Source organism: Microbacterium soli (assembly GCF_039539005.1).
In the GTDB taxonomy this organism is placed as follows: domain Bacteria; phylum Actinomycetota; class Actinomycetes; order Actinomycetales; family Microbacteriaceae; genus Microbacterium; species Microbacterium soli.
Map to the genome: position 1 here is coordinate 800123 of NZ_BAABCP010000001.1, position 56350 is coordinate 856472.

The 56350-nt window shown below is 70.5% G+C and carries 55 protein-coding genes (2 of these 55 cut by a window edge); 17 read left to right on the top strand and 38 right to left on the bottom strand.

Annotated features, from left to right (window positions below):
- The 6 genes from ABD770_RS03690 to ABD770_RS03715 all read right to left on the bottom strand — a co-directional run.
- A protein-coding gene (locus tag ABD770_RS03690; protein ID WP_344818151.1) for an ABC transporter ATP-binding protein crosses the window boundary here: on the bottom strand, positions 1 to 366 show its 5' end (the start). 396 nt of this gene lie to the left of the window's left edge; 366 of the gene's 762 nt are visible here — the first part of the coding sequence; its start codon is at positions 364 to 366; its stop codon lies off the left edge, out of view.
- A 91-nt stretch (positions 367 to 457) separates the two neighbouring features.
- Positions 458 to 1093 carry a response regulator gene (locus ABD770_RS03695; RefSeq protein WP_344818152.1) on the bottom strand — a complete coding sequence of 212 codons (636 nt, stop codon included), beginning with the start codon at positions 1091 to 1093 and terminating at the stop codon, positions 458 to 460.
- A 65-nt stretch (positions 1094 to 1158) separates the two neighbouring features.
- Positions 1159 to 2370 (bottom strand): sensor histidine kinase, encoded by a 1212-nt coding sequence (locus ABD770_RS03700; protein ID WP_344818153.1) that lies wholly within the window; start codon positions 2368 to 2370, stop codon positions 1159 to 1161.
- A 109-nt stretch (positions 2371 to 2479) separates the two neighbouring features.
- Positions 2480 to 3271, bottom strand: coding sequence for a class I SAM-dependent methyltransferase (locus ABD770_RS03705; RefSeq protein ID WP_344818154.1), 792 nt, complete (start codon positions 3269 to 3271; stop codon positions 2480 to 2482).
- 25 nt (positions 3272 to 3296) lie between these two features.
- Positions 3297 to 4418, bottom strand: coding sequence for an AMP-binding protein (locus ABD770_RS03710; RefSeq protein ID WP_344818155.1), 1122 nt, complete (start codon positions 4416 to 4418; stop codon positions 3297 to 3299).
- A gap of 10 nt (positions 4419 to 4428) precedes the next feature.
- Entirely contained in the window at positions 4429 to 5340 is a 912-nt protein-coding gene (locus tag ABD770_RS03715) for a 1,4-dihydroxy-2-naphthoyl-CoA synthase (RefSeq protein WP_344818156.1), read from the bottom strand.
- Between the two features lie 200 nt (positions 5341 to 5540).
- On the opposite strand from ABD770_RS03715, the gene ABD770_RS03720 reads away from it, so the two are divergent.
- From ABD770_RS03720 to ABD770_RS03730, 3 genes are all read left to right on the top strand, one after another.
- On the top strand, positions 5541 to 6677 hold the full coding sequence (locus ABD770_RS03720) for a Fic family protein (RefSeq protein ID WP_344818157.1): 1137 nt from the start codon (positions 5541 to 5543) through the stop codon (positions 6675 to 6677).
- 44 nt (positions 6678 to 6721) lie between these two features.
- On the top strand, positions 6722 to 7429 hold the full coding sequence (locus ABD770_RS03725) for a peptidylprolyl isomerase (protein ID WP_344818158.1): 708 nt from the start codon (positions 6722 to 6724) through the stop codon (positions 7427 to 7429).
- 61 nt (positions 7430 to 7490) lie between these two features.
- A complete protein-coding gene (locus ABD770_RS03730) occupies positions 7491 to 8468 on the top strand; it encodes an o-succinylbenzoate synthase (protein WP_344818160.1) in 978 nt (325 codons plus the stop codon).
- Between the two features lie 21 nt (positions 8469 to 8489).
- On the opposite strand, the gene ABD770_RS03735 is transcribed toward ABD770_RS03730, so the two are convergent.
- On the bottom strand, positions 8490 to 9107 hold the full coding sequence (locus ABD770_RS03735; protein WP_344818161.1) for a TetR family transcriptional regulator: 618 nt from the start codon (positions 9105 to 9107) through the stop codon (positions 8490 to 8492).
- A 191-nt stretch (positions 9108 to 9298) separates the two neighbouring features.
- Between ABD770_RS03735 and ABD770_RS03740 the strand changes: the two genes are divergently transcribed.
- Both ABD770_RS03740 and ABD770_RS03745 read left to right on the top strand, forming a co-directional pair.
- On the top strand, positions 9299 to 12145 hold the full coding sequence (locus ABD770_RS03740) for an MMPL family transporter (protein ID WP_344818163.1): 2847 nt from the start codon (positions 9299 to 9301) through the stop codon (positions 12143 to 12145).
- Positions 12142 to 14187, top strand: a complete 2046-nt coding sequence (locus tag ABD770_RS03745; protein WP_344818164.1) for a YhgE/Pip family protein — start codon at positions 12142 to 12144, stop codon at positions 14185 to 14187. Before ABD770_RS03740 ends, ABD770_RS03745 begins: the two co-directional genes overlap by 4 nt.
- A gap of 222 nt (positions 14188 to 14409) precedes the next feature.
- On the opposite strand, the gene ccsB is transcribed toward ABD770_RS03745, so the two are convergent.
- The 5 genes from ccsB to ABD770_RS03770 all read right to left on the bottom strand — a co-directional run bounded on the left by ccsB (position 14410) and on the right by ABD770_RS03770 (position 19225).
- Complete coding sequence (gene ccsB, locus ABD770_RS03750; protein WP_344818165.1) at positions 14410 to 15420, bottom strand: c-type cytochrome biogenesis protein CcsB; 1011 nt, start codon at positions 15418 to 15420, stop codon at positions 14410 to 14412.
- Position 15421: 1 nt separating this feature from the next.
- Complete coding sequence (gene resB / locus ABD770_RS03755) at positions 15422 to 17146, bottom strand: cytochrome c biogenesis protein ResB (protein ID WP_344818166.1); 1725 nt, start codon at positions 17144 to 17146, stop codon at positions 15422 to 15424.
- Complete coding sequence (locus tag ABD770_RS03760) at positions 17127 to 17900, bottom strand: cytochrome c biogenesis CcdA family protein (RefSeq protein ID WP_344818167.1); 774 nt, start codon at positions 17898 to 17900, stop codon at positions 17127 to 17129. The genes resB and ABD770_RS03760 overlap by 20 nt, the downstream gene beginning before the upstream one ends.
- Entirely contained in the window at positions 17897 to 18517 is a 621-nt protein-coding gene (locus ABD770_RS03765) for a TlpA family protein disulfide reductase (RefSeq protein WP_344818168.1), read from the bottom strand. The genes ABD770_RS03760 and ABD770_RS03765 overlap by 4 nt, the downstream gene beginning before the upstream one ends.
- A 75-nt stretch (positions 18518 to 18592) precedes the next feature.
- Positions 18593 to 19225 carry a histidine phosphatase family protein gene (locus tag ABD770_RS03770; protein WP_344818169.1) on the bottom strand — a complete coding sequence of 211 codons (633 nt, stop codon included), beginning with the start codon at positions 19223 to 19225 and terminating at the stop codon, positions 18593 to 18595.
- A gap of 168 nt (positions 19226 to 19393) precedes the next feature.
- Here ABD770_RS03770 and aspS point away from each other — a divergent pair, with 168 nt between their 5' ends.
- Positions 19394 to 21175, top strand: a complete 1782-nt coding sequence (gene aspS, locus ABD770_RS03775; RefSeq protein ID WP_344818170.1) for an aspartate--tRNA ligase — start codon at positions 19394 to 19396, stop codon at positions 21173 to 21175.
- A gap of 17 nt (positions 21176 to 21192) precedes the next feature.
- Here aspS and ABD770_RS03780 read toward each other — a convergent pair whose 3' ends face one another.
- Positions 21193 to 22008: a sulfite exporter TauE/SafE family protein gene (locus tag ABD770_RS03780; RefSeq protein ID WP_344818171.1), complete on the bottom strand. Its 816-nt coding sequence runs from the start codon at positions 22006 to 22008 to the stop codon at positions 21193 to 21195.
- A gap of 177 nt (positions 22009 to 22185) precedes the next feature.
- On the opposite strand from ABD770_RS03780, the gene ABD770_RS03785 reads away from it, so the two are divergent.
- Positions 22186 to 22365, top strand: a complete 180-nt coding sequence (locus tag ABD770_RS03785; protein WP_344818172.1) for a YegP family protein — start codon at positions 22186 to 22188, stop codon at positions 22363 to 22365.
- Between the two features lie 58 nt (positions 22366 to 22423).
- On the opposite strand, the gene ABD770_RS03790 is transcribed toward ABD770_RS03785, so the two are convergent.
- Positions 22424 to 23128, bottom strand: a complete 705-nt coding sequence (locus tag ABD770_RS03790; RefSeq protein ID WP_344818173.1) for a hypothetical protein — start codon at positions 23126 to 23128, stop codon at positions 22424 to 22426.
- Between the two features lie 351 nt (positions 23129 to 23479).
- Here ABD770_RS03790 and ABD770_RS03795 point away from each other — a divergent pair, with 351 nt between their 5' ends.
- Positions 23480 to 25432, top strand: a complete 1953-nt coding sequence (locus ABD770_RS03795; protein WP_344818174.1) for an RNA polymerase sigma factor — start codon at positions 23480 to 23482, stop codon at positions 25430 to 25432.
- 10 nt (positions 25433 to 25442) lie between these two features.
- On the opposite strand, the gene ABD770_RS03800 is transcribed toward ABD770_RS03795, so the two are convergent.
- The 9 genes from ABD770_RS03800 to ABD770_RS03840 form a co-directional block, all read right to left on the bottom strand.
- Complete coding sequence (locus tag ABD770_RS03800) at positions 25443 to 26198, bottom strand: amino acid ABC transporter ATP-binding protein (protein WP_344818175.1); 756 nt, start codon at positions 26196 to 26198, stop codon at positions 25443 to 25445.
- Positions 26195 to 26986, bottom strand: a complete 792-nt coding sequence (locus ABD770_RS03805; RefSeq protein WP_344818176.1) for an amino acid ABC transporter permease — start codon at positions 26984 to 26986, stop codon at positions 26195 to 26197. Before ABD770_RS03805 ends, ABD770_RS03800 begins: the two co-directional genes overlap by 4 nt.
- Before the next feature lie 22 nt (positions 26987 to 27008).
- Positions 27009 to 27827 (bottom strand): transporter substrate-binding domain-containing protein, encoded by an 819-nt coding sequence (locus ABD770_RS03810; protein ID WP_344818177.1) that lies wholly within the window; start codon positions 27825 to 27827, stop codon positions 27009 to 27011.
- A gap of 218 nt (positions 27828 to 28045) precedes the next feature.
- Positions 28046 to 28345: a Dabb family protein gene (locus ABD770_RS03815; protein WP_344818178.1), complete on the bottom strand. Its 300-nt coding sequence runs from the start codon at positions 28343 to 28345 to the stop codon at positions 28046 to 28048.
- Positions 28342 to 28605 (bottom strand): glutaredoxin family protein, encoded by a 264-nt coding sequence (locus ABD770_RS03820; RefSeq protein WP_344818179.1) that lies wholly within the window; start codon positions 28603 to 28605, stop codon positions 28342 to 28344. Before ABD770_RS03820 ends, ABD770_RS03815 begins: the two co-directional genes overlap by 4 nt.
- Complete coding sequence (locus tag ABD770_RS03825; RefSeq protein WP_344818180.1) at positions 28602 to 28895, bottom strand: rhodanese-like domain-containing protein; 294 nt, start codon at positions 28893 to 28895, stop codon at positions 28602 to 28604. Before ABD770_RS03825 ends, ABD770_RS03820 begins: the two co-directional genes overlap by 4 nt.
- Positions 28896 to 28969: 74 nt before the next feature.
- Positions 28970 to 29068 carry a 30S ribosomal protein bS22 gene (locus tag ABD770_RS03830; protein WP_003792170.1) on the bottom strand — a complete coding sequence of 33 codons (99 nt, stop codon included), beginning with the start codon at positions 29066 to 29068 and terminating at the stop codon, positions 28970 to 28972.
- A gap of 119 nt (positions 29069 to 29187) precedes the next feature.
- A complete protein-coding gene (locus ABD770_RS03835) occupies positions 29188 to 29379 on the bottom strand; it encodes a helix-turn-helix domain-containing protein (protein WP_344818181.1) in 192 nt (63 codons plus the stop codon).
- A 90-nt stretch (positions 29380 to 29469) separates the two neighbouring features.
- On the bottom strand, positions 29470 to 29886 hold the full coding sequence (locus ABD770_RS03840) for an ArsR/SmtB family transcription factor (protein ID WP_344818182.1): 417 nt from the start codon (positions 29884 to 29886) through the stop codon (positions 29470 to 29472).
- 121 nt (positions 29887 to 30007) lie between these two features.
- Between ABD770_RS03840 and ABD770_RS03845 the strand changes: the two genes are divergently transcribed.
- Entirely contained in the window at positions 30008 to 31438 is a 1431-nt protein-coding gene (locus ABD770_RS03845) for a TrkH family potassium uptake protein (RefSeq protein WP_344818183.1), read from the top strand.
- 1 nt (position 31439) lies between these two features.
- Positions 31440 to 32102, top strand: coding sequence for a potassium channel family protein (locus tag ABD770_RS03850; protein WP_425562757.1), 663 nt, complete (start codon positions 31440 to 31442; stop codon positions 32100 to 32102).
- Positions 32103 to 32152: 50 nt separating this feature from the next.
- Here the strand turns inward: ABD770_RS03850 and proC are convergent, their stop codons facing one another.
- A complete protein-coding gene (proC, locus tag ABD770_RS03855; RefSeq protein WP_344818186.1) occupies positions 32153 to 32989 on the bottom strand; it encodes a pyrroline-5-carboxylate reductase in 837 nt (278 codons plus the stop codon).
- Positions 32990 to 33095: 106 nt separating this feature from the next.
- On the opposite strand from proC, the gene ABD770_RS03860 reads away from it, so the two are divergent.
- Both ABD770_RS03860 and ABD770_RS03865 read left to right on the top strand, forming a co-directional pair.
- Entirely contained in the window at positions 33096 to 34067 is a 972-nt protein-coding gene (locus ABD770_RS03860) for a cation diffusion facilitator family transporter (protein WP_344818188.1), read from the top strand.
- 8 nt (positions 34068 to 34075) lie between these two features.
- A complete protein-coding gene (locus ABD770_RS03865) occupies positions 34076 to 34990 on the top strand; it encodes an alpha/beta hydrolase (RefSeq protein ID WP_344818190.1) in 915 nt (304 codons plus the stop codon).
- 21 nt (positions 34991 to 35011) lie between these two features.
- On the opposite strand, the gene ABD770_RS03870 is transcribed toward ABD770_RS03865, so the two are convergent.
- Complete coding sequence (locus ABD770_RS03870) at positions 35012 to 35467, bottom strand: nucleoside deaminase (RefSeq protein ID WP_344818192.1); 456 nt, start codon at positions 35465 to 35467, stop codon at positions 35012 to 35014.
- A gap of 114 nt (positions 35468 to 35581) precedes the next feature.
- Between ABD770_RS03870 and upp the strand changes: the two genes are divergently transcribed.
- A complete protein-coding gene (gene upp, locus ABD770_RS03875; RefSeq protein WP_344818193.1) occupies positions 35582 to 36214 on the top strand; it encodes a uracil phosphoribosyltransferase in 633 nt (210 codons plus the stop codon).
- A 34-nt stretch (positions 36215 to 36248) separates the two neighbouring features.
- Here upp and ABD770_RS03880 read toward each other — a convergent pair whose 3' ends face one another.
- The 3 genes from ABD770_RS03880 to nadE form a co-directional block, all read right to left on the bottom strand.
- A complete protein-coding gene (locus ABD770_RS03880; RefSeq protein ID WP_344818194.1) occupies positions 36249 to 36470 on the bottom strand; it encodes a hypothetical protein in 222 nt (73 codons plus the stop codon).
- 125 nt (positions 36471 to 36595) lie between these two features.
- Positions 36596 to 40132, bottom strand: coding sequence for a TM0106 family RecB-like putative nuclease (locus tag ABD770_RS03885; protein ID WP_344818195.1), 3537 nt, complete (start codon positions 40130 to 40132; stop codon positions 36596 to 36598).
- Between the two features lie 137 nt (positions 40133 to 40269).
- On the bottom strand, positions 40270 to 41082 hold the full coding sequence (nadE, locus tag ABD770_RS03890; RefSeq protein ID WP_344819860.1) for an ammonia-dependent NAD(+) synthetase: 813 nt from the start codon (positions 41080 to 41082) through the stop codon (positions 40270 to 40272).
- A 75-nt stretch (positions 41083 to 41157) separates the two neighbouring features.
- Between nadE and ABD770_RS03895 the strand changes: the two genes are divergently transcribed.
- Complete coding sequence (locus tag ABD770_RS03895) at positions 41158 to 41727, top strand: nucleosidase (protein ID WP_344818196.1); 570 nt, start codon at positions 41158 to 41160, stop codon at positions 41725 to 41727.
- A 53-nt stretch (positions 41728 to 41780) separates the two neighbouring features.
- On the opposite strand, the gene ABD770_RS03900 is transcribed toward ABD770_RS03895, so the two are convergent.
- The 3 genes from ABD770_RS03900 to ABD770_RS03910 all read right to left on the bottom strand — a co-directional run bounded on the left by ABD770_RS03900 (position 41781) and on the right by ABD770_RS03910 (position 46443).
- Positions 41781 to 44771: an AAA family ATPase gene (locus ABD770_RS03900; protein WP_344818197.1), complete on the bottom strand. Its 2991-nt coding sequence runs from the start codon at positions 44769 to 44771 to the stop codon at positions 41781 to 41783.
- The gene (locus ABD770_RS03905) at positions 44771 to 45940 is read right to left on the bottom strand and encodes an exonuclease SbcCD subunit D (RefSeq protein ID WP_344818198.1); all 1170 of its coding nucleotides are present in this window, start codon (positions 45938 to 45940) and stop codon (positions 44771 to 44773) included. The genes ABD770_RS03900 and ABD770_RS03905 overlap by 1 nt, the downstream gene beginning before the upstream one ends.
- Positions 45941 to 46113: 173 nt before the next feature.
- Positions 46114 to 46443 carry a GNAT family N-acetyltransferase gene (locus ABD770_RS03910; protein WP_344818199.1) on the bottom strand — a complete coding sequence of 110 codons (330 nt, stop codon included), beginning with the start codon at positions 46441 to 46443 and terminating at the stop codon, positions 46114 to 46116.
- 336 nt (positions 46444 to 46779) lie between these two features.
- On the opposite strand from ABD770_RS03910, the gene ABD770_RS03915 reads away from it, so the two are divergent.
- Entirely contained in the window at positions 46780 to 47469 is a 690-nt protein-coding gene (locus tag ABD770_RS03915; RefSeq protein ID WP_344818200.1) for a winged helix-turn-helix domain-containing protein, read from the top strand.
- Between the two features lie 73 nt (positions 47470 to 47542).
- Complete coding sequence (locus ABD770_RS03920; protein WP_344818201.1) at positions 47543 to 48490, top strand: DNA-3-methyladenine glycosylase family protein; 948 nt, start codon at positions 47543 to 47545, stop codon at positions 48488 to 48490.
- Here the strand turns inward: ABD770_RS03920 and ABD770_RS03925 are convergent.
- The 4 genes from ABD770_RS03925 to ABD770_RS03940 form a co-directional block, all read right to left on the bottom strand.
- Complete coding sequence (locus tag ABD770_RS03925; protein ID WP_344819861.1) at positions 48487 to 49242, bottom strand: iron ABC transporter ATP-binding protein; 756 nt, start codon at positions 49240 to 49242, stop codon at positions 48487 to 48489. The two genes, ABD770_RS03920 and ABD770_RS03925, sit on opposite strands and share 4 nt — an antisense overlap.
- A gap of 14 nt (positions 49243 to 49256) precedes the next feature.
- Positions 49257 to 50294 carry an iron chelate uptake ABC transporter family permease subunit gene (locus tag ABD770_RS03930; RefSeq protein WP_344818202.1) on the bottom strand — a complete coding sequence of 346 codons (1038 nt, stop codon included), beginning with the start codon at positions 50292 to 50294 and terminating at the stop codon, positions 49257 to 49259.
- A gap of 16 nt (positions 50295 to 50310) precedes the next feature.
- On the bottom strand, positions 50311 to 51333 hold the full coding sequence (locus tag ABD770_RS03935; RefSeq protein ID WP_344818203.1) for an ABC transporter permease: 1023 nt from the start codon (positions 51331 to 51333) through the stop codon (positions 50311 to 50313).
- 78 nt (positions 51334 to 51411) lie between these two features.
- Entirely contained in the window at positions 51412 to 52404 is a 993-nt protein-coding gene (locus ABD770_RS03940; RefSeq protein ID WP_344818204.1) for a siderophore ABC transporter substrate-binding protein, read from the bottom strand.
- 330 nt (positions 52405 to 52734) lie between these two features.
- Between ABD770_RS03940 and ABD770_RS03945 the strand changes: the two genes are divergently transcribed.
- Positions 52735 to 53148 (top strand): VOC family protein, encoded by a 414-nt coding sequence (locus ABD770_RS03945; RefSeq protein WP_344818205.1) that lies wholly within the window; start codon positions 52735 to 52737, stop codon positions 53146 to 53148.
- Between the two features lie 126 nt (positions 53149 to 53274).
- Here ABD770_RS03945 and ABD770_RS03950 read toward each other — a convergent pair whose 3' ends face one another.
- The 3 genes in view from ABD770_RS03950 to sigJ are tightly spaced (at most 59 nt apart) and all read right to left on the bottom strand, a layout consistent with a single transcriptional unit that may run on beyond the window.
- Positions 53275 to 54744 carry an MFS transporter gene (locus tag ABD770_RS03950; RefSeq protein ID WP_344818206.1) on the bottom strand — a complete coding sequence of 490 codons (1470 nt, stop codon included), beginning with the start codon at positions 54742 to 54744 and terminating at the stop codon, positions 53275 to 53277.
- 33 nt (positions 54745 to 54777) lie between these two features.
- A complete protein-coding gene (locus tag ABD770_RS03955; protein ID WP_344818207.1) occupies positions 54778 to 56109 on the bottom strand; it encodes a M20/M25/M40 family metallo-hydrolase in 1332 nt (443 codons plus the stop codon).
- A 59-nt stretch (positions 56110 to 56168) separates the two neighbouring features.
- Positions 56169 to 56350 carry the end of an RNA polymerase sigma factor SigJ gene (gene sigJ, locus ABD770_RS03960; protein ID WP_344818208.1) on the bottom strand. Its footprint extends 691 nt past the window's final position, so only the last 182 of its 873 coding nucleotides appear in the window; its start codon lies beyond the right edge, outside the window; its stop codon occupies positions 56169 to 56171.

The window sequence follows — 56350 nt, forward strand, 5'->3', positions numbered from 1 at the left end:
CCCGTCCAGCTCGAACGGCAATCGGATGTTGCCGATGGCGTCCAGGGTCGGAACGAGATTGAACGCCTGGAAGATGAAGCCCACGCGCCGTCGGCGCAGGATGGTCATCTCCAGGTCGTCGAGGCCTGTGATCTCCGTGTCGCCGATCCAGGCCCGTCCCTGCGTGGGCGCGTCCAGCCCTGCCATGATGTGCATGAGCGTCGACTTCCCCGACCCGGACGGCCCCATGATCGCGGTGAACTGGCCGCGACGGATGCCGACGCTCACGTCGTCGAGCGCGCGCACGGTCGACGCTCCCGACCCGTAGGACTTGGTGAGGTGCTGGACACGGGCGGCGAGCCCGAGGTCCGAGGTGGTGATCTCCATGCCTTCGACGCTATGGCCGGCTCCCGGCGCCGCACATCGCCCGTCGGATGCATCCGCAGTACATCTGCAGGATGATCCGCGCGGATGCGTCTCAGACGAGCCCGTGCTCGAAGGCGAACACCACCAGCTGCACGCGGTCGCGCAGGGCCAGCTTGGCGAGGATACGACTGATGTGCGTCTTCACGGTCGCTTCGCTGAGGTACTCGCGCGCCGCGATCTCGGAGTTCGACAGTCCGCGCGCGGCGAGCTCGAAGATCTCCCGCTCCCGGTCGGTGAGGTCGGAGAACTCCGCGGGCACCGGCGTGGTCTCGGTGGTGAAATGCGCGAACAGCTCGCGGGTGGCGGATGCCGCGATCACGCTCGCCCCGGAAACGACCGTGCGGATCGCCGCGAGCAGGAACTCGGGCTCGGCGTCCTTGAGAAGGAATCCGCTGGCGCCCTGCTGGATCGCCCGGGCGGCGGCCTCGTCGAGGTCGAAGGTCGTCAGCATCACGATGTGCGGGGCCTGCGGGAGCTTCAGCAGCTCGGCCGTGGCGGTCAACCCGTCCATGACCGGCATCCGGATGTCCATCAGCACGACATCCGGACAGGTGCGTCCGATGACCTCGAGCGCCTCGCGCCCATCACCCGCCTCTCCGACGACATCCATGTCGGGCTGGGAGGACACGAGCATGCGGACGCCTGCGCGGAACAGCGCCTGATCGTCGACGAGCACGATCCTGATCATCCCGACCTCCAGGTCATCGACTACGCATCCATCTTCGCGTGTCGAGGGCCGTGCGACGTACGCGATTACCGCATCGCATCCGCGGGCCCCGGTGACGGCGCCCCGACCGGCAGCGTCGCCTGCACGAGGAACCATCCCGCGTCCCGGCTCGTCGTCAGCGAGCCGCCGACCAGCTGCGCCCGCTCGCGCATCCCCACCAGCCCGTGACCGCCCGCGGAGCCCGTCCTGCCCTCCGCGATCCTGTTGCGCACCTCCACGTCGACGCGGTCGGCCCACCAGGACAGGCGCACGTCGACATCACCCTCGCCGTGGCGCAGGGCGTTGGTCAGCGCCTCCTGCAGAATGCGGTAGACGGCGAGCTGGATCGCGCTCGGCGGTTCGCCCGGCGGCATCGGGTCGACGGTGATCCGCGGCTCGACTCCGGACTGCCGCACGTGTTCGAACAGCGTCTCCAGGTCGGCGAGGGTCGGCTGCGGCCCGTCGCCCTGACGATGACGCAGCTGGGTCAGCAGCATCCGGACGTCGGAGAGCGCGGAGCGCGCGGTCTGCGCGATCGTGGACATGGCCTCCTGCGCGAGCTCGGGCTTCGTGGCGGCCGCGTACCGCGCGCCGTCGGCCTGCGCGATGACGACGGCCAGCGAATGCGCGACGATGTCGTGCATGTCGCGCGCGATGCGCACGCGCTCGGCCTCCTCCGCGGCGGTGGCCTCCGCCCGCAGCTGGGCCTCGTGCGTGCGCCGGCCGTGCAGCACCAGCCGCCACAGCAGGCCCGCGCTCCACGACATCGCCAGCGAGAGCACGACGACGGTGGCGACCAGCGCGCCGACGGCCAGCAGCCGCAGCGGGTACTCCCCGTCGACGACGAATACGTCGCGCTGCATCACCGCCACGTAGATCCCGGCGATGAGCCCGCCGCCGAACGCCGAGGCGCCGCCGATCCAGAGCAGGCGCCGGGTGCCCCAGGCCGCCGTCGCGAACAGCACGACGAACACCGCGACATCGATGGGCGAGGGCCACAGCCCACCCGCCATCTGCAGGATCGCACCCAGCCAGGCCACCGCCAGCGCGATCGGCGGGGAGAGCCTCGCGATCGCCGCCGCGCCCCACAGCACGACCGCCACGAGGAGGTGGAACACGACCGCGACGCTCCCGCCGACGACCCACGAACCGGCGCTGCCGGCGACGATGAGCAGGCTCAGCGGCAGGGTCAGCAGCAGCCCCAGCACACTGCCGATGATGTCGAGCACGAGCTGGTAGGGCTTGAGCGGGCGGATCACGCCACCACGCTACGGGAACGCCCGGCACCCCGGCATCCGCCTGCGGATGTATCCCGGTGCCCCGCAGGCCGCCCCGGCGCCGATCAGCAGCCGAACCGCCCTGCGCCTCTCAGGCGCGGCAGAGGATCTCTCCGTGCGGGATGAGGAACCAGCCGTCGCCGTCGGCCGCCCAGGCACGCCAGGCGTCGCTGAGGCGCTGCAGGTCGGCATCCGTCGCCATCCCGGATGCCGTGAGCTGCCGTGCCAGAGCGGACTCGACGACGCGATCGGCCCACAGGCCGCCCCACCAGTCGCGCTCCTCGGGCGTCGTGTAGCACCAGACGGATGCCGTGGCCGTGACGTCCGTGAAACCCGCCGCCCTCGCCCAGCCGAGCAGGCGACGCCCGGCATCCGGCTCACCGCCGTTGGCCCGTGCGGCCTCCCGGTACAGCCGAAGCCACTCGTCCAACTCGGGGAGCAGGGGGTACCAGATGAAGCCCGCATAGTCGGCGTCGCGCACCGCGACCAGGCCGCCGGGCCGGGTGACCCGCCGCACCTCGCGCAGCGCCTGCACGGGGTCGCCGACGTGCTGCAGCACCTGGTGCGCGTGCACGATGTCGAAGCCGTCGTCGGCGAAGCTCAGCGCGTGCACGTCCTCCACGGAGAAGTCGATGTTGGCCGCACCCTGTTCGGCGGCGAGCGCCTGCGACAGCCGCAGCGCCTCGTCGGAGATCTCCGTGGCGGTCACGTGGGCGACGCGGCTCGCGAAGTCCACCGTGATGGTGCCGGGGCCCGCCCCGACGTCGAGCAGTCGCGCATCGGCGGTGAGGTGCTCGGCGAGGTACGCCGCGGAGTTGTCGATCGTGCGGTTGCGGTGCGAGCGCAGCACCGAATCGTGATGCCCATGCGTGTAGATCGCCATGCGGGTCAGCCTAGGCGCTGCCGCGTCAGGGCTCCCGCAGCATCCGGCGCAGCGCCTCGCGGTCGGGCTTGCCGGATGCCAGCATCGGCACCTCCGGAACGACGACGAGGCGGGACGGACGGGCGGGTCGGCCGATCTCGTCCGCCACGCGCTCGCGCACGGCCTCCCACAGCGACTCGTGAACGGGGGGCGCCGTGACGACGACGGATGCCTCCCCCCAACGCTCATCCGGCACACCGACGACCACCGCGTGCTCCAGCCCCGGGATGCCGTGCACCGCGCGTTCGACCCGGTCGAGCGACACGTTGACGCCGCCGGAGACGATGACGTTGTCGATGCGCCCGGTGACGCGGAGGGACCCGTCATCGGAGACGACGCCGGTGTCGCCGGTGCGATACCAGCGCACACCCGCCTCATCGGCCGGGAACGCGCTCGCGGTCAGCGCCGCATCCCCCAGGTAGCCGGTGGCCAGGTGCGCGCCCGCGATGCGGATCTCCCCGCCGACCTCCTGCAGGCGCACCCCATCGAGCGGGACGCCGTCGTACACGCATCCGCCGCCGGTCTCGCTCGAGCCGTAGGTGCGCACGATCCTCGCGCCCGCCTCGTGAGCCCGCCGTGCCAGCACCGCCGGCAGGGCCTGCCCGCCGACGAGGACCGTCCGGTAGGACACCAGCGCGTCACGGATGCCGGGGTCGTGCTCGGCGGCATCCAGCAGCGTCGACAGCTGCGCGGGGACGAGGGAGACGTACCGGTCGGCGTCGGACCGCAGCCGCCCGGTGGCGCGCCGGAACGCCTCCGCCGTGAACCGCCCCTCCAGCAGCACGGGGGCGCGTCCGGCCAGCAGCGAGCGGCCGATCACCTGAACCCCGGCGATGTACCCGGCGGGCAGGGCGAGCATCCACTGCCCGGCCCCGATGCGCTGCGCCGTCGCGGCCGCGCTCGCCCGCAGCGCTTCGGCGCTGAGGATGACCCGCTTGGGGATGCCGGACGACCCGGACGTCGCGATGACCACGGCGGTCCCGTCGGGAACCTCGTTGCCGGGTTCCGGGGCGAACCCGAGCGCCAGCGGTCGGGCGCCGTCGAGGGCCGCCGGCAGTGCTTCGAGCACCGCACGCGGGTCGCCGCCGTCGATCGGATGCAGCCTCATCGCCGCACCCTCAGAAGTGGTAGGGGAACGACGACCAGTCGGGGTCGCGCTTCTGCAGGAACGCGTCGCGGCCCTCCACGGCCTCATCGGTGCCGTAGGCCAGGCGCGTGGCCTCGCCCGCGAACACCTGCTGGCCCACCATCCCGTCGTCCACCGCGTTGAAGGCGAACTTCAGCATCCGGATCGCCGTGGGCGACTTCGTCAGCACCGTGCGCGCCATCCTCAGCGCCTCGCGCTCGAGCTCGGCGTGCGGCACCACGCGGTTCACGGCGCCCATCTCGTACGCGCGCTGCGCGGAGTACTCCTCGGCGAGGAAGAACACCTCGCGCGCGAACTTCTGGCCGGTCTGGCGGGCCATGTACGCGGAGCCGTACCCGGCGTCGAAGCTGCCGACGTCCGCGTCGGTCTGCTTGAACCGGGCATGCTCGGCGCTCGCGATGGTCAGGTCGCACACGACGTGCAGCGAGTGCCCGCCACCGGCCGCCCACCCGGGGACGACGGCGATGACGACCTTGGGCATGAAGCGGATCAGCCGCTGCACTTCGAGGATGTGCAGCCTTCCGGCACGCGCCGGATCCTGCACCGATGTCGCGGAGTCGGAGTACTTGTACCCGTCACGGCCGCGGATGCGCTGGTCGCCTCCCGAGCAGAACGCCCAGCCGCCGTCCTTCGGGCTGGGGCCGTTGCCGGTGAGCAGCACGGCGCCGATGCGGGGATCCTGCCGGGCGACATCGAGCGCCCGATAGAGCTCGTCGACCGTGTGCGGGCGGAAGGCGTTGCGCACCTCGGGCCGGTCGAACGCGATGCGCGCGACGCCGCCGTCGCGCGAGACGTGCGCGGTGATGTCGGTGTACTCCTCGGCGCCGGGCGCGGGCGCCCACTCGGCGGGGTCGAAGATGTCGGAGACGAAGTCGGCGGTCACGGGATCCAGCCTATTCCGGCCCGCTCGAAGGTGCGGTGAGCCGCAAGTGCACGTCACGGTGAGCGCAAGTATCCTTATGCTTGTATGCAATTAATCGCACTCTGTCACTGGCAGAAAGTGCGATGAAATCAGCATTGATAGCCCAGTTGTCGCAAATAGTTCTCCAATCCGACGCAAATCACAGAATGCCGAGGAGCAAGATGCCCGACCTGTACCGCATACCGCCGCTCTCCTTCGACTCCGATCTCGTCGCCACACTGTTCGAGATCGAGCGGCTTCGCGCGGACATCGGAACCGGCGATACACCACGGGATACGTTCGCTGAGCTCCAGCTGCTGTTCGATACCGTCATGAGCGTCGTCTCGGCCCGCATCGAGGGGAATCACACGACCGTCTTCGAAGCACTTGATCATGCCGGTGGCGAACCGGCGGATGCAACCGACGAGAAGCTCCGGGAGATCACCAACATCGTCTCCGCAGCCCGCTACCTGGACAGCCTCGACCCTGCGGAGCCCCTGACCCACCTCCTCATCCGCGATCTCCACGCGCGCACGGTCGCGGGGCTGACCACGGAGGGAGATCCCACACCGGGTGCGTACCGGAAGGTCGACGTGGCGATACGAGGCTCCGCGCACCGCCCGCCTTCATCACCGCTCGTGCACGCAGAGATGTCGTCGCTGCTCGACTTCGCGAACGCCGAGAGGCCGCTGCATGAGCAGATGATGCAGATCGCCCTCGCGCACCACCGCTTCGTCTGGATCCATCCGTTCCGCAATGGAAACGGACGCGTCTCGCGACTTCTCACCTATGCGATGCTGCGCCGTACGATCTTCGCGACCCGCGGCTTCAGCGCAGTCAATCCGACTGCTGTCTTCGGCAATGACCGCGGTGCCTACATCTCGGCGCTGGAGTCCGCGGACACGCTCAGCGATGACGGGACGATCGCGTGGGCTTCATTCTTCGTGAGAGGCATCCGCGATGACATCGCAAGGCTGGTGCGCCTCCAGGACAGGCTCCACGTCATCGAGGCTCTCGTGGGTCCCTCGCTGGACAGGCTCCTCCGAGACGGGCAGGTCACAGCCGATGAGCATCGGGTTCTTCATCGAGTCCTCGACCTGGGGACGGTCAAGGCCGGGGATCTCAGCGATGTCGCCCCGGGCAGCGCGTCCACGCGTTCACGTCTCATCCGCGATCTGCTGGATCGACGACTGCTCCGGCACTCCAGTGAGGGTCCGCGCTTCTACCGCCTGTCGATCTCCCAGGGACCGCTCGCGCCTCGCATCATCCGGCAGCTCGATGTTCTCGGCTACTTGCCGAAGATGTTGTCCGAGGACTGACCATCGTGCGACGGGTGCCGGGTGGCATCCCGTACGATCTTCGAATGCGAAACTCCCTCTCCCGCCCGCGCCTCGGCGTGCTGGCGCTGACCGCCGCGGCCGCCCTCGCCCTCGCCGGCTGCGCATCGAGCCCCGCCAGCAACTACGGCGAGCAGCCCACGTCCGCGGCATCCGAGGCACCCGAGACCCCCGCCGCATCCGGCGAGTGCAGCTATCCCGCCGACTCCCGCCCGGCGGCGAAGCAGGTCGAGGCTCCGGACGCCGAGCCCTCGGCCACCGGTGAGGTGCCCGTCACGGTGTCCACGAGCATCGGGGATCTCGCCGTGACGCTGGATGCGGATGCCGCGCCGTGCACGGTGGGCAGCTTCCTGTCGCTGGCTGCGCAGGGCTACTTCGACGGCACCACCTGCCACCGCCTGACCACTCAGGGCATCTTCGTGCTGCAGTGCGGCGACCCGACCGGCACCGGCACCGGCGGTCCCGGCTACTCGTTCCCCGATGAGCTGACGGGCACCGAGACGTACCCGGCGGGCACCCTCGCGATGGCCAATGCCGGCCCGAACACCAACGGCTCGCAGTTCTTCATCGTGTACGCCGACACCCCCCTGCCTCCGAAGTACACCGTGTTCGGGCACGTCGACGACGCGAGCACGAAGGTCGTCGCCGACGCCGCCGCGGCGGGAACCGAGACCGGCGCACCCGACGGCGCCCCGAAGACGCCGGTCGACATCACGACGATCACCGAGGGCTGAGGCCCGCCGCGCGGGCGGTGCAGCACGTGTGGCCCGGGCGACGGCGCGGCATGATGGACGCATGACGCCGCCGCTCACAGAACTGCTCGACACCGCCCGTGTGGTCGCCCTGCCGATGAACACCCGGTTCCGCGGGGTGGACGTGCGCGAAGCGCTGCTTCTGGAGGGGCCGGCGGGCTGGGCCGAGTTCTCGCCGTTCGTCGAATACGAGGATGCCGAGGCCGCGACCTGGCTGCGGGCCGCCGTCGACTTCGCGTGGAGCACCCAGCCGACGCCCCTGCGCGAGCGCATCCCCGTCAACGCGACGGTGCCCGCGGTGACCGCCGAGCGGGTGCCCGAGGTGCTGGCGCGCTTCGACGGATGCCGCACGGCCAAGGTCAAGGTCGCCGAGCCCGGTCAGGTGCCGGCCGACGACATCGCCCGCGTGCGCGCGGTGCGGGAGGCGATGGGGCCGGAGGGCCGCATCCGTGTCGATGCCAACGGCGGCTGGAGCGTCGACGAGGCGGAGCGCGCGATCCATGCGCTGGCCGAGTTCGATCTGGAGTACGCCGAGCAGCCCTGCGCGACCGTGGGCGAGCTGGCCGAGCTGCGGCGGAGGGTGAAGCACACCGGCATCCCCATCGCCGCCGACGAGAGCGTGCGCAAGGCCGCCGATCCGCTGGCCGTGGCGCGGGCGCAGGCCGCGGACCTCATCGTCATCAAGGCGCAGCCGTTGGGCGGCATCCGCCGCGCCCTGGGCATCGTCGCCGAGGCGGGCCTGCCCGCGGTCGTCTCCAGCGCGCTGGACACGGCGGTCGGGCTGTCGCAGGGTGCGGCGCTGGCCGCAGCCCTCCCCGCCCTGGACTACGACTGCGGGCTGGGCACGGCATCGCTGTTCGCGGACGACGTCGCGGATGCGCGCCCGTCCGGCGGGTCGGTGTCGGCGGCGCGGGTGACTCCGGATGCCGCGGCGCTGGCGCGCCTGGAGGCCCCCGCCGACCGACGGGACTGGTGGCTGGAGCGCCTGCGGCGCTGCCACGCCCTGATCGAACTGCGCTGAATCCAGCGACGGCGGTCGCCACTACTCGCGCAGCAGCTCGACCATCCGGCCCAGGGCCTCGCTACCCGCGCTGCGCAGCCGGTCCGCATCGCCGCCGTCGATCGCGTCGCGCACGGTCATGCCCTCCCAGACGATCATGAGCAGCCGTGCCGCCTGCTCGGCATCCACGCGCAGGCGGATCTGGCCCGCGTCGACGATGTCCTGGATGATCGTGGCGATGCTGCCGACCATCTCGCTCTCCTGGGCGAGGTAGGCGACGCTGAACCCCGGATCGCGGAGGGCTCTGATGCGGATCTCGCTCAACATCATGACGCCCATGCGGTCATCCGCACCGGAGTCCATGATCCGTCTCACGAGATCGACGGGATCGGCGACCGACAGCTCCCCCGAGCCGACCATCGTGCTCACCCGTTCGCGCACCGAGTTCAGGCGGGCCTCCCCCAGGCTCGATGCGAGAGTGAGGAACAGTTCGTCCTTGGACTCGAAGTTCGAGTAGAAGGCGCCGCGGGTGAATCCGGCGCGCTCGCAGACCGCCTCGACGGTCGCGCCCTCCAGGCCCACCTCGGCGAACACCTGCGCGGCGGCGTCCAGAAGGCGCGCCCGGGTGTTCTCCCGGCTCCGCGTCGCGGGTGTCGACATCGCTCCTCCTGGGTCAACTCTGCCACGAGTTCCGCATCGAGCGGCGTGCGGACACCCGCCCGGCACTGATCACGCCTCACCGGGAGATCACCCGATGTTCACACCCCGTGCACAGCATCCGGCGTGGGCTGCGACTTACGATACGTGTACGTATTGAATACATTCGTGTATCGAACCGTGACGGAGGCCGCGTGTCCACTCTCCTGTCCTCGCTGGGGCGCTGGTCGTTCCGCCACCCCTGGCGCGTACTCATCAGCTGGCTCATCGTGCTCGGTGTCGCCGGAGGCGGTGCGCTCGTGCTGGGCACGGGCACCGACAACACGTTCTCGATCCCCGGCACCGAGTCGCAGGCGGGGCTCGAGCAGCTCTCGCGCACCTTCCCGCAGGTCAGCGGCACGAACGCGCAGTTCATCGTCGTGGCGGCCCCCGGCGACGACATCACGGATGCCCCGTACCGCGCCGGCATCGAGGATGCCGTGGATCGCATCGACGGCATCGACCTGGTCCTGGCGGCGACCTCGCCGTACGACGAGCTCGTCGACGGCATGGTCAACGACGACGACACCGCCGCCATCGTGCAGGTGCAGTTCGACGGCCAGTCCAGCGACATCCCCGATGAGCAGGTCGACGAGTTGCGGGGCATCGTCGACGACCTGACCGCCGCCCTCCCGGACGGCTCGCAGGTGGCGCTGGGCGGCGACCTGTTCGCCCTCTCGATCCCCTCCGTCACGCTCACCGAGGCCGTGGGCCTCGTCATCGCCCTGCTCGTGCTCATCGTGACCTTCCGCTCCTTCGTCGTGGCCGGGCTCCCCCTGCTGACGGCCGTGCTCGGCGTCGGCATCTCGATCGCGGGGATCTTCGCCGCCACCGCGTTCGCGACGGTGTCGTCGACGACACCGCTGCTGGCGCTCATGCTGGGGCTCGCCGTCGGCATCGACTACGCGCTGTTCATCGTCGCCCGCCACCAGGACCAGGTGCGCGCGGGCGTCGGCCCCGAGGAGTCCGCATCGCGCTCGGTGGGCACGGCCGGATCCGCCGTCGTCTTCGCCGGCGTCACGGTGCTCATCGCCCTCATCGGGCTCGGCTTCGCCGGCATCCCCTTCCTGACCACCATGGGCATCGCCGCGGCCGTCGCCGTCGCGATCGCCGTCGCCATCGCGGTGACGCTGACCCCGGCACTGCTCGGGTTCCTGAAGGGGCGGGTGGCGGGCAGGACCCGCCGCGCGACCGCAGGAGCGAGGAAGAAGCCGGATACCGGGAAGCCGCACCGCACGTTCTCCCAGCGCTGGATCGCCGGCGTCACCCGCCGCCCGATCCTCGTGACGATCGCCGTCGTGCTGGGCCTGGGCGTCGTCGCGGTGCCCGCGCTCAGCCTGAACCTCGCGCTGCCCAACGCGGGCGTCCTGCCGAAGGGGTCCGAGGCGCGCCAGAGCTACGACCTGACCGCCGAGCAGTTCGGCCCCGGCTTCAACGGTCCGCTCATCCTCACCGGCACGATCGTCACCTCCACCGACCCGCTGAATCTCATGCAGGATCTCGGCGACGAGGTCGCGACGCTGCCCGGCGTCCGCGAGGTGGCCCTGGCCACCCCCAACGAGACCGCCGACACCGGCATCGTGCAGATCATCCCCACCACCGCCCCCGACGACCCCGCCACCAGCGACCTCGTGCGCGAGCTGCGCGCGCATCACGACCGGTGGCAGGACGAGTACGGCATCGACCTGAAGGTCACGGGCTTCACGGCCGTGGCCATCGACATCTCCGACCAGCTGGGCTCCGCCCTCCTGCCGTTCGGCGTCTTCGTCATCGGCCTGTCGCTGATCCTGCTGGCCATCGTGTTCCGCTCGATCTGGGTGCCGGTCACCGCCGCCACCGGCTACCTGCTCTCCATCGTCGCCGCGTTCGGCGTCGTGGGCGCGGTGTTCGAATGGGGCTGGTTCGCCGACGCCCTGCATGTGGCGCGCACCGGGCCCATCATCAGCTTCATGCCGATCGTGCTGATGGGGGTGCTGTTCGGCCTGGCCATGGACTACCAGGTGTTCCTCGTCTCGCGCATGCGCGAGGACTACGTGCACGGGCTGCGCCGCACGCAGGACGCCGAGTCCCGTGCGGCCCGGCGGGACACCGCGATCGATGCCGTGCGCACGGGCTTCTCCGGCACGGCCCGCGTGGTCACCGCGGCGGCGCTCATCATGTTCGCCGTGTTCGTGGCCTTCGTCCCGGAGGGCGACTCCTCCCTCAAGCCGATCGCCCTGGGACTCGCGGCGGGCATCGCGATCGACGCGTTCCTCGTGCGCATGACGCTCATCCCCGCCGTGATGACGATCCTCGGCGAGCGCGCCTGGCGCATCCCGCGCTGGATGGAGCGGGTTCTCCCGCACGTCGACATCGAGGGGGAAGCCGTGGAGCGGGAGAGGTCGCTGACCGCATGGCCCGGCGACGACAGCATCGTCGCCGCCGACGACCTGACGATCTCCTCCGTGGGCGTCTCCGGCGCCCGTCTGCGTCTGGCTCCCGGTGACGCGCTCATCGTCACCGGCGCGTCCCCCCGCGCGCTGCGCGCCTTGTCCCTGACGGTCGCAGGGCGGATGAAGGCGGATGCCGGGCTGCTCCGCGTCGACGGGCACCTGCTGCCCGGCCGTGGCACGTGGGTGCGCGCCGGAGTGGGTGTCGCCCTGCTCGGCCAGGCGGATGCCGCGACCCAGACCGCCGAGGCACTGCGCGGACGCACCCGCCTGGTCGTGCTCGACGGCGCCGACCGGCTCGCACCCGCGGAGCGCGACCAGATCGCGGCACGGCTGCGGGACGCCGGGGCGGGCGTCGCCGTGCTCGCCACCGCGACCGACCCGGCCGCCGCGCAGCTCCTGTTCGAGGAGGCCGGCCGGCCCACCGCATCCGTTCTCGACCTGCGCGACCCGGTACCCGCATCCGCCGAGCCCGAGGACTCCGGCAGTGCGGGACCCCCGACCGAATCCTCCCCCGATCCGACCGAGGTGACCGCATGCGACGTCCTGAGCGAACGGAGTGAGACGAAGTGACTCTCCGCATCGAACGCGCGCGCTCGCGGCGCCCGATCACGTGGCTGACCCTGATCGGCGTGCTGCTGCTGCCGGCGATCATCGGCGGCGTGCTCGTGGTCGCGCTGCAGAACCCGACCGGGCGACTCGACACCATGACGGCCGCCGTCGTCAACCTCGACGAGCCGGTGACCGTCGACGGGCAGTACACCCCGCTCGGGCGGCAGCTGGCCGCCGGCCTCGTCGAGGGCTCCGACGACATGAAGTCCAACCTCACCTGGGCCATCTCGAATGAGAAGGACGCCGCCGAGGGACTCGGCGACGGCACCTACCAGGCGGTCGTGACGATCCCGAGGAGCTTCTCGGCCGATGCCACGTCGGCCGGTGCCGCCCTGCAGGACGCGGACGGCACCGCGGAGCAGGCGCGGATCACCGTCACCACCCCGCCCGACGGGCGCGTCGCCGACGACCTGATCACGAGTCAGATCGCGACGGTCGCCTCGTCGACCATGGGCACGATGCTCAGCGAGGCGACGGTCGGGAACGTGCTGGTCGGATTCACGACCATCGGCGACCAGATCGGGCAGGCCGCCGACGGTGCCGCAGCCCTCGCCGACGGGGCGCGGTCGGCTGCTGACGGGGCGGCGGCTCTGCCGGGCGGTGCCACCCAGCTCGCCGACGGCGCGCACAGGCTGTCCGACGGAGCGTCGACGCTGGCCGGCGGCCTGGGAACGATCTCCTCGAAGGCCCGCGAAGCGGGTGCCGGGGCGACCCGGCTGGGTCAGGGTCTCAACGCCGGCGCGGCGATGCTGGAGCGCGACGGGCTCATCCCCGACGAGCTGTTCGCCGCGGCGGACGGCGCGGCACAGGCGACCGCGGGCGTGCAGCAGGCCGTCGATGGGGCGAAGCTCGCCACGGCCGGCGTGCAGCAGGGCGTGGACGGTCTCGCGAAACAGCTGGCCGCGGCGGCCGCCCTGTGCGACCCCGCCACCACCGAGGAGCTGTGCGCGAAGCTCGCTGCGGCCGTCGACACGGCCGACGCGCTGGTGACGCCGTCCGCACAGGCCGCGGGCGCCGCGGCGACGGCCGCGCAGTATGCGGGGCCCGCTGCGCAGGCCGCGTCCGGAACAGCCGCGGGCCTGAGGGCTTTCGACGAAGCCGCACCAGCCGAGCTCGCCGGGCAGATGCGCACCGCAGGTTCCGCGGCCGTGCAGCTGGGCGGCGGTCTGGACCTGCTGGCCGACGGCGTCTCGCAGTCGGCGTCCGGAGCGTCCGCGCTCGCCTCCGGCGCGACCGGGCTCGGCGACGGAGCGACGGCCCTGGCCGACGGCGCGGGCGAGCTCGCGGACGGTGTCGACGCCCTGGCGTCCGGCACCGGCGAACTGGCCGACGGGCTGAGGACCGCATCCGCCTCGCTGCCGTCGTTCGACGAGCAGCAGTCCACGGAGCTCGCCGCCGTCATCGCGAACCCCGTGAAGGCGTCGGCCGAGTCGGGTGCCCTGTTCGGCCCGACCGCGATCCCGCTGCTGTCGGTGGTGGTGCTGTGGTTCGGCGCGCTGGCCTCGTTCATCGCGCTGCGCGCCGTGCCCGGCGATCCTCTCACCTCGCGCCGCCCGTCGGCGTCGATGGTACTGCGCGGGTTCTGGCCCGCGGCAGCGCTGGGTGCGGGCCAGGGCGTGCTGGTGGCGCTGATCGTGCAGATCGTCGCCGACTACGACGCGGCGACGTGGTGGGGCTTCGCCGGGTTCGCGGTGCTCGCGGGCATCTCCTTCGCCGCCGTCAACCAGGCGCTCGTCGCCCTGCTCAGCGGGATCGGGCGTTGGGTCGGCGCGCTCGTCGGAGTCGTCGCGTTCGCCACCGGGCTGATCTCGACGATCCCCGGCTGGCTCGCCGGCCTCGGGTACGCGATGCCGACCGCCCCGGCGCTGGGCGGGCTCATCGCCCCGAACGGCGCGGCCGCGAGCGGCCTGGTGGTGTGGGCCGTGCTGTCGCTGGGGGCCGCGACCCTCGCCGTCGCGCTGCGTCGCACGACCTCCGCGAAGGCCGTGCTGGCCGCGGCATAGCATCCGGAGGTCGCGTCCCGGTCCTACCACTGCCCCGAACCGCTCCCGTCGCAGTTCCCGCCGCTTCCGACCACGGGCGGTCATCACCGGGAACAGGACATTCACCCAGAACAGGACGAACACGGCCGGGATCGTCCTGCTCCGGCCGAATCTCCTGTTCTCGGGTGAGGATGCGACCAGGGTCGGCGGAACGCGGGCCCGCCGGACGCGAGAAGTCCCGGCTCAGCTCAGGCCGGAGTAGGCGTGCAGGCCCTTGAAGAAGACGTTCACGATCGTGAAGTTGAAGATCACGGCGGCGAAGCCGGTGATCGACAGCCATGCCGAGGGGGTGCCCCGCCATCCGCGAGTCGCCCGGGCGTGGATGTATCCGGCGTAGAGCACCCAGATGATGAAGGTCCAGGTCTCCTTCACGTCGAAGCCCCAGTACCGGCCCCATGCGTCCTGCGCCCAGATCGCGCCTGCGATGAGCGTGAAGGTCCAGAAGATGAACCCGACGACGGCGAAGCGGTACGCCAGGTTCTCCAGGTGCACGGTGTCGGGCAGGGTGCGCAGGAAGCCCGCACCGGCGTTCACGGCGCCCTCCGCCACACGGCGCTCCCGCCGGGTCTGCAGCAGCTGCACGACCGAGAGCGCGAAGGCCAGAGCGAGAATCCCGACCGACAGCGAGGCGACGAAGACGTGGATGACCAGCCACACCGACTTCAGCGGGTCGACGAGCGGGGTGACGATGACGTAGAAGTTGGAGGCCGCGGCTCCCAGCAGCACCAGCACCAGGCCGGAGATGAACGTGCCGAGGTAGCGCAGGTCGAGCCGGGTGAGCGTGACCAGGTACACGAGCACGATCAGCAGGGTGCCGATCATCGCGAACTCGTACAGATTCGCCCACGGCACCCGGCCTGCGGCGATGCCGCGGGTCAGCGTCGCGGTGAGGTGGAACAACCAGCCCAGCACCATCAGCGAGGTGCCGATGCGCCCCATCACGAAGCGCTGCCGCACGGGCGCGCCCGTGGCATCCGCGAGCGCCGACTCCTCGGCATCCGCCGACACGCCCGATGCCGCCTGCACCGACGACACGGCAGAGCTCCCCGCGCCGGCGGCCACCAGCATCCGCTCCTCGCTCCTGACCGTCGCCGACCGTCGGGCGAGGTCGAAGGCGAAGGCGATGAAGGCGCCGGCGTAGATGGCGATGGCCGTCCACAGCGTCAGGATGGAGATGGAATCCAGATCGGGCATGTCATGCTCCCTTCACGGGGCGCCGCGCGGCGGCCGCATCGAGCAGCCTCTCATGACCGCGGACGAGGTCGTCCAGGGCTGCGGCGAGGGTGGGATCCTCGCCGCGGGCGAGGCCGGCGTACTCAAGATGAATGATGTCATCGGATGCCGTCGCCTTGACCCACATGCGACGGCGGGGGACGAACAGGGCCAGGCCGAGGCCCGCCAGCGCCACCAGCGCGAAGACGAGCACCCAGACGGCCGAGTCGTCATGATGGATCTGCAGCGACACATAGCGCTTGACGGACTGCGTGAAGTCCTTCGCTCCCGCCGGGGCCTCGTTCTCGAACGTCACGGTGCCCAGGCCGTCCGGCAGGTCGGCGGTCTCGCCGGGCTGCAGCTGGATGGACTCCGCGTCGGTGCCGCGTCCGTTGAGCTTGGTCATGTCCTCGGTGTCCAGCTGGTACACCGACACGGGGGCTCCGCCGTCGATGCCCAGGTCGCCCTCGTAGACGTCCAGCGTCAGCAGCGGGATGTTCACGGCGCCGTGCGCCGAGGTGAAGGCCCCGGAGTCGAGCTTGACGGCGGTCGGGTAGAAGAACCCGATGAGGCCCAGCTGCTCCGGCATCCCGTCCGGGATCTTCACGACGCCCAGCGAGGTCATGTTGGGATCCTGCGGCAGGAACTCCACCGCCTCGCTGAACACCTGCACGCCGTCGGCATCGCGCACCGTGATGGTGGGCGCGTAGCCGTTGCCGAGCAGATACACCTTGTCACCGCCGACGACCAGCGGGTGGTTCACCTCGACCGCGCCGTCGGTCGACGAGCCGTCGGGCTCGCGCACGCTCAGGTGCGCTTTGAAGTTGCCGGCCTGCCCGGCACCGGGCTCGCCGAAGCCCTCATAGGTCACGTCGAACGAGTCCAGGGTGAGCGCGTAGGGGTCCAGCGCGTCGTCGGCGACGAAGCGGCCGCGGTTGATCGAGTTGTAGTCGATCAGGGCGTTCACGAAGGTCTGTCCCTCCACGATCACCCGCTGCCCGGTGTAGGCGAAGCCGCCGCCGATGCCGACGGCGATGAGCACACCGACCAGGGCGATGTGGAACACGAGGTTCCCGGTCTCCCGCCAGTAGCCGCGCTCCGCGGACACCGACCAGGTGCGGCCCGCACCGGTGCCGCGATCGTAGCGGGCGACCCGGTAGCCGAGTGCCTTGAGCTGCTTCTCGGCGATGTCGACGGATGCCGCGGCGTCCGCCTCCGTCCCCTCCCGCGCGACCGAGCGGTGGTCCTCCAGCCGTGCCAGCCGCACGGGGGTGCGCGGCGGCTGTGCGCGCAGCGCCTTCGCGTGGTGCTTGATGCGCGGGATGATGCAGCCGATGAGCGAGACGAACAGCAGCAGGTAGATCGCCGAGAACCACGGTGACGAGTACACGTCGAACAGGCTCAGCCCGTCGAGGATCGGGAACAGGTCGGGGTTGTCGGTCTTGTACTGGATGACGCCGTTGGGGTCGGCGCCGCGCTGCGGGAACACCGACCCCGGGATGGCGGCGATGGCGAGCAGCAGCAGCAGGATCAGCGCGACCCTCATGGAGGTCAGCTGGCGCCAGGCCCAGCGCAGCCAGCCGATGACACCGAGCTTCGGCTGGGAGATCCCGTCATCGACGGGAGCCGCGGAGTCGATGTGGTCGGCGGGGCGCAGCGGATCGGATGCCGCGGACGCGCCGTCCCGGTCAGAGCGGGAGGACGACACTGGACATCACCGCCCCGATGCGCGACATGAGCTGCGTCCACACGCCGGTGACCATCAGCAGTCCGAGGAGGATGAGGAGCGAGCCGCCGATGATGTTGACGGCGCGGATGTGGCGGCGCATGAACGCGGTCGCCGTCGTCGCCCAGCCGAAGCCGAGGGCGACCAGCAGGAACGGGATGCCGAGGCCCAGCGAGTACGCGACGCCCAGCAGCGCGGCGCGCCACGGATCGCCGAGGGTCCAGCCGACGCTGATGATGGCGCCGAGGGTGGGGCCCGTGCACGGCGCCCAGCCGATCGCGAGCGTGACGCCCAGCAGCGGCGCTCCGACGAGCCCCGTGGTGGAGGTCACCGGCATCCGGAACTGCCGCTGCGCGAACCCGAAGAAGCCGAGGAACACCAGGCCCATCGCGATGACGACGACGCCCAGGATGCGGGTGATCAGTTCTCCCCACTGCAGCAGGAAGACGGATGCCGTGCCGCCGACCACCGTGTAGGCGACGAAGACCACGGTGAAGCCCGCGATGAACAGCAGCACGCCCAGCAGCATCCGCCGTCGGTCGCCGCGCGTCCGCGTCACGGACCGCGCCTCTCCGCCCGGGGACGGCGTGGAGCCCGCCGCTCCCCCGATGAACCCGAGATAGCCGGGCACCAGCGGCAGGATGCACGGGGAGAGGAACGAGACGAGTCCCGCCAGCAGCGCCAGCGGGATCGCCAGCCACAGCGCCCCGGCGCCGATCACGGCATCCGGAGTCACGCGGTCTCCTTCAGGACGTCCTTGATGAGGGTCGACAGGATGGAGGTGCCGTCGATGGGGCCGATGATGCGCGCGGCGACGCGGCCCTGCCGATCCAGCACCAGCGTGGTGGGCGGCGCCTGGATGGGGGCCACCTTCGCGAAGGCGAGCTTGGCCTCCCCGGTGTCGGCGTCGATGAGGCTCGGGTAGGTGACGCCGTACTTCTGTGCGAACGCCTTGGCCGTGTCGGCCTGATCGTAGATGTTGACGCCCATGAAGACCACGCCATCGGCCCGGTGCTGCTGCCAGACGGCCTCGAGGTCCTTCGCCTCGACGCGGCAGGGCCCGCACGTCGCGTACCAGAAGTTCACGACGACGACCTCGCCGAGCGCGTCCGTGCTGGAGAACGCCTCCCCGGTCTCGGTCGTCCCGCCGAACTCGACGGTCTCGCCGCGCTTGTCCGCGGGGATCTCCACGACGCGGAAGTCATCCGTCGTGTACGCGTTCTGGTCGCCGTTGAGATACGCCTCGGTCGCGGGGTCGGGCGCGCACGCGCTCAGCCCCGCGGCGAGCGCGCCGGCGAGGACCACGGCCCCGAGGCGCAGGACGTCGCGGCGGGATCGAGCAGGCGAGGACACGCTGGGAATCGTACGCGTGTTTCCTATGGGTGCTCTGCGATGGCGGGCTGTGCGGCGGAGCGGACTCCGCTGGGATCAGACGGCGCCGAGGTCGATTCCGGATGCCGCGGGCTCGGCGTAGTCGATCTCGTGCCACGCATCGCCCACACGCTCGAAGGTCGTCACGCTGGAGAGCGCGCAGCGACGCGACCGCGGGTCGTGGCGCAGCGGGAGGCCGGCGACGGCGAGGTGCGTGATCCAGATCGGCGCCTGGTGGGAGACGAGCACGATGTCCCCGGCGTCCGTCCCTGTCGCGGCATCCGCGCAGTCGCCCATCGCGGCCAGCATCCGCTCCGCGACCGACCGGTACGGCTCCCCCCAGCTGGGCACGGAGGGGCGACGCAGATACCACCAGTTCAGGGGGTTGCGCAGCGCGCGCGACATCCGTCTGCCCTCGAAGACATTGGTCGGCTCGATGATGCGCTCCTCGAGCACCGGTGCGAGGCCGGTCAGCTCGGCGAAGGGCGCCGCCGACTCCTGCGTGCGCTCCAGGGGGGAGCAGCGCAGCTGCGCGATGGGGCGGCCGAGACCCGCCACGTGCTCCGCGGCCGCGCGGGCCATCGCCCGTCCCGACGCGCTGAGATGATAGTCGGGGAGCCGCCCGTACAGCACGCGCGCAGGGTTGTGCACCTCGCCGTGCCGGACGAGGTGGAGGCGTGATGCGGTCACGCACCCACCGTAGCGCGGTGCCGCACGCGCTGGCCGCCGCCGACGGCGTCATGCAGCGCGACACGCCGCATCCGGCCCGTCGAAGCGACCATCTGCGTCACGGGAGGCCTCCCGTGACGGCCACGTAGACTGGGGCGGTTCGCATTCACCTATCCGAAGGACTCCTCCGTGCTCCGCACCCACACGGCAGGCTCGTTGAACGCCGCCCACATCGGTCAGACCGTCACCCTCTCGGGCTGGGTCGATCGTCGCCGCGATCACGGAGGCGTCGCGTTCATCGATCTCCGGGATGCCTCGGGCATCGCGCAGGTCGTCATCCGTGACGAGGAGGTGGCGCACCCGCTGCGCAGCGAGTTCGTCCTGCAGGTGACCGGCGAGGTGTCGCGGCGCCCCGACGGCAACGAGAACCCCAACCTGCCCACCGGCGAGATCGAGCTGATCGCGACCGACGTGGTGGTGCTGAACGAGTCGGCGCCACTGCCCTTCCCGGTCTCCAGCGGCCTGACCGAGACCGACCCGATCGGCGAGGAGGTGCGCCTCAAGCACCGCTACCTCGACCTGCGCCGCCCGGCTCCGGCCTCGGCTCTTCGCCTGCGCTCCGAGGTCTACAAGGCGATCCGCGACGAGCTGCACGCACGCGAGTTCATCGAGGTCGAGACCCCGACGCTCACCCGTTCGACCCCCGAGGGCGCCCGCGACTTCCTGGTGCCGGCGCGCCTGCACCCGGGGAACTGGTACGCGCTGCCGCAGTCGCCGCAGCTGTTCAAGCAGCTGCTCATGGTGGGCGGTGTCGAGAAGTACTTCCAGATCGCCCGCTGCTACCGCGATGAGGACTTCCGCGCCGACCGTCAGCCCGAGTTCACCCAGCTCGACATCGAGATGAGTTTTGTGGACCAGGAGGACGTCATCGAGATGATGGAGTCGCTCATCGTCGCGATGTGGAAGACCATCGATGTCGACGTCCAGACCCCACTGCCGCGGATGACCTACGCCGAGGCGATGGCCAGGTACGGCTCCGACAAGCCCGACCTGCGCTTCGGCCTGGAGCTCGTCGAGGCCACCGAGTACTTCGCCGACACGCCGTTCCGGGTGTTCCAGTCGGAGTACGTCGGCGCGGTGCTCATGCCCGGCGGCGCCTCGCAGCCGCGCAAGACACTGGATGCCTGGCAGGAGTGGGCCAAGCAGCGCGGCGCCCGCGGCCTCGCGTACGTGCTGTTCAACGAGGACGGAACGCTCGGCGGCCCGGTCGCCAAGAACCTGTCCGAGGCCGAACGGGCCAGTCTCGCCGAACTCGTGGGAGCGAAGCCCGGCGACTGCGCGTTCTTCGCCGCGGGCTCCGCGAAGGACTCGCGCGCCCTGCTGGGCGCCGCCCGCGTGGAGATCGGCCGCCGCCTGGACCTGCTCGACCCGGACGAGTTCGCGTTCACCTGGGTCGTCGACGCCCCGATGTTCGAGCCCGCGGGCGACGCGATCGCCTCCGGCGACGTGGCCGTCGGGTCCGGCGCCTGGACGGCCGTGCACCACGCCTTCACGGGGCCGAAGCCCGAGTTCGAGGACACGTTCGACACCGACCCGGCATCCGCTCTCGCCTACGCATACGACATCGTCTGCAACGGCTCCGAACTGGGCGGCGGGTCCATCCGCATCCACCGCGAGGACATCCAGAAGCGCGTCTTCCAGGTCATGGGCATCACTGAGGAGCAGGCAGACGAGAAGTTCGGGTTCCTGCTCGACGCGTTCAAGTTCGGCGCTCCCCCGCACGGCGGGATCGCGCTGGGCATGGACCGCGTCATGCAGCACCTCACGAAGACCGACTCGATCCGCGAGGTGATCGCGTTCCCGAAGTCCGGCAACGGCTTCGACCCGCTCACCGAGGCCCCCGGCACGATCTCCCCGGAGCAGCGCGCCGAGGCCGGTGTGGACGTCGTCCCGGAGGATGCCGAGGCGTAATCCGCCGACGCACAGGCTCAGAGGACGGGCGCGATGTTCTCGTCCCAGACGTCCAGGCCCAGCTTGCCGATCAGCAGCACCACGACGATCAGGAAAACGACCCGGATGAACCGGGAGCCGCGGGCGATCGCCATCCGCGAGCCCAGGTAGCTGCCGGCCACGTTGGCGGCGGCGAGGATGATCCCCAGCACCCACAGCACGGCGCCGTGCGGGATGAACAGCAGCAGGGCGCCGGCGTTGGTGGCGAGGTTGACGATCTTGGCCTTGGCGCTGGACTGCAGGAAGTCGTAGCCCAGCAGCGCCACCAGGGCGATGACGAGGAACGTCCCGGTGCCCGGGCCGATGAGCCCGTCGTAGAAGCCGATCACCGCTCCCGTCACGCCCGCCGCGGCATGGTGCCTGCCGCCCGCGAAGCGCAGCGCGGTGCGGGCTCCGAGCTGCGGCCTGGCCACGGTGAACACGGCGACCGCCAGCAGGGCGACGACGATGATCGGCTTGAACGCCGAGGCCGGGAGCACGATCGCCACGGCCGCGCCCCCGAAGGAGCCGCCGAGCGCGATGAGCGCCATCGGCACCGCCGTGCGCAGGTCGGGTTTCGCACGGGCGTAGTACGTGATCGCGCTGGTGGTGGTTCCCGAGAGCCCGGCGAGCTTGTTGGTCGCCAGTGCCTGCACGGGCGTGATGCCCGGTATCAGCAGCAGCGCGGGCAGCTGCAGCAGGCCGCCGCCGCCCACCACGGCATCCACCCACCCCGCACCGAACGCGGCGATGGTGACGAGCACCAGCGTGCCCCAGGTGAGCTGTTCGAGGCCGAGGAGTGCACCGATTTCCATCACGTTCAAGGATGACAGACCCGGCGTGCCCCGATGTGCACGCGCGTGCTCGATCCCGCCATCGGCAACGCCGACGCCGCACGCACCGTCGCCGCTCGCCTCTTCCCGAACCGGTCGGCCCCGGCTAGCGTGATCTCAGAGCGAGGATGCTCCGCGCCCACAGGGAGAGGATGTCTCATGGCAGGCAAGTACGAGCTGTACCAGGACAAGGCCGGCGACTGGCGATTCCGGTTGAAGGCCGGCAACGGCGAGGTCATCGCCACCGGGCAGGGCTACGCCTCGAAATCCGGGGCGATGAACGGCATCGACTCGGTGCGGCGCAATGCGGACTCGGAGATCGTCGAAGTCGAGAGCTGACCGGATGCGTGCACCGGCCCCGTCGTGCCCGGGCGCGAGGGGGCCGACTCGATGCGGATCATCCCGCAGTGCGCTCCGCTCCCCCACCGCCCATGGGCGCACGCAGGTCGGCGAAGCCGTCGTGCCAGGCGTGACGGGCGAGATCGAGCTTGGATCTGGCGGGTCGGCCGAGTGCCTCGTACTTCTGTTTGATCCGGGTGAGGTACTTCCGCGCGGTGTCCTCCCGCACGCCGATGGCCTCCGCGACGGATGCGATGGGCCGACCGCCGACGTACAGTTCCAGCACGCTCGCCTCCTGAGGCGACAGGCGCGGCGCGTCGTCTCCGAAAGCCAGCGCCGTCTCCGCTGCGGGAGTCATCACCCGGTCGCCGCTGAGCACGCGTTCCACGGCCTCGATGAGGGTCCCCACATCATCGCTCTTGGCGACGACGCCGTCGACACCGGCCTCCATGACGCGCCTGGCACCCCAGCGAGGGGTCAGCGACGAAAGTGCGAGCACGCGGACCCCGGCTTCGCGCAGGGCCGCGAGCGCGGCGAGGTCGTGGTCCGGCTGCTGCAGCGGGAGCATCTCGACGACGAGCAGATGCGGCCATCGCCGGCGGTCCTTCGAGCGCATCCAGGTCAGCAGACCACCCAGCCTGTCGCCACCGTGGACGACCTCCAGCCCGCCGTGCTCGACCAGCACCTGCACTGCTGCGCGACGCTGAAGCACGTGCGGCTCGATCACCGCCGCACGACGACCACGGACACTTCTGCCGGTCACCCCGCTCCTCCCACCGGTGGACAGCTCGACGGCGGGATCGCCCGGATGCCGATGCCTGTGGTCAACCCCGTCGTAGTGTCAGTGCTCATCCGGGCCGAAAAGTGACGCGGAGCATCGGAATGACCCCTGGAGGAGGTCAATCAGCCGCGCCGGCATCACGCGCACCGCTCGGCTCCAGCGCGGTCAGTAGGGTTCTTCCGAGGATGCTCGGCAGCCGCCATGCAGACAGCAGCGCGGAGTCGGCTTCCGACCGTCCGGTCCCCCGTCCGGCGCTTCCACCCCGATCTCAGACCGGATTGCGCCCTGACGAGCCGCGACGATCGGTCCGCTCTCCGCGCGGTTCCTCACGCGATGAACACCGACCCCGCAGACGAGAGCCCCACCGTGGACGCTGATCCCCCCGCCACCGCACCGCCGGCGACCGACGAGGACCACTCCGCGCTGTCGGACAATGAACTCGTCGATCTGCTTCGCGGAGGCGACCTGGGTGCGTACGAGGAGCTGTGGCGCCGCCACATCGTCACCGCCAGGCTGGTCGCCCGACGGATCGCGTCCTCGGATCAGGAGGACCTGGTCTCGGAGGCGTTCCTCGCGGTGTTCCAGCAGGTGGCCGTCGACGGCAAGGGCCCGCATTCGTCGTTCCGCGCCTACCTGTTCGCCGTCATGCGGAACGTGGCCGCCCGTTGGTACCGGGAGGGGCGCGTGCTGGTCCACGATGTGGAGCCCGAGCTCGCCGTGAACGAGCCGGGGTACGACCGCATCGAGCGCGAACACGACGACGCACAGCTGCTGGACGCGTTCCGCGCGCTGCCCGATCGCTGGCAGCGGGTGCTGTGGCTGTCGGATGTGGAGCACGTCGATCGGCCCGCCATCGCGAAGGAGATGGGCATCGCCGCGAACGCGGTCTCGGCGCTGCGCCGACGAGCGCGCGTCGGACTGCGTGAGCAGTGGCTGACCCGCCAGCTGCCGCCCGATCTGCGCGACGATCGAAGCCATGTCGCCCACCTGCTGCCACGGTGGATCACGGCCGGCGATCACGACGGCGACCCACGGTTCGCGGCGCACCTGGCCGACTGCGATCGATGCCGGCGCGCGGAGTCCGATCTGCGTCTGGCGTACGGCAGCCGACGCGGCGCGGCCGCCTCCGTCAGCGGTCTCGCGGCGCTCGGCGTGATCCTGCCCGGTGCGACGACGCTGTGGGCGGCGCCGACCAGCGCGAGCATCGCCGCCGGGGTCGGGCTCTCCCTGGCGGCCTCCACGGCGGCGATCATCGGTGCGGTCGTGCTCGGTGTGGGCACCGGGTTCCTCCCTCCACCGGTGCCGTCCGCCGACGCTCCGCCGATCGAGACGGCCGCTCCCGCACCGACACCCCCGGCTCCGGCCCCTCCTCTCGCGGAGGAAGCGCCCGAACCGATCGCGGTCGTGATCCCGGAGCCCGCGCCGCCGGAGGGCCTGCCGGAACCCGAACCGATCGACTTCTTCGTGCCCGACGGTCCGATCGCCGCCCCGCCGACGCGGCCCGCGCCGACACCGGCCCCGCCCGGCAGCGTCCCGCCGCCCGCGGACGGTGGGATGGACCCCGGCGACCAGACGCCCCCGGGGTCCGGACCCGAGGGGGATCCCCGCGGCGGCGCCCCGAACACCGCCCCCGCCGTCGCCGTGTCCTCTCCCGCCTCGACCTACCTCGCACCGACTCTGTCAGGGAGGGCTCCCGCAGAATCCGTCGTCGCCATCGCCGTCGCCGACGCGGTCTACACCGTCGAGCCGTCACCCTCAGGCGACTGGAGCTTCGATGTGCGCTCGCTGTCCCTGCCGGCCGGTGATTATGTCGCGCAGGTCTGGACGGTGGCCGAGGACGCCCCCTCCCCGGCATCCGAGGTGCCGTTCACGCTCGAGCCCGTGACCGTGACCGGCTTCGAGGGCGACGTGCTCATGGACCTCGGTGAGGCCAGCACGACCGGGTTGGTGTTCACCGCGACGGGACCGGCTTCCGGGACGCTGTGCGTGGCGTCGGACGTCGGGCAGGAGGTGAGCGTGCCGCTGGATGCGGATGGGAGTGCGACCCGCCGCATCCGGTTCCTCACGACGGGCTTCTACGCCCTCTCGCTGTCGGCCTGCGACGACGGCTACCACGGGCCCACGGTGGATGCCGGCAGGTGGGTGTCCGCGGGCATCTTCGACCCGTGGGACGACGTGCCCTTCTTCGAGCTCAGCGAAGTGGATGACACCGCGCCCGTCCCGGAGCAGGAGCCCGTCTCCGATCAGGAAGCGGCTCCGGAGCCGTCGCCGATTCCGGAGCCGTAGACCGTCCGTCTCAGAGCACTCGGGAGAGGAAGTCCTGAGTGCGCGGATGCTGAGGATTCGCCAGCACCTCGCGCGGGTCCCCCTGCTCGAGGATGTGCCCGCCGTCCATGAAGATCAGACGCGACCCGACCTCGCGGGCGAAACCCATCTCGTGCGTGACGACGAGCATCGTCATGCCCTCATCCGCGAGGCTGCGCATCACCTGCAGCACCTCGCCGACCAGTTCGGGGTCGAGCGCCGAGGTGGGCTCGTCGAAGAGCATCATGTCGGGGTTCATGCACAGCGCCCGGGCGATGGCCACGCGCTGCTGCTGTCCTCCGGAGAGGTGGCTCGGGTAGGCATCCGCCTTCTCCGCCAGGCCGACCCTGCCGAGCATCTCCCGCGCGACGTCCTCGGCCTCGGTCTTCGAGCGCTTCTTCACCCGCCGCTGCGCGATCGTGAGGTTGCCCAGCACGGTCATGTGCGGGAAGAGGTTGAAGCTCTGGAACACCATCCCGATGCGCTGGCGCACCCGGTCGATGTCGGTCTCCTCATCCGTGATGTCGATGCCCTCGATCAGAACGGTGCCCCCGGTGGGCTCCTCCAGCAGGTTCACCGAGCGCAGCAGCGTCGACTTGCCCGAGCCGGACGGTCCGATGATGCACACGACCTCGCCGGCGTTCACCGTCAGGTCTATGCCCTTGAGCACCTCGTTCTCGCCGAAGTGCTTGACCAGGCCTTGAATGTCGATCGCCGGAGCGTGGACGTCGATCAGATCCGTGCTCATCTCTCCCTCGCCATCCGTCGTTCCAGCCACGCGGTGAAGCGCGTGAGCGGAATGGTGACCACCAGGTACAGCAGTGCCGCGATGATCAACGGCGTCGCGTTCGCCTCCGACGTGTTCGCGTCGCGCGCGAACGTCGTCAGCTCCTTCGACCAGATGAAGCTGCCCGCGATGAACATCAGGGAGGTGTCCTTCAGCAGCAGCACGAACTCGTTGGTCATCGGCGGGATGATGATGCGGAAGCCCTGCGGGAGGATCACCCAGAACATGGTCTTCATCGGCGACATGCCCAGCGACCGGGATGCCTCGGTCTGTCCCTTCGGCACGGCCTGTATCCCGGCGCGGATCACCTCGGCCATGTACGCCGATGCCACCAGGATCAAGCCGATGAGCGCGGAGCCCACCGGACCGCCCGGGACCTTCCAGCCCAGGGCGATGGGCAGGATGTACGTCATCGCGAAGATCGTCAACAGCGCGGGAAGACCCCGGAACAGCTCGACCCAGCCGGTCGCGAACCAGCGGAACGGCCCGATGCTGGACAGCTTCATCAATGCGAAGAGGATGCCCAGCAGCAGCCCGCCGGCGAACGCGATCAGCGTGAAGAGGATCGTGTTGCGGAGCCCGATGAGAATGACATCGGGGAAGAGCTTCGCCGCGACCTCGAGGTTGAAGAACTGCTTCTGCAGTGCGGGCCAGTCCGCGGTGAAGACGAACAGGAGGATGACCGCGATGAAGACCGCGTACATCGACCACCGATAGATGAGACTCCGAGTTCTCTTGCGCAGCGCCATCGTGGGCTATTCCGTCCGACGCTTACTCGGCGCTGAAGTACGTGTCGTAGATCTTCTGATAGGTGCCGTCGTCACGAAGCTCGCCGAGCGCGGTGTTCACGGCATCCTGCAACTCGAGCTTCTCGCCCTTGGCGAAGGCGAAGCCGTACTGCTCGTCGGTGTTGTACTCCTCGACCACGACATATCCGGGATCGTTCTTCTGGTGCTCGATGTTCACCGGCTGGTCCTGCAGGATCGCGTCGATCTGCCCCGCCTGGATGGCCGGCCACAGCTCGCCGTCCGAGGGCAGCTGCAGCAGTTGGGCTCCCGTGGCGTTCTCTTCGGCGTAGTTCTCTCCGGTGGTGCCCTGCTGCACGCCGACGATCTTGCCGTCGAGGTCGCTGATGCCCTTGATGTCGGAGCCGACGGGAACAAGCAGAGACTGCAACGAGTCGTAGTACGGGTCGGAGAAGTCGATGTTGGCCTTGCGCTCCTCCGTGATCGTCATCGCCGAGGCACCGATGTCGCAGGTGCCCGACACGAGCGTGGTGCCGGACTGCAGAGCGTCGAAGCCCACGTCCTGCACGGCGATCTCGAGCCCGAGCTTGTCGGCGATGGCCGCGAGCAGGTCGATGTCGAAGCCGGTGTACCCGGTGCCGTTGTCACCGCCCTCGAACTCGAACGGCGGGTAGGGGATGTCCGAGCAGGCGGTCAGCGTGCCGTCTTGCACGAGTCCGTAGTCGGGCCCGTCGGACGCTCCCGTGGGCTCGGCATCCGATCCCGGGTCTCCGGCGCAGCCGGACAGCGCGAGAACGGCGGCCGCCGCGAGCGCGGTGCCGAGAAGAAGAGGACGACGATTCATGGTCACTCCTGTGTGACGAGGCTTGTGCCTGGAACGGTTTCCCTTCATCTTGACACGGCATCGGGTCTCACGACCAATGCGAACGAGGCGCACGTGGTCACGTTTGGGTTGCGAGAGTGCGCACTTGTGCACGGCAGTCCGCTCAGAATTCGGTGACTCTGCTCAGAATTCCTGTGCAGAACTGCTGATCGGGAATTCCTCTCAGAAGGGAATCCTGCTCAGATCTCGAAATCGACGGCCACGCGCGATGCGGCGACGGACCCGATGTACGCGCCGACCTCCTTGTGCGCGGGATGGACCTGGTAGGCGGCCAGGTCCTCCAGCGAGTCGACGTCGGCGACGAGGGCGACGTCCCAGTTCGCCTCGGGGTGCGCGACGTTCGCCCCGGCGGAGACCGCGCGCAGTTCCGGCACGACGCCCATGAGCGCGTTCAACCGCCGTGCGACCTTCTCGGCCTGCTCACCGCGCCGCGCGGCGTCCGGCTCTGCGAGCTTCCAGCTCACGACGTGACGGATCATCCGACCGCCTCCTTCAGGGCATCGCTCAGCCGCTCCGGCGAGATCCGCCAGTGGCCGTGCAGCTCGCCGTCGATGAGCACGACGGGGATCTTCTCCCACCAGCGTTCGTGCAGTGCCGGGTCGTCGGCGATGGACCGCTCGACGATCTCGACGCGCTCGGCGACGGCAGCCGGGAGCTCCGCGATGACCGCCTCGACGACCTCGCTCGCCACATCGCAGAGGTGGCAGTCCGGCTTGCCGATGAGGGTGAGGGTGGTCACTTCTCCACCGGGTGGCCCTGGGCGATCCATTCGCTCGTGCCGCCCTCGACGTTCGTGGCGTCGTAGCCCTGCGACTCCAGGGCCTTGACCGCGCGGGCCGACCGGCCGCCGGCGAGGCAGATCACGTCGAAGGCCCCCTCGGGGAGGTCCTCGAGGCGGTCCACGAGCTCGGAGAGCGGGATGTTGATCGCGCCCGGCACGTGTCCGGAGGCGTACTCGTCGCGTTCGCGCACGTCGACGAGCGGCACGCCCTCACGGGCCGCGAGTTGGGCGATGTCAATGGACTTCATGGCATTCCTTCGTCTTCGGGGCGACCGCAGACACGAAGCGCCCGTCCGAAGACAGGCGCTCGGTGTCGTGCCGCTTACTTCTTGTTACGGCGCTGATGGCGAGTCTTGCGAAGCAGCTTGCGGTGCTTCTTCTTCGCCATGCGCTTGCGGCGCTTCTTGATGACTGAACCCACGGAAACCTCACTAAGTCAGGGGCTGGGTGCCACGGAAACGGGCACCCGGGTACGGGCAGGGAAAATGCCTCTCGCGATTCTAGCAAAAGGTCGCACCCCGCCCGAACCGCGCCCTCCCATCATCCCACGTCGGCGATGGGCCGGCGCAGCGCCTCCGCCACGGCCGACTCGGGCACACGGTAGCTGCGACCGAAGCGCACCGCCGGCAGCTCACCGGCATGGACGAGCCGGTACACGGTCATCTTCGACACGCGCATGAGCTCGGCGACCTCGGCCACCGTCAGGAATCGGACGTCAGGAACTTCGGGCATCCCCTGTACCCCTTTCTGCTGAGCCACAGCATATGGGGTGGATGGGACAACTGTAAACAGCTGTGAGTGACGTGACTGCTGTGACAACCGTCAACTCCCGAATCTCCGCAACGCCGACGTCACCGCATGCTTGGCCGACGCGGCTGCCCGACCGACCACCTCGGCGGCGTGCGCGGCACCGTCGGGCAGCGGCAACATGGGGAGGTCGACATCCGGCGCCTGCTCACCGTAGGCATCCACGAGGAACGGCACGAGCCAGTCGTCCACGGCCTCGAGAGGGCCGGCGGCGATGCTGTAGAACCGGCGCTGCCCGTCCTCGCGAACGGTGACCAGCTCCGCCTCCCGCAGCACCCGCAGGTGCTTCGAGACGGTCGGCTGGCTGACTCCGAGCTCGCTGACGATCTCGGTGACGCTCGTCCCGCCATCGCCCTCCGTCGACCGACGCAGGAGCAGCTGGAGGATGTCGCGCCTCGTGCCGTCGGCGATCACGTCGAAGATGTCGGTCATGCCCTCAGGGTAGTCGGCACCGCCGACGAGTACCACGCGCACGCACGGAGTACCATGGCGAGGGCTCGGCGAAGGGCGCCGCGCACGGATGCACCAGACGCAACAGATGCAAGGGGGACGGATGTCTGGCACGTTGTCGGCATCTTCCTCTCGGAGCGGGCTTCATCTCGCGGCGAGACGGGTCAAGCACGTCATCACCTCGTCGCCGTCGCGATTCGCGATCGTCGTCTTCGCCGCGCTGATCCTGCTGTTCACCGGGCTTCTGTCGTTGCCGATCTCCTCCTCCGACGGCACCGTCACCGAGCTCAGCGATGCCCTGTTCACCGCCGTGTCCACGATCTGCGTCACCGGGCTGTCGACGGTGGACATGAGCACGCACTGGTCGTGGTTCGGCCAGATCGTCGTCTTCATCGGCGTGAACATCGGCGGGCTCGGCGTGCTCACCCTCGCCTCCCTCATGGGCCTTGCGATCTCCAAGCGGCTGGGGCTGAGCGCCAAGCTCCTGGCCGCCGGTGACACCAATCCCCTGCGCGCGCACGGCGGAGTGGTCAATGAGAGCCAGACGGTGCGTCTGGGCGAGGTGGGTCAGCTGCTGACGACGGTCGCGCTGTCGGCCCTGATCATCGAGGGCGCTCTGGCCGTGCTCCTCTACCCCGCCCTCGTGATGGCGGGAGTCGATGCGATCTCCGCGCTGTGGGAGGCCCCGTACTTCGCCGCGATGTCGTTCACCAACACCGGGTTCGCCCCCAATGCCGGCGGCACGGCCGTGTTCGGAGACGACTACCTCGTGCTCATCCTCCTCATGACCGGGGTGTTCCTGGGCAGCATCGGCTTCCCCGTCATCTACACGCTCGCCAAGCACGTCTGGCATGTGAAGCGCTGGTCGCTGCACTCCAAGCTGACCCTCGTGACGACCGTGCTGCTGTTCTTCGCCGGTGCCGGGGCGTTCCTGATGCTGGAGTACGACAACCCGCGCACCTTCGGATCGATGGACGCCGTCGACACCACGGTGCAGGCGTTCTTCCTGTCGGCGATGACCCGCTCGGGCGGATTCAACGTCATCGACATGTCGGACCTCAACGGCTCGTCGATGCTCGTCGCCTCCATGCTGATGTTCGTCGGAGGCGGCTCGGCCTCCACCGCCGGCGGCATCAAGGTCACCACGCTGGCCGTCCTCGCGATCGCCGTCTGGTCGGAGGCCAGGGGGCGCCAGTCCGTGGAGGCCTTCGGCCGTCGCATCCCCTCCGACGTGCAGCGCGTCGGACTGTCCGTCGTCGCATGGGGCGCCACCATCGTCGCCGTCTCGACCGTCGCCATCACCCAGATCACCAAGCTGCCGGTGGTCGATGTGCTCTTCGACGTCATCTCGGCCTTCGGAACCGTGGGCCTCTCCTCCGGCGTCGCCGAGGGCCTCCCCGACTCCGCGGCGTACGTGCTCGCCGCGACCATCTTCATGGGGCGCGTTGGTACAGTGACTCTCGCCGCGGCCGTCGCCGCGACATCCCGTTCGCAGCTCTACTCGCTGCCCGTGGAAAGGCCGATCGTTGGTTGAGATGGTTCGCGGCGACTCACCGGTGCTCGTGATCGGACTGGGACGCTTCGGCGCCGCCTGCGCGGGCGAGCTGGATCGGCTCGATCGGGAGGTGCTCGCGATCGACGAGAACCTCGAGCTCGTGCAGAAGTGGTCGGACCGGGTCACGCACACCGTACAGGCGGATGCGCGGAACATGGACGCGCTGCGACAGATCGGCGCACAGGACTTCCAGGTCGCCGTCGTCGCCGTGGGGTCGCTCATCGAGGCATCCGTGCTGATCACCGCCAACCTCGTCGACCTGAAGGTGCCGCAGATCTGGGCGAAGGCCGTCTCGCAGTCGCACGGCAAGATCCTCGCCCGCGTGGGAGCCAACCACGTCATCTACCCGGAGCGGGAGGCCGGCGAGCGCGTGGCGCACCTGGTCAGCGGACGGATGCTGGACTTCATCCGCTTCGACGACGACTTCGTGCTGGCGAAGATGTACCCGCCGAAGTTCATCCGCGGCATCGGTCTGAACCAGTCGGGTGTGCGCACCAAGTACAACGTCACCGTCGTCGGCGTGAAGAGCCCGGGCAAGCCCTTCCGCTACGCGGAGGCCGACACGGTCGTCACCAACCACGACCTCATCATCGTGTCGGGCACCAACGGCGACATCGAGCGGTTCGCCGGCCTCGACCGCTGAACGCGGCCGACTCCCGAGTTCGCCGGCTCACGGGCTCACCGCGCAGCCGGTCACGCGCCGGCGGCCAGTTCCTTGGCGCGGGCGAGCGCGGCGGCGGTCGCGGCGGCGAACATGTCGTCCAGGCGGGCGTCCTGCATGACGGCGATGGCGCGCTCGGTGGTGCCCTTGGGGCTGGTCACGCGCCGGCGCAGCTCGGCCGGGTCCTCCCCGGATGCCGCCAGCAGGGTGGTCGCGCCGATGAAGGTCTGCTCGACCATCAGCCGTGCGTCGGCCTCGGAGAACCCCATGCCGGATGCCGCCTTCGTGAGTTCCTCGATGAGCAGGAACACGTAGGCGGGCCCGGAGCCCGATATCGTCGAGACCGCGTCGATCTGCGACTCCGGAACCTCGATGACCGCACCGACGGTCTCGAACATCGCGCGCACGAGCGCCATGTCCTCGTCGGTCGCGGTCGCGCCGGCGGCGATGCCGGTGACCGCGCGTCCCACCGTCGCGGGGGTGTTCGGCATCGACCTGACGGTGTGCACGTCGGGTCCCAGCGCATCCGCGAAGGTCCGCAGCGTGACCCCCGCCGCGATGCTCACGACGATGGCGTCGTCGCGCAGCACGGGGGCGATCTCACGCAGCAGGTCCGGGACCATGGCCGGTTTGACGCCCACCACCACGATGCGGGCGGAGGCCGCGGCATCCGTGTTCCCGCCCGGCTCATCCTCCAGAGCGACGCTGGTCACGCCGGGGAGCGCGGCCAGGGCATCCGCCTTCGCCCTGGTGCGGTTCGTGACGCGGATGCCGTCGACGGGAACGCCCGAGGCGACGACACCCTGCAGGATCGCGCCTCCCATCGAGCCGGCACCGAGGAACGCGAGCGAGGGGAGCAAGTCGACCATGACGCCATCCTACGAGCCGCCCCGTGTGAACCCGCCGGCACCGCCCGACACCGCGCCGGCCCGAGTGTCCCGGAGCCGGGAGAGTCCCGAGCCGTAGACTCGAGCCATGAGCGCATCCGGTGGCAGCAAGGCGATCATCGCGGCATTCCTGGCGAACATGGGCATCGCCGTGGCCAAGTTCATCGCGTGGGCACTGTCCGGTTCGGCGTCGATGCTCGCCGAGGCCATCCACTCCGTCGCCGACTCCGGCAACCAGCTGCTGCTCATGCTCGGCGGGCGCCAGGCCAAGAAGGCGGCCGACCGCGAGCATCCCTTCGGCTACGGCCGCGAGCGCTACGTCTCGGCCTTCGTCGTCTCCATCGTGCTCTTCTCGGTGGGCGGTCTGTTCGCCGCGTACGAGGGCGTGCAGAAGCTGGTCGACCCGCACGAGATCGACCGCACCTGGTGGTGGCTGCCCGTCGCGGTGCTGCTGATCGCGATCGTGCTGGAGTCGTGGTCGCTGCGCACGGCCGTCAAGGAGAGCGATCAGGTGCGGGAGAAGGGGCAGTCCTGGATCTCGTTCGTGCGGCGGTCCAAGGCGCCCGAGCTGCCCGTCGTGCTCCTGGAGGACACCGGAGCGCTCACCGGTCTGGTGTTCGCCCTGCTGGGTGTGGGGCTGACGCTGGTCACCGGGAACCCGCTGTTCGATGCGCTGGGCACGCTGATGATCGGCCTGCTGCTGATCGCCATCGCGCTGATCCTCGGGGCGGAGACCAAGAGCCTGTTGGTCGGCGAGGGCGCGAACCGCGCGGATCACGACCGCATCGTCGACGCGATCAGCGGTGGCCCCGGGGTCGAGAAGCTCATCCACATCAAGACGCTGCATCTCGGCCCCGACGAGTTGATGGTGGCGGCCAAGATCGCGCTGTCGGCCGACAAGCCCGTCCGTGAGGCCGCCGCCGACATCGACGAGATCGAGAAGCGCATCCGCACCGCCGTCCCCACGGCGCGCGTGATCTACCTGGAGCCCGACGTCTACCGTCCGGCCCTGGATCCCGAACCGCCGACGGACGCCTTCGTTCTGAGGTCCTCCGACTGACGCGCGCCATGATCGACGATCTCCGCGCGGAGCTCGCGCGCACAGACCTGTCGCCGGAGACGGAGCAGAAGCTGCGCAACCTGCTGACCGTGCTCGAGAGCGACGCCCAGGCGCACCTCGAGTCGTTCGAGATGGTCGAGCCGGGTCCGCATGCCGTCGTCTCCTTCGGGGATGTCGACACCGCCGATCTCATCGTGTTCCTGCTGCACGGCATCGAGACCGATCTGGCGCAGTTCCCGGCGTGGGCGGATGCCGCGCAGCGGCTGTGCGCGGACATCATCCGCTCCTGTGTGGTGCGCGGCACGCCACGGAACGTGGCGACCATCGCCTGGTTCGCCTGGGACTCGGGCACGCACGTGTCGGCCCTGGCCACCAAGCACGCCACGGTCGGCGCGGCACGGCTGGCCGTGAGCATCGACCGGTTGGGACCGCGCAACCCGCACGCGCATGTCGCCCTGGTGACGTACTCGTACTCGTCCACCCTGCTCGGCGAGCTGTTCGCGATGAACCTCGGCGAGAACGTGCGCACGGCGTTCTCCATCGCCTCCGCCGGCGTCACGCACGCGGCCGGCGTCGCCCTGGCGGATGCCGTCTCGCGCGGCGACCTCGTGCTGCACGCCACCGAGGGCGCGAACGACAGCATCGCCCCCTTGGGACGGCTCGGTCAGCACCCGCTGGACCCGCGGGACGTCCCCGGTGCTCTCGTCTACGAATCCGACGGCGGTGAGGCGCCCGCCGTCACCGGGGGGACGACCGTCGGCGCCGCCGTCGAGGGGCACGCCTCGCAGACCTCCGTGGACGAGCACGGGCGGCACCTCGGCTATTTCGACGAGAACGCGCAGTCGTACCTCATCCTCGTCGCGCGGCTCGCGGACGCGGCCGTCTCCGTCGATCCCTCGGCATCCGTCGATCTCCCCGCCTGAGCGGTGGGACCGGGCCGCGTGTCAGCGGCGGGCGTCGAAGAAGGCGCGCAGCTGCGCGGTCGCCTCGTCGGCACGGATGCCGGTGATGACCTCGGCGCGATACGGCAGCCGCCTGTCTCGCAGCAGGTCGTACATGGATCCGGCGGCCCCGGCCTTGTCATCCCAGGCGCCGAAGACCACCCGACCGATGCGCGCCTGCAGGATCGCCCCCGCGCACATCACGCAGGGCTCGAGCGTGACGACGAGGGTGTGCCCCGCGAGGTTCCACCCGCCGTGCCCGTGCGCGGCGGCGCGCAGCGCGACGACCTCGGCGTGCGCGGTCGGATCGTGCGAGACCTCGCGGAGGTTGCGGCCCTCGCCGACCACCCGCCCGCCCGGATCCAGCACGACGGCTCCGACGGGCACGTCGCCGGCGGCGCCCGCCTCCGCGGCGAGGGCGAGTGCGCGCGCCATCGGCTCGTCGTACACAGCGGTCATGCGGTCGAGCCTAATCCGCGGTGCCGGCGAGGGCTGTCCGGAACGGCGCGACCCGGCTCGCACGTCGCGGAATCTCGTACGGCCGCGAAGAGGGCATCCGACTAACCTGTACTCATGCGCGTTCATGTGGCCGACCACCCGCTCATCACCCACAAGCTCACGGTGCTGCGGGACGAGCGGACCCCATCCCCGGTCTTCCGGCAGCTGACCGAGGAGCTGGTGACGCTGCTGGCCTACGAGGCGACGCGCAACGTCAAGGTCGCACCGATCGAGGTCACCACGCCCATCACGACGACCACGGGGGTGAAGATCGCCGAGCCGCGGCCGATCGTCGTGCCGATCCTGCGCGCGGGTCTCGGCATGCTGGAGGGGATGGTCAAGCTGCTGCCGACCGCCGAGGTGGGATTCCTCGGCATGGTGCGCGACGAGACGACGTTCCAGCCCACGACGTACGCCGAGCGACTGCCCTCGGACCTGAGCGACCGGCAGTGCTTCGCCATCGACCCGATGCTCGCCACCGGCGGTTCGCTGGGCGCGGCGATCCAGTTCCTCTTCGACCGCGGCGCGAAGGATGTCACCGCGATCTGCCTGCTCGGCACGCCGGAAGGCGTCGCCGCGATCGAGAAGCTCGTCGGCGACCGCGACGTCACACTGGTGCTGGGCGCCCTGGACGAGCGCCTCAACGAGAAGGGCTACATCGTGCCCGGCCTCGGCGACGCGGGCGACCGTCTGTACGGCACGGTCTGACCGCCGAGACAGCACGGTCCGTGCCCACGGCCCGTCACGGGATCCGCAGCGCGTAGGAGCGCTCGTCACCGTAGTGGGTGAAGCCCGCTCGGGCGAGGATCGGGGCGGATGTCGAGACGCGCCCCTTCACGAGCGCCGTGGTCGCCCCGGGCTCGGCGCCGATCCGCAGTCGTTCGGCGAGCACGGCGCGATAGGCGCCGCGGCCCCGCGAGCCCGGAAGAGTCGCCGCTCCCCACAGTCGCACGAACCCGTCCACGACCGTGCAGCCTCCGGTATAGCGGACGAGCTGCAGCTCGGCATTCTCCTGTTCACTACCGCGGGGATCCACACCCAGGCGGCCGACGCGCGCATGATGTCATCGATGCTGCGCACCCCGGCAACCTAGAATCCGGATCCGGAGTCGACACCGCACGCTCGGCCCGCTCCGTCGCGATCGGCTCCGACCAGATGAGCGAAGGCGCTCAGGCGCGCCACGCCCTCCGGGGTCCACGGCAGATCGTCGAGGAGCGCCGGGGAGTGCACGAGGTACGCGGCGCTCTTCGCCCGTGAGATCGCGACGTTCAAGCGGTTCTGCAGCAGCAGGAACTCCGGCCCGCGCGGGGCGTCGCGGCCGCTGGAGGCGGCGAGTGAGGTGATCGAGACGACGGCCTCCCTGCCCTGGAAGTTGTCGACCGTGCCGACGGCGATCTCCCCGAGGCCCGCGGCGGCGAGCTGCTCGTGGATGAGCTGCTTCTGCGCGTTGTAGGGGGCGACGACGATGATGTCCGCCTGCTCCAGCGCCCGCGGCGCGGCATCCGTCATGCCGTCGATGTACAGGCGGCCGATCAGGTCGCGCACGATGCGGACGACCTCGGCGGCCTCCTCGGCCGACTCCGTCGCGTTGCCGCGGTGCCGCACGGGTACGACATGGAGCCCCGGGTCGATCCCCTCGACGATGCGACGCTCGGTTCCCGGCGCCGAGGCCAGCCTGCCCGCGTAGGAGAGCCGGGAGACGGGTGCCGCGACCTGCGGATGCATCCGCCATGACTCGGCGAGCAGGTAGCCGTGGGCGGGGTCGATGACGGAAGCACCGTCCATCAGCCAGCCGAGCGCCGAGGTGTCCACCGGCTCCGGGTGCGTGCCCTGGCTGACCTGCGGAAGCTGCTGCGGGTCGCCCAGCAGCAGGAGTCGCTTGGCTCCGGCGGCGACGGCGATCGTGGATGCCAGGGAGAACTGCCCGGCCTCGTCGATCACCAGCAGGTCGAGCCCGCCGCGGTCCACGCGGCGCGTGCTGCTGAAATCCCAGGCCGTGCCGCCGACCACCACCCCGCCATGGGCGTGCTCGGCGAGGAAGGACGCCATGCCGTCGCGGGAGAGCAGTGTGTAGGGCCGTTCGCCGTCATCGCCGGATTTCGGCTTCTTGGCGACCTTCGCAGCCGGGACTCCGGCGTCCACGACGCGCTCCAGCAGGTTCTCGACGATGGCGTGCGACTGCGCGACGACGCCGACCCGGTAGCCGTGCTCGTGAACGAGCCGCGCGATGACCTGGGAGCCGGTGTGGGTCTTGCCCGTGCCCGGAGGGCCCTGCACGGCCAGGTAGCTGGAGTCGAGATCGAGGATGCCGCGCACGATGAGGTCGACACGGTCACCGGTCTCGGCGGGAAGCCCGGCACCGGACCGGGTGCGCGGGGGGATCCGGCGCAGGATGTCGGTCGCGGCGTCGGAGGGGAATCCGGGGGCGGCCGTATGCAGGGCGGCGGCCCACTCCTCGATGGCGCCCTGCTGACTGGCCGGGTTCGGCGGCGCCGCCGGGGTGAGCGCGAGGGGCAGTTCCTCCCAGGTCTGGCCGGCCACGGTGCGCTCACGGACGACGTACCCGTCGTCGAGCACCTCGACCACCTCCACCTCGTGCGGCACGTGGATCACCCGGGAGGGCGCGGTCGCGGCGAACGGCGCGGGCATCGCGTACAGCGCGAACGGGCGGCCGCCGACCCCGAGGGTACTGCCGGGAGCCACCTCACCCCGCAGGCGGACCAGACGGGTCTGCGTGCGTTGTCCCTCTCCTACGGACCAGTCCTCCAGCATGGTGCTGGCCGAGGCGTCCACGTGCAGCACGTCGCGGGTGGACGCCCACATCGAGACCGGTTCGCGCAGGCGCTGGAAATGACCCTGCCAGAAGCTCTTCGACTCACGCGGGTAGTAGTCGATCGCGGCGGCCGCCACCCGGAACGCCTCACCGTCGTGGCCCCGGCTCTCGGCATCCGCCGCGTCGGCCTGCAGGGCGAGGGAGAGCGGGGAGGGTTCGTAGGCGCGGGTCTCCGGGTCGTCCGGCGGCGCGGGCAGCACGCCCTCCTGCCGGGCGAGGCCCACCAGCCAGTCGCGCAGCCGGCGCGTGGAGATGCAGTCGTACCGGTTGTAGTCGGCCAGGTCGTCGAGGATGCTCTGCGCCTCGTCCTGCCGGCCGTTCTCGATCAGGGCGCGAGCCCGCACGTACTGGACGATCGAGTCGTCGCCCCTCTGCACGTCGCTCGTGCGCACCTCGGCGCCCATGTACAGCGGTTCGAGCTTCTTGATCGAGTAGGAGCGCGATCCGATGCGCACCGATCGCAGCACGATCGGGTACAGGTCGACGAACACGCCCTCGCGCAGCAACCGGTCGACATCGGCCTCACCCACACCGTGCCGTGCCGCCATGGCCGACAAGTGGGTGGTCTCGTAGGGTGCGTAGTGGTAGATGTGCAGATCGGGGTGGGTGCGGCGGCGCAGCTTCACGAACTCCAGGAAGTCGAGCAGCGCCCGCTTCTCGTCGGCGAAGGTGTGCGCCCACAGCGCGGTGTACTGCTCGGAGTCGTCGACCCAGCCGAACAGGTAGTCGATGCCCCACTGCGGCGGCTCTCCGGGCTCGGTGTGCAGCGGATCGCCCTCGAAGTCGAAGAACAGGTCGCCGCGGCTGGGCCTGGGCATCATGCCGATGGCGGAGGCCGACACCAGCTCGTACGGCGGAACAGCACCGGGCTCCTCCACGATGCCGGCCTGCAGGCGCGCCTGCGCGCGCAGCGCTGCGAACACGTCGGGGTTCATGCCGTCCGGGGCATCCGAGGCCGCGGCCAGATCGTCGATGGTGCGGATGCCCGCGGCGCGCAGGCGCTGCCGGTGCACGGGACGCATGCGGGCGACCATGAGCAGGTCACGATGCGCGATGACCTGCTCCTCGCAGGTGGGGCAGCGGCCGCAGGCGGTGATCTGCAGCTCACCGCGGTCGTCGCCCCAGGCCAGCGGCGCGCCGACCGTGCCCGCCGCCGGGTCGCGATCCGCGATGAGGGCCCGCAGCCGCGCCCGGCGCACGTGGAACAGCGGCAGGATGTCGTCGACACAGTGGGTGCTCGTGCTGCCGTCGCCGAGGATGAGGTCGACGTGCGCGGAGCGGAGGACGCCGAGGCGGTCGAGCTGGTCGACATATGCGGCCAGCTGCATGAGCGCGGTCGACCGTGCCGTGCGGGCGAGTTTGGAGTCCTGCACACGCCAGCGGCCGTCGTCCTCGTCGCGGCGGATGAAGTCGGCGAACCCGACGAACTCCGACGTGGCGAAGGCGGCCTGATAGACGGCCGATGCCGCCGAGCGCAGCGCGCGCTCGGTGTCGGCGACCACAGCGCCCAGCGCCTCGGCATCCACCGACGACACTTTCGGCAGCACCACGACGCCGGGCCCGCCGTCGACGGACTCGCCGAGGTCGGCGATATAGCGCGCGAGCACCTGCTCCTCGTGGCGGTCGCCCAATCGCGCGGCGCGCTCGAGGGTGGCATCCGCCGGGTCATCGACGGCGGGGATGCGACCAAGCTTCGCGTCCAGCGCGCGCGCCCAGGCGAACTCGCACTCCGCGGCGGCCTTCAGGTCACTCGCGCTCCAGACCACCCGGTTCTCCGCTGCGATGACCCGCACGGCGCCCCTCTCCCTCGACTGCCTCCGACATTAGCCGGAGGCACGGACATCCTCCCCGCGGGGACAGACATCCTCCCCGCGGGGGCGGACGTCCGCATCACCGGAACCGTACGGACCGTCGGTCTACGGCGGAACCCTCACCGCCACCAGGTGTCCGACGGCGCCACGGGCAGGTGGCGCTTGTGCCGGGTGGCGAGGTACTTCGCCTCGATGCGTGCGGCGACCTCGTCGGGAACCTCCCGCCCCTCGAGATAGTCGTCGATCTGCTCGTAGGCCAGCCCCAGCTCATCCTCATCGGCGCGGCCGGGCGTACCGTCCAGGAGGTCGGCGGTGGGGGTCTTCAGGTACAGCCGCTCGGGAGCACCGAGCTGCCGCAGCAGCATCCGTCCCTGCCTCTTGCTCAGCCCGGCGAGCGGCGTGACGTCGGCGGCCCCGTCACCGAACTTCGTGTAGAAGCCGGTGACGGCCTCGGCGGCGTGGTCGGTGCCGATGACGAGCAGCCCGTCGTGACCGCCCAGCGCGTACTGCGCGACCATGCGCAGGCGCGCCTTGATGTTGCCGCGATGGAAGTCGGTGATCGGCTCGCCGAGGCCGGTCTCGAGGTCGCGTTCCAGCCCGTCGACGCCATGCTCGATGTTGATGGTGACGGAGCGGTCGGCGGCGATGAAGTCGATCGCGGCCTCGGCATCCGCGGCGTCCTGCTGCACCCGGTACGGCAGTCGGACGGCGAGGAAGCTCGCCTCTTCGCCTGCCGCTCGCGCCCTCTCGACGGCGAGCTGCACGAGCCTGCCGGCGAGCGTGGAGTCCTGTCCGCCGGAGATGCCGAGCACGAAGCCGGCGGCCCCGGTGGCACGCAGGTAGTCGACGAGGAACACGATCCTCGCCTCGACCTCGTCCGCGGGGTCGATGTCGGGCTTCACACCCAGGTCCTCGGCGATCTGCTGCTGCATGCTCACGGCGGTTCCTCCTTCCCGGGCACCGAGCCCGCGTCGGATTCCAGTCTCCCCCACTGACAGAATGTCGGTGTGAAACTTCTCGTCGCAGCGCTCGCCTCCGAGCTGCAGGCCTTCCCGGCCGAGCTCCCGGGCTTCGATCGACTGGTCACCGGTCCAGGAAAGCTCATGGCCGCCGTCGGGCTCACCCGGGCTCTGGAGGCGAGGGACGCGACGGACCCGTATGACGAGATCCTCGTGGTGGGCACCGCGGGTGCGGTGGGTGACGAAGTGGCATCCGGCATCCATGAGGTCGGGGCCGCCATCCAGCATGACGTGCAGGATCTCGACGGGGTCGTCGGACGACACGTGTCCCTGCCGGCCCGCGTGGAGACCGGGCGGGCGGGGGCCACGATCGCGACGGGAGACATCTTCGTCGACGACGCGGATGCCGTGGCCCGGATCCGCTCGCTGGGCGGCGAGCTGGTCGACATGGAGACGTTCGCACTGGTCTGGGTGGCCCAGCAGTTCGGGGTGCCGATCCGGGTGCTGCGCGTGGTCTCGGATCGTGCGCAGGACGGCGCCGTCCAGGTGTGGGACGAGGTCGTCGCGGCGTGCAGCGCGCAGCTGTGGCAGCGCGTGCGGCACGAGTACGACCTCTGACGCCCTTCTTCTTCGGCGGGCCTGCGCCCCAACCCCCTGGCCCGGCCTGCGCCTCATCCCCTCGGCGCGTTGATGACACTGGGCCCGTCGGGCAGCGCGTGCACGGTGAGCTGGGCGGGGATCTGCTCCTGCATGGCCTCGACGTGGCTGATGACGCCGACCGTGCGGCCGCCCTGCCGCAGCTCGTCGAGGGTGCGCATGGCGGTCTCGAGCGTGTCGGAGTCCAGCGAGCCGAAGCCCTCGTCGATGAAGAGCGTGTCCAGTCGGATGCCTCCTGCACGCGCCGTGACGACTTCGGCCAGCCCGAGAGCGAGGGCCAGGGATGACAGGAACGTCTCGCCTCCGGACAGTGAGGTGGCGGGCCGCGCCTGCCCCGTGAAGGCGTCGAACACCGTGATGCCGAGGCCGGATGCCGCGCCGCGCGCCGCCAGGGCGTCGGAGTGCCGCAACTCGTAGCGCCCGTCGGACATGTCGCGCAGCCGCTGATTGGCGGCGGAGACGATCTCCTCCAGCTCGGCGGCCAGCACGAAGGTCTCCAGGTTCATTCTGCGGGTGTTGCCGGAGCGGCCCGCGAGGGTGTCTGCGAGGCCGCGCAGCACCTCGAACTCCGCCGCGTCCTCGGCCGAGGCGGCGTGCTCGACCGCAGCGGCATCGAGGGTGGCCACCAGGCTCGACTGCACGCCTCTCGCACGGCTGTGGGCGTCGACCGCGCTCGTCCACGACCGCCGGGCAGCGGCGGCCTCCTCCTCCGCCGCGGTCAGGTCGATCGTCTCGTCCGGGAGTGCCCGCAGCTCCAGATCGAGCAGCAGAGCGCGCTCCTTCTGCACCGCCACCGCATGCCCGGTGACCAGGTCGTCGAGGGCCGTGATCTCCGCCGCGCTGAGCAGTGCCTGCTCGACCTCCACGACCTCGGTGAACATCGATGCCTCGACAGCCTGATCACGCTCGTGCCTGGCGAGGTTCGCGCGCTCGGCGGCTTCGACGTTCGCGTCGATCGCGTCCGCGGCGGCCGTCGCGGCGGCGATCTGCCGACGCGCCTCCGCGGCACGCTCGGCGACCGTGGTGCGGTCGCCTCTGGCCTCCGCGATGAGGCGGGAGGCGTCGGCGTCCCGCTGCGCTGCGAGCGAGAGCGCCGTGCGCGCTGCGCTGAGCCGGTCGGACGCCGCCGCACGGCGCTCGTCCAGGTCGGCTGCGCTCGCCTGCAGCACGTCCAGATCACGGGTGAGTTCCTCCGCGCGCTGCACGGCCGCGACGGCGGATTCCCGCGCCGCACGAGCCCGCTCGAGCTCCTCAGCGGCCTGCGCGGCCGAGCGGCCGCCCGCGCGCTCGACCGCCACGGCGTGGGCGGCCGTCACCGTCGCAAGAGCGGCGGAAGCCTCCCGTTCGGTCCTGGACGCGTCGTCGCGGACGCGCTCCGCCGCCGCGATGTCCTCGGCGGAGACCGGGTCGGCATGCGCAGCCGGTGCGGGATGCTCGAGGGAACCGCACACCGCGCACGGCTCTCCCGGTGCCAGTGCGTCGGCGAGCTCACCGGCGTAGCCGTCGAGGCGCCGCCGTCGCAGGGCGGCGAGCTCGGCCTGTGCACGGGTGTGCGCATCGCTGGCACTGGACTCCACCTGCCGCGCGGCATCGATCTCCGCGGCAAGACGCTCGACGTCGAGCACGGCGGCAGCCCGCTGCTCAGCGGACGCGACCTCCCGCTCCGCCGTCTCGGCGAGCATCGCCGCCGCCCGGGCCGCGTCGCGGTCAGCGGACAGCGCCGCCAGACGAGCGGGCAGCGTCTCCCGCTCGACGTCGATCGCGGTGAGAGCGGCGGATGCCGCCTGCTCGGCCTCCTGCGCCGCCACGAGCTCGGCGGTGCGCTCGGCGGTGGACTCCTCGAGCTCCACCGCACGCTGCCAGGAACCGCTCTCGCGGGTGCGGTCGGATGCCCAGGTGCGGTAGTGAGCGGCACGGTCCGTCATCGTCCCCATGGGGACTCCCGCCGCGGTGGCCGCGTCGACGGCATCCGCTTCCCGCGTCGCCGCGTCTTCCGCAGCAGCCAGTGCCCGTGCCGCGGAGGCGATCAGCGCTCGCATGCCCTCCGCCGTACGGGCGCGATCGCGCCGCGAAGCCGCCGCAGCGACCTCCTCGGCCCGTTCCTCCAGCACGGCGAGGGCCGCTCGGGCACGGTCCCGGTCGAGCTGCGCCTGCCGCTGCTCCTTGAGAGCGGCGAGCGCTGCATCCGCCGTCGTGAGCGTCTTCTCGGCGGCTGTCCGCTCGGTGCCGAATCTCTCCACCCGGTAATCGGCGCGCGCGACCGCCCGGCGGAGACGCTCGATCCTCGCATCCGTCGTGTCCGGCGTCGCATCCGCATCGTCGCCCCACAGGGCCGCGTCGGTCACGACCCGTTCGGCCTCGTCGAGGCGCGCTTCGACCGTGGCGCGCCGACCGGCGAGGGCCTGTTCCGCGGCTCGGCGTCGATCGTCGAAACGAGCCTGGATGTCGGAGAACCGCTCGGTGCCGAACAGGCGGCGCAGCAGCGCCTGCCGCTCCCTGCTGTCGGCGAGCAGGAAGTCGGCGAAGCGGTTCTGCGCGAGCAGGATCACCTGCAGGAACTGCTCCTGGCTCAGCTGCAGGATCTCGTCCAGTTCGTGGGCGACATCCACGACCCGGGCCGCGCGACCCACCCACTCGTCGTCCACGAACTGCTCCAGCAGTGCCGACGGCGCCTGCGTGGTCAGGCCGCCGCCGCGCTTCGCGGGCCGCTCGTACGCCGGCGAGCGCGTCACCCGGAAGCGCCCGGCGACGGTGCTGAACTCGACCACCACCTCGGTGGGGTCGCTCGGCTCGCTGTGATCGCTGCGCAGCCGCTTCTCCCCGCCGTCGTATCGCGGCACCCCGCCGTAGAGCCCGAAGCAGACCGCATCCAGGATGCTGGACTTGCCCGCCCCCGTGCGCCCCGCGATGAGGAAGATGCCGTCGTCGGCGAAGGCGTCGAAGTCGACCGACTGACGTGCGCGGAACGGCCCGAATCCCTCGACCTCGAGACGGTGCAGTCGCATCAGATGAGCGCCTCGGCGCGCACCCGGTCGTCGAGCACCTCGCGGATCAGCTCGGCCTCGTGCTCGGTGGCGCCCGCTCCGGCTCGGACGTGCTCGAGGAAGGCCTCGATCCGATCCATGTCGGTGATCGCGGAGCGCAGCCGCTGCGCATACGAGAGATCCGACCCGGTGCCCGCACCGACGGGCTCGTGCTGCACGAGGGCGCAGAACGGGAACCGCTCGCGCAGCCGCCGCATCGGCTCGTGCTGCGGTATCGGGTCGGTGTACACCGCGCAGACCCAGTCGTCGGCGTGCGCAGCGACGTTCTCGTCGGACAGGATCTCGTCCAACGCGCCGGTCAGGGTGACCAGGGTGCGGGGCACCGGCAGCGGCAGCCACTGCGTGGACGCGAGGCCATCGGCATCCAGGTCGACCAGCCAGGATCCGCGCTGCTTGTGCTGCTCGCCGAAGCTGTAGTGCAGCGGTGCACCGGAGTAGTGCACGCGGTCGCTGAGCCGCTGACGGCCGTGGATGTGCCCGAGCGCGACATAGTCGGGGCCGTCGAAGAACGCCAGCGGCACCACGTCGAGCCCGCCCTGACGCACCTCCCGCTCGAGTCCGGCGGTGGCGTCCACCCCGGCGGCGAAGCAGTGCGCGATGGCGACCGCACGGCCGGGAGCCGCGGCCATGCCCTCGCGCACCAGGTGCATCGCGTGGTCCATGACCTGCGCCTGGGTGCGCGGTGCGGGGGTCCCGCCCCCGGCATCCGTCCAGTGGTGCCGGACGATCGCCGGCTCCAGGTACGGGATGCCGAAGAAGCGCACCGGACCGTGCTCGTCCTCCACGGTGACGGGCTCGACGATCGTGCGCGGGTCGGTGAGCACGTGGATGCCATCGCGCAGCAGACGCGAGTGGAAGCCGAGACGCGCCGCGGAGTCGTGATTGCCGCTGGTCATGATGACCGTCGCCCCGGTCTCCCGCAGCGCCAGCAGCGTGCTGTCCAGCAGCGTGTAGGCGGACGCGGCGGGGGTGGCGGAGTCGAAGACGTCGCCGGCGATCAGGACCACCTCGACGTCGTGCTCGTGCACCTGCTCGACGAGAGCGGTCAGCACGTCGGTCAGCGCCTCGAGCGTGGAGTGCCCGTGGAAGGTGCGGCCGATGTGCCAGTCGGAGGTGTGCAGGATGCGCATGCTTCAAAGGTAGGCAGGGCCTCCGACATCCGGTCCGAGGCGTGCCGCCGACCGCCTCGGTGCCCGGTGGACGGGGCCCGACACGCCGCATCGCCCGCCCGGAGGCGCCCCTCTCCGCCACATGAGCCGTGGCAGGGCGGGAACGAAGTACTCGATCGGGAGGAGGCGCCGGCTCAGCGCGCGCGCAGCAGGCCCTGCTTCTCCGGGTGCGCCTCGAACCACTCCGCCACGTACCAGCAGACGGCGTCGATCTCGCGCCCGCCGTGCGCCTCGATGTCGGCGACGGCCCGCGACACGATCTCGGCGGCGTGACCTCTGCCGCGGAAGGTGGGGATGGTGAAGGCACGGGTCAGCGCCACGGTGCGGCCGTCGTCGCGATAGTCGAGCACGCTGACGAGGACGCCGTCATGGGTGAGCGTGTAGCGCGATGCATCCTTCTCATCGGTCAGCTCGAAGCCGATCGCCTGCGCGGCGCTTCCGACTGTCTGGGAACTGCTGTTCATGCAACTGACGTTACGCTGTATAACACGTGAGGGACCCGCTTCGTTTGACACGGTCGGTCATGTTGCGAAATAATCGGGCCCATGACCACCGACGCAAGCCCTTTGTCCGCCCAGGAGGCGAGCAGGACTGCCGGGATGATGCCCGGTCGCGTCGGCATGTGTTGCCGAATGTGTTGCTAAGGCGCAACCACCCAGATCGATCTGTGCTCTTCCCCCGATCTCGAGGGGCAGATCTCTGAGCGCCCACCCATCGCGCTCATTCCCCACCGGCTCATCCCGGTCATCCGTGCAACACATCCCGAGCCCGCCGGCTCGAACCCCTCAAGGACCGTCGTCATGTCGAATCCCGCCCTTCTCGAGCGTCCCGTCACCGCCCCCGTCCGCGCCATCTCCCCGGCGGACGCCGCCGCCGACCTCCCCTCGATCCGCTCGCCGCGCGGCTTCGCCCTCTACGTCGGCATCGACGAGATCAAGGCCGCCGAGTCCGGCGTCAGCCTGCCGCTGCTCGTCGACGCCCTGCGCCGCACCCTCGCGGAGCTGGCTCCCAACGCCGAGACGCACGCCACCGTCGCCCTCGCCCCACAGTCGGCCGGCGGCCGCGACCTCGACGTCGTGCGCCTCGCCCTGCACGAGCCCGGCGCCATCGCCCGCGCCCATGCCTCCGTCGAGGAGGAGAAGGACGAGGATGCCGGCGTGGTCGTCGACATCTCCCGCAAGCGCGTGCTGCTGGACGGCGAGTCCGCCGCCTTCACCTACAAGGAGTTCGAGCTGCTGCAGTACCTCGTGCTGCGCGAGGGCCGCACCATCGAGCGCTCCGAGCTCGTCGCCGCGCTGTGGCAGTCGTCCTCCGACGAGGCCGCTCCCGGCGAGCGCACGATCGACGTGCACGTGCGCCGTCTGCGCGCCAAGCTCGGCCGTCACGAGGACATCGTCCGCACCGTCCGCGGCGTCGGCTACCGCTTCGACCGTCACGCCGACGTCACCATCCGCTACGGTCACGGCACCCCCTCGCCCGACCGCTTCTGAGTCCCTCTCCGGCGGAGTAGGATGCTCCGGCGCGGTCGTCCGCGATGTCGGCCGCCCCGCGTAGGGTGCTGACATGACCCTGACGACGGATGCCGTGCCGCAGACCGATGCGCCGGCGCGATCCGTCCATCGTCCCCGGCATCCGCTGGATCTCCTGGCGACGGTGGGGATGCTGCGCCGTGGGCGCAATGACCCGACCATGGCCGTCGAGAACGGCCGCATCTGGATGGCGTTCCGCACGGATGCGGGGGTCGCGACGCTCTGCCTCCGGCAGCGCTCCGACGGCGTGCACGCCACGGCCTGGGGTCCGGGCGCCGGCGAGGCGCTCGACCGGGTTCCGGCGCTGTGCGGCGCGGAGGACGACCTCGACGGATTCGACGTGTCGTCTCATGCGGGGCTCGCCGAGCTCGCGCACCGCTTCCCCGGTATCCGGATGCCGCGGACCGAGCGCGTCTTCGATGCGCTGGCCTGCGCGATCCTCGAGCAGAAGGTGACCGGCATGCAGGCGTTCGGCGCCTGGCGGCACCTGGTGACGGGGTTCGGGCAGCGTGCGCCGGGGCCGACTCCGCGACCCCTGTTCGCCGCGCCGAACGTCGAGGCGTGGCGCGCCGTGCCCTCCTGGGCGTTCCATCGTGCGGGCGTGCAGCCACCGCAGGCGCGCACCATCGCCCGCTCCGCCATGCGCGGGGCGAGCATCGAGCGCGCCGTGCTCACGGCATCCGACGGTGAGGCACGGGAACGAGTGCTGACCAGCCTGCCCGGCATCGGGCCGTGGACGTCCGCCGAAACCCGCATCCGCGCGCTGGGCGACCCGGATGCCGTCAGCGTCGGCGACTTCCACCTCGCGCACGAGGTCGGGTACGCCCTGACCGGCTCCCGCACCGACGATGACGGGATGCTGCAGCTGCTGGCGCCGTGGGCCGGGCACCGGCAGCGCGTCATCCGGCTGATCTTCGCCGCCGGCATCCGGGAGCCCCGGCGCGGGCCGCGCCTGTCCCCCGAGGACCACCGCCGACGCTAGTAGTACACCGCGAGCGGCCCGTGCGGCCCGTCGATCACCTGGACGGGAGTCTCGAAGACGCGGGTGAGCACGGCATCCGTCATGATCTCGTCCGGTGTGCCGAACTCGACGACCCGGCCGTCCTTCATGGCGCAGATGCGGTCGGCGTAGTGGCCGGCGAAGTTGACGTCGTGCAGCACGATCACGATGGTGCGGCCGAGTTCGTCGGCGGCACGGCGCAGCTGCGTCATCATCGTGACGGCGTGCTTCATGTCGAGGTTGTTCAGCGGCTCGTCGAGCAGCACGACCGCGGTGTCCTGGGCGAGCACCATCGCGACGTAGGCGCGCTGACGCTGCCCGCCGGACAGTTCGTCGAGGTAGCGGTTCTCCAGCGCCCCCAGGTCGAGGAAGTCGATCGAGCGGCTGACGATCTCCTCGTCGGCGCGGTTCAGCCGGCCCTTCGAGTGCGGGAAGCGGCCGAAGCCGACCAGCTGGCGCACCGTCAGCCGGGTCACGAAGTGGTTCTCCTGGCGCAGGACCGAGACGATCTTCGCGAGGTCGGCGGACTTCGTGGTCGTCACGTCGTACCCGGCGATCTCGATCGTGCCGGCGTCCATGCCCATCAGACGGCCGATCATGGTGAGCAGCGTCGACTTGCCCGCGCCGTTCGGCCCGATCAGCGCGGTGACGCCGCCGGTCGGGATCACCAGGTCGATCGGGCCGATGCCGACTTCGCTGCTGTAGTCGCGGCGAACCCGGTCGATGGCGATCATGGGGGCGGTGGTGATCACAGGCGGCCCTTCCTGAGGATGACGATGAGGAACACGACGCCGCCGACCAGTTCGATGATGATCGACACGACGCCCTGGGCGTAGAAGATGTTGCGCATCACGAAGTACGCCCCGGCGATGATCGTGAACGCGGTGAGCACGGCGACCGGCAGCACCAGCCGGTGGTCGTCGGTGCCGGCGAACTGGTAGGCGAGGGTCGCGACGAGGAAGCCGAGGAAGGTCATGGGGCCCACCAGTGCGGTCGAGGTCGCCATCAGGACCGCGACGAGGAGCAGCACGATCATCAGCTCGCGACGATGGTTCAGCCCCAGCGACTGCGCCGTGCCGGCGCCGAGCGCCATGACGTTCAGTCGTCGGGCGCGCATCCACAGCAGCATCGACGCCGCCGCGCACAGCGGGATCGCGAGCGGCAGGCACGACGCATCGGCGTTGGAGATGCTCCCGAACAGTCGCGCGGCCAGCACGTCGAACTCGCTCGGAGTGAGCAGCCGCTGCATGAACGTCGCGATCGCACCGAGGCCGCCTCCGACGATGATCCCGATCAGGAGCATGATCTGTAGGTTCGCGTAGCGCCCGGTGAGCAGCCAGCCGTACAGCAGCATCGCCAGGGCGACCATGATCGCCACCTGGATGCCGAACTGCCACAGCCCCTGCAGGGCGACGAGCCCCGCCACCCCGAACAGGTACACCGACGAGGTCTGCACGGCGCGGTACAGCGACTCGAAGCCCATGATCGACGGGGTGATGATGCGGTTGGTGGTGACGGTCTGGAAGGCGACCGTCGCCACCGCCTGGCATACCGCGACGATGACCATGACGAGCAGGTTCGTCGCACGCAGGTTCGCGATGCGCCAGAACCCCGCGGTGCCGACCGGCATGGGGTTCCCCCACGCCAGCAGGCCGAGTGCGAACACGGCGGCGAGCACGATGAGCGCCATGAGCACGATCCGGTAGCGGCGCCGCGCACCGGCATCCGCGAACGACGGCGAGGTGGTGCGCCGGGGGGTCGCCGCGGATGCCGAGGGCGCGGGCATCCGCTCCGCCACCGGCCTAAGCACGGCGACGCTGCCTGAGCAGGAGGAGCACGAACACGACCGCGCCGACGATCCCGAGGATCAGCGAGACCGGCACCTCGAAGGGCATGATGATGGTCCTTCCGATGAGGTCGCACACCGTGACGATGGCGATGCCGAGCAGGCAGACCCAGGGCAGGTTGCTGCGCAGGTCGTCGCCGCGCACCATCGAGACGACGTTCGGCACGATGAGCCCCAGGAACGGCAGGTTGCCGACGACCACGGTGACGACGCCGGTGACCACGGCGATGAGCGCGGTGCCCAGCAGGATCACCCGGTCGTAGTCGAGCCCCACGTTCGTGGCGACCTCCTCGCCGAGGCCGGCGACGGTGAGCCGGTCGGCGGCGACGAAGACGATCACGCCGACCGCGGCGACGATCCACAGCATCTCGTACTGGCCGCGCAGCACCGAGGTGAAGCTGCCGGCGAACCAGACGCCCAGGCTCTGCAGGGTGTTCGTGGCGAGGGCGAAATAGGTGGAGAGGGCGCCGACCACGGCGCCGAGCATGATGCCCACGATGGGGACGATGAGCGAGGAGCGGAGCGAGATCCGTCGCAGGAACAGGAAGAACACCATCGTGCCGATGAACGCGGCGACGACCGCACCCGCCATCCGCAGCGGGAGGGACGGATGCGGAACCAGCGCCATCACCGCCAGCAGGCCGAGGCCCGCCCATTCCGTGGTGCCCGTCGTGGTGGGCTCGACGAAGCGATTCTGGGTGAGCAGCTGCATCACCAGACCCGCCATCGCCATGGAGGCGCCCGCGAGCACGAGCGCGATGGTGCGGGGGATGCGGGTGATCCGGAACATCTCGGCGCCGTCGGCGCCGCCTGCGATGTCGTACACGCCGGTGAAGAGCGAGACGACGAGGAGGGCGGCGACGACGAGGATGCCGATGAGCAGCTTCACGTCGAAGAGCCGCCCGGGACCGGGGCGGGAACGGGCCGTGCCGGTCCGGGATCCGCCGCGCCGCGGCGCGAGGGGGACGGTGGGTGTCATGATGCGATGCTCCAGCGGGAACGTCCGCCCGGCTGCATCCGTCCTCGGAGGCGGGGAGCGGCTGCCGCCGGGCGAGGCCTACTTCGCGGCCTTCTCGAGCGCGTCGGCGAAGTCGTTCAGGAAGGTCGTGTACGTCTGGATGCCCTCGTTGAGGTACGTGTCGGTGGGCATGTAGATGATGCGGCCCTCCTTGACGGCGGTGACGTTCTTGAGCGCGTCCGACTTCTCGAGGATGTCGGCGGCCTGCACGTAGTCCGGCTCCTCGTCGGCGAACACCGCATCCCGGTCCATCACGAGCATCCAGTCGGGGTCGGCGTCGGCGATGGCCTCGACCGAGATGTCGTCGCCCTGGTGGTCGTCGGTGGCGCCTTCCACCTCGAGCGCGGGGGTGAGGCCGAGGCTGTCGAACAGCGGGCCGATCGTGCGGCCGACGGTCGGGGCGATGTATCCGATCTCGCCGCCGGAGGTGGTGACGGCCATGACCGTGTCGGCCGCGTCGTACGCCTTCTTCACGCGGGCGATCGCGGCGTCGAAGTCGGAGGAGAGCTTCTCGGCCTCGGCCTGCTTTCCGAAGATCTCGCCGAGCACGGTGATCTGCCGCTTGAGCTCGGCGTCGAACGGCTCGCCCTCACGCGGGTCGAGCTCGAGGATGGTGGCATCCGGCACGAGGGCTGCGAGCTTCTCGTGGTGCTGCGTGAAGCGCTGTCCGTTGATGATCAGGTCCGGCGCGACGGCGACCACCGCCTCGAGGTCGGGCTCCATGTGGGTGCCGAGGTCGACGATCTGCGGGTCCTGCACGTAGCCGACGGTCACGGGCATGAGAGAGACGGCGGCGGCGCTGAGCTCGATCCCCCAGTCGCTGAGCGTCTGGAAGGTGCGGTTGTCGGTGGCGACGACGGATGCCGGGGGCGTGGAGATCTCGTGCGAGCCGTTGTTGTCCTCGACGGTCACAGTGCTCTCGGTCGACGTCTTCTCGTCGGCTTCGGCCGTGGGTGAGGACGCGCAGCCGGCGATGGCGAGGAGGCCGGCGAGGCCGACGGCGGTCGCTCCGAGGATTCTGGGCACGGACATGGAGAGTCTCCTGTTCTGCTTCTGCGAGGTGCGCGTGGATGCGCGGACGCCGGGACTTAGGTGACCCTTACCCGGCTTTGAATTAGGTTAGCCTTACTTTATGACTGAAGTGAAATCGGCTTTCACGGTCGGCCACCGCAGCCTCGATCTGCCGCTTCGCGGCGTCCATTCCGGACGGATCCTGCTCTGATCACCGCGCGGGCGAGCGTGCTGCCGGCCTGCACCGCCCCCGGACTCCCGGCGAATGCGGAGGAACAGGCATTGCGCGCGCGCAGCGGGACGCTCACACTGAAGGGATCCTCGTTCGACCCTCGTGCGGAAAGGCGCACCATGAGCATTCTCACCGCCTACCTGTCGTTCCGCGACAATGCGCGCGAGGCGATGACGTTCTACCGATCCGTCCTCGGCGGCTCGCTCGACCTCGTCGAGTTCTCGTCGTTCCCCCAGATGCCGCACGACCCGGCCGACGCGCACCTGATCATGCACTCCTGGCTCACCACCGACGACGGCATGGTGCTGGCCGGCTCCGACACGCCGACAGGCATGGACCACCAGGCGCCGCAGGGCATCTCCGTGTCGGTCAGCTGCGAAGACGTCGATCGCGCGCGGTCGATCTGGGACGGTCTCAGCGACGGCGGCACCATCACCATGGCTCTGGGCGCACCGCCGTGGGGCGGCCTGTTCGGCATGCTCGTCGACCGCTTCGGGATCTCCTGGATGGTCACCGCCGACCAGACGCAGTAGCGTCGATCCGGCGGCCCGTCCCCTGTCCACAGGCGGCGCAGTGCGCAGACCTGTCCACGGGTCCCGGACCGGTGCGACTCCCGAACCGCCGGGATCTGGCGCGCGAGCGAACCCGGTGCGCCGGTGTCAGACGGCCGGCCCGTCCTCGACCGCACGGTCGGTGAACGCCTGCTTCGGCACGAACGCCAGCAGCACGGCCGCGGCCAGCGCGGTCGCCCCGCACACGACCCACACCGTCACGTACCCCGACAGCGACCCCGCGGTCGCCTCGGCCGCCGCGGCGCCGGCATCCGTCACCCCGTTCAGCAGCGCGATGCCGAACACGCACGACGCGATCGCACCGCCCACGGTCTTGACGGAGTTGGTGAGTCCGGTTGCGACGCCGGTCTGCGTCGACGGGGCGGCGGATGCCGCTGCCGCGGGCAGCGCCGCCACGAGCGCCCCGGAGCCCAGCCCGACGATCACCATGTTCACGACCACCTGCAGGTAGGTCCCGTGCAGCGGCAGGAACAGCAGGAATCCGACGCCGACGAGCACGGAGGCGCCCATGAGCGTGAGTCGGGGCGCCGTCAGCCGCGCGACGACGGGGAACAGCAGCGCGCCGCTGATCATCGCGATGAGGTAGATGCCGATGATGAGCGAGGTCGCGAAGCCCGTCGTCCCCAGCCCGTAGCCGTACACCGCAGGCTCCGTCCGTGCGAAGGTCGACAGCGGGGCCTGCGCGCCCAGCACGCTGACGCCGAACAGCCCGGCGGTGAGGAACACGGGTCCGAGCGCCGGGGAGCGGAACATGCGCACGTCGATGACGGGGTCGTCGTGGCGCAGTTCCCACAGCACGAACGGGACCACGAGCAGGAGCCCGGCCGCCACCACGGCCCACGACCAGGGGCTCGTCAGTCCGCCGGGCAGCCGCAGCAGGCTGAGCCCGCCGGTGAACGCGATGAGCGCGAGTGAGATGAGCACGATGCCGACGGTGTCCAGACGTCCGCCGGTCAGCTCGGGCGACTCCTTCACTCCGACGAGGATCACGAAGAAGCACACCACGATCAGCAGCGCGGGGATGAGCAGCACGACCGTCAACGGCAGCGCGTCGATGAGCGCCCCGCCGACCAGCGCCCCGATGATGGCGCCGGCCTCGAGGGCTGCCACGAGCAACCCCGCCGCGCGTGCGGTGATCACCGATCTGCCCGTCATCGACCGCGACCGAGACCAGATCAGCGCGATCTCCAGCGGCAGCCACACGACGTAGAACCCCATCAGCGCCCAGCCGACGAGGAACACCGCGAACGAGTCCGTGAACGGCAGCACGAGGGCTGCGGCGCCGGTGAGCGCCGTGGACCACAGCAGCATCCGCTTGTGCCCGATCATGTCGCCGAGCTTCGCGAAGGCGGGCACGACCAGGGCCGACAGCATCAGCTGGGTTCCCTCGAGCCAGTTCACATCGGCGTCGTGGATGCGCAGATGCCGGGCGATGTCGGTGAGCATGGGCGTGTAGTACCCCTGCAGCACTCCGCTGGTGAACTCGACGAAGGCGAGGAAGCCGACCACGGCGGCGAGCGCGCCGAGGGTCACTCGTGCGGGATCGGTGCGCGTCATCGCGCCTCCTGTTCGGATCGGTGCCGGGTCAGCTCACTGTAGCTGTTCGAGCAGAGCGCGATGGAATCGCTCGCCCCTGCGCAGCGACGCGATCTCGACGTACTCGTCGACGCCGTGGATGGCCGCTCGCTGGGCGGCGGTCATCTCCAGCGGGGCGAACCGGTAGACGGCCGGCGCGAAGCGGTGGAAATGCCGCGAGTCGGTGGCGGCCATCATCACGTACGGCACGGCGGGGACGCCCGGATGCGAGACGCTGAGCGCCTTCTCCAGCAGGGCGAACGGCGCCCCGTCCGTCGCCGATTCCGGCGACGGACCGCTGCCGTCGAGCACCTCGATCGCCACGAGCGGATCGGCGATGCGGTCGCGCACGCGCAGCACGGTGGCATCGATGGTCTCGCCCAACGCCAGGCGCAGGTTGATCGTCGCGGCGGCCTGCGAGGGGATCACGTTCGCGGCGGTGCCGCCGGACTGCATGGTGGCTGCGACCGTGGTGCGCACGAGTGCCGCGGGCTCGCCGCCGAGCCGGGAGAGCACCCGTGCGGTGATCCACGGCATCCGGCTCAGCAGACGCAGGCCGAGACCTGCCGCGCCCGGGGTCCGCGACCCGAGCTGTGCGAGCATCCGTCCGATGGCCCGCGGCGTGCGCGCGGGGAACATCGACGGGTCCAGTCTGCTCACGGCACGGGCGACGCGACGCACGGCCGTGAGCTCGGGCGGAGTCGAGGCGTGGCCGCCCTCACCGCGGGCGGAGAGGCGCAGCGAGAGGATGCCCTTCTCCCCCACCCCGATCATGGCGGCGCTACCGGGCACGAACGGCAGCGGGGCGTCGACGACCGCACCGCCCTCGTCCACCACCAGCCACGGCGTGATGCCTCGCTCCCGGAACGCATCGGCGATGGCCAGCGCGGCGTCTCCGAACGTCTCCTCGTTGCCGCCGAAGGACAGGTAGACGTCGCGGGCGGGGACGAAACCGTCGGCCAGCAGGTTCTCGACGGCCTCGATCACGACGATCAGCGGACCCTTGTCATCCAGCGCGCCGCGCCCGTGGACGCGTCCGTCGGCGATCACGCCGTCGAAGGGCGGGTGCGTCCACGGGTCGGTCTCGTCGACGGGCACGACGTCGTAGTGCGCCATGAGGACGACGGGGTCGGATGCCGCGTCCCGCCCCTTCCAGTGGAACAGCAGCCCGAGGTCGGTGTGCTTCTCGATGGCGAGGTGCTCGTGCACGAGCGGGTACAGCTCGGCGAGCAGCCGCTCGAACGCCGCGAAGGGCTCGAGCCCGCGCTGCGCGAGCTCCGCCGACACGGTGGGCAGCCGGATCATCTGAGAGAGGCGCTCGGCGATGCCGGGACGAACGGTGCTCATGCCCTCAGCCTATGGCGAGGACGCCGACGCCGGGCCCCGGCGGGCAGGCCTGCGCGGCATCACCAGAGCGTGAGCTTGTCCGGGTTGCGGACGATGTGGACCTCGGTGACGCGGTCGCCGGAGACGGTCAGTGAGATGAGCGCATCCGGGCGTCCGTCGACGGTGCCGAGGAAGGCGATGCCGTCGGGAGTCGTCACCGGGGTCAGCACCCGATCGGGCGAGAGACGCGGCGCACCGAGCA

Excerpts from the sequence above, each read along its gene's own strand:
- ABD770_RS03695 (WP_344818152.1), bottom strand. The coding sequence starts at position 1,093 with ATGATCAGGATCGTGCTCGTCGACGATCAGGCGCTGTTCCGCGCAGGC.
- ABD770_RS03705 (WP_344818154.1), bottom strand. The coding sequence starts at position 3,271 with ATGGCGATCTACACGCATGGGCATCACGATTCGGTGCTGCGCTCGCAC.
- ABD770_RS03710 (WP_344818155.1), bottom strand. The coding sequence starts at position 4,418 with ATGAGGCTGCATCCGATCGACGGCGGCGACCCGCGTGCGGTGCTCGAA.
- ABD770_RS03720 (WP_344818157.1), top strand. The coding sequence starts at position 5,541 with ATGCCCGACCTGTACCGCATACCGCCGCTCTCCTTCGACTCCGATCTC.
- ABD770_RS03725 (WP_344818158.1), top strand. The coding sequence starts at position 6,722 with ATGCGAAACTCCCTCTCCCGCCCGCGCCTCGGCGTGCTGGCGCTGACC.
- ABD770_RS03730 (WP_344818160.1), top strand. The coding sequence starts at position 7,491 with ATGACGCCGCCGCTCACAGAACTGCTCGACACCGCCCGTGTGGTCGCC.
- ABD770_RS03735 (WP_344818161.1), bottom strand. The coding sequence starts at position 9,107 with ATGTCGACACCCGCGACGCGGAGCCGGGAGAACACCCGGGCGCGCCTT.
- ccsB (WP_344818165.1), bottom strand. The coding sequence starts at position 15,420 with ATGCCCGATCTGGATTCCATCTCCATCCTGACGCTGTGGACGGCCATC.
- ABD770_RS03780 (WP_344818171.1), bottom strand. The coding sequence starts at position 22,008 with ATGGAAATCGGTGCACTCCTCGGCCTCGAACAGCTCACCTGGGGCACG.
- ABD770_RS03785 (WP_344818172.1), top strand. The coding sequence starts at position 22,186 with ATGGCAGGCAAGTACGAGCTGTACCAGGACAAGGCCGGCGACTGGCGA.
- ABD770_RS03795 (WP_344818174.1), top strand. The coding sequence starts at position 23,480 with ATGAACACCGACCCCGCAGACGAGAGCCCCACCGTGGACGCTGATCCC.
- ABD770_RS03800 (WP_344818175.1), bottom strand. The coding sequence starts at position 26,198 with ATGAGCACGGATCTGATCGACGTCCACGCTCCGGCGATCGACATTCAA.
- ABD770_RS03805 (WP_344818176.1), bottom strand. The coding sequence starts at position 26,986 with ATGGCGCTGCGCAAGAGAACTCGGAGTCTCATCTATCGGTGGTCGATG.
- ABD770_RS03810 (WP_344818177.1), bottom strand. The coding sequence starts at position 27,827 with ATGAATCGTCGTCCTCTTCTTCTCGGCACCGCGCTCGCGGCGGCCGCC.
- ABD770_RS03815 (WP_344818178.1), bottom strand. The coding sequence starts at position 28,345 with ATGATCCGTCACGTCGTGAGCTGGAAGCTCGCAGAGCCGGACGCCGCG.
- ABD770_RS03825 (WP_344818180.1), bottom strand. The coding sequence starts at position 28,895 with ATGAAGTCCATTGACATCGCCCAACTCGCGGCCCGTGAGGGCGTGCCG.
- ABD770_RS03835 (WP_344818181.1), bottom strand. The coding sequence starts at position 29,379 with ATGCCCGAAGTTCCTGACGTCCGATTCCTGACGGTGGCCGAGGTCGCC.
- ABD770_RS03840 (WP_344818182.1), bottom strand. The coding sequence starts at position 29,886 with ATGACCGACATCTTCGACGTGATCGCCGACGGCACGAGGCGCGACATC.
- ABD770_RS03845 (WP_344818183.1), top strand. The coding sequence starts at position 30,008 with ATGTCTGGCACGTTGTCGGCATCTTCCTCTCGGAGCGGGCTTCATCTC.
- ABD770_RS03850 (WP_425562757.1), top strand. The coding sequence starts at position 31,440 with ATGGTTCGCGGCGACTCACCGGTGCTCGTGATCGGACTGGGACGCTTC.
- proC (WP_344818186.1), bottom strand. The coding sequence starts at position 32,989 with ATGGTCGACTTGCTCCCCTCGCTCGCGTTCCTCGGTGCCGGCTCGATG.
- ABD770_RS03860 (WP_344818188.1), top strand. The coding sequence starts at position 33,096 with ATGAGCGCATCCGGTGGCAGCAAGGCGATCATCGCGGCATTCCTGGCG.
- ABD770_RS03865 (WP_344818190.1), top strand. The coding sequence starts at position 34,076 with ATGATCGACGATCTCCGCGCGGAGCTCGCGCGCACAGACCTGTCGCCG.
- ABD770_RS03870 (WP_344818192.1), bottom strand. The coding sequence starts at position 35,467 with ATGACCGCTGTGTACGACGAGCCGATGGCGCGCGCACTCGCCCTCGCC.
- upp (WP_344818193.1), top strand. The coding sequence starts at position 35,582 with ATGCGCGTTCATGTGGCCGACCACCCGCTCATCACCCACAAGCTCACG.
- nadE (WP_344819860.1), bottom strand. The coding sequence starts at position 41,082 with ATGCAGCAGCAGATCGCCGAGGACCTGGGTGTGAAGCCCGACATCGAC.
- ABD770_RS03900 (WP_344818197.1), bottom strand. The coding sequence starts at position 44,771 with ATGCGACTGCACCGTCTCGAGGTCGAGGGATTCGGGCCGTTCCGCGCA.
- ABD770_RS03905 (WP_344818198.1), bottom strand. The coding sequence starts at position 45,940 with ATGCGCATCCTGCACACCTCCGACTGGCACATCGGCCGCACCTTCCAC.
- ABD770_RS03910 (WP_344818199.1), bottom strand. The coding sequence starts at position 46,443 with ATGAACAGCAGTTCCCAGACAGTCGGAAGCGCCGCGCAGGCGATCGGC.
- ABD770_RS03915 (WP_344818200.1), top strand. The coding sequence starts at position 46,780 with ATGTCGAATCCCGCCCTTCTCGAGCGTCCCGTCACCGCCCCCGTCCGC.
- ABD770_RS03920 (WP_344818201.1), top strand. The coding sequence starts at position 47,543 with ATGACCCTGACGACGGATGCCGTGCCGCAGACCGATGCGCCGGCGCGA.
- ABD770_RS03925 (WP_344819861.1), bottom strand. The coding sequence starts at position 49,242 with ATGATCGCCATCGACCGGGTTCGCCGCGACTACAGCAGCGAAGTCGGC.
- ABD770_RS03930 (WP_344818202.1), bottom strand. The coding sequence starts at position 50,294 with ATGCCCGCGCCCTCGGCATCCGCGGCGACCCCCCGGCGCACCACCTCG.
- ABD770_RS03935 (WP_344818203.1), bottom strand. The coding sequence starts at position 51,333 with ATGACACCCACCGTCCCCCTCGCGCCGCGGCGCGGCGGATCCCGGACC.
- ABD770_RS03940 (WP_344818204.1), bottom strand. The coding sequence starts at position 52,404 with ATGTCCGTGCCCAGAATCCTCGGAGCGACCGCCGTCGGCCTCGCCGGC.
- ABD770_RS03945 (WP_344818205.1), top strand. The coding sequence starts at position 52,735 with ATGAGCATTCTCACCGCCTACCTGTCGTTCCGCGACAATGCGCGCGAG.
- ABD770_RS03950 (WP_344818206.1), bottom strand. The coding sequence starts at position 54,744 with ATGACGCGCACCGATCCCGCACGAGTGACCCTCGGCGCGCTCGCCGCC.
- ABD770_RS03955 (WP_344818207.1), bottom strand. The coding sequence starts at position 56,109 with ATGAGCACCGTTCGTCCCGGCATCGCCGAGCGCCTCTCTCAGATGATC.